57 protein-coding genes and 1 pseudogene (1 of these 58 running past the window's edge) are annotated in these 57,671 nt (G+C 43.4%); 25 read left to right on the top strand and 33 right to left on the bottom strand.

Going from position 1 to position 57,671, the window contains the following annotated elements; translation table 11 throughout:
- Both GQS54_RS19570 and GQS54_RS19565 read left to right on the top strand, forming a co-directional pair.
- On the top strand, positions 1-495 hold the 3' portion of the coding sequence (locus GQS54_RS19570; protein WP_166425605.1) for a hypothetical protein. 378 nt of this gene lie to the left of the window's left edge; 495 of the gene's 873 nt are visible here — the last part of the coding sequence; its start codon lies beyond the left edge, outside the window; it ends in the stop codon at positions 493-495.
- 6 nt (positions 496-501) lie between these two features.
- On the top strand, positions 502-1,008 hold the full coding sequence (locus GQS54_RS19565) for a hypothetical protein (RefSeq protein ID WP_166425604.1): 507 nt from the start codon (positions 502-504) through the stop codon (positions 1,006-1,008).
- A gap of 269 nt (positions 1,009-1,277) precedes the next feature.
- Here the strand turns inward: GQS54_RS19565 and GQS54_RS19560 are convergent, their stop codons facing one another.
- Positions 1,278-1,511 (bottom strand): DUF885 family protein, encoded by a 234-nt coding sequence (locus tag GQS54_RS19560; protein WP_166425603.1) that lies wholly within the window; start codon positions 1,509-1,511, stop codon positions 1,278-1,280.
- Between the two features lie 182 nt (positions 1,512-1,693).
- Between GQS54_RS19560 and GQS54_RS23325 the strand changes: the two are divergent.
- Positions 1,694-2,576 (top strand): annotated as a pseudogene (locus GQS54_RS23325) (transposase).
- A 255-nt stretch (positions 2,577-2,831) separates the two neighbouring features.
- On the opposite strand, the gene GQS54_RS19540 reads toward GQS54_RS23325, so the two are convergent.
- Entirely contained in the window at positions 2,832-3,488 is a 657-nt protein-coding gene (locus GQS54_RS19540; protein WP_166425601.1) for a flavin reductase, read from the bottom strand.
- 215 nt (positions 3,489-3,703) lie between these two features.
- Between GQS54_RS19540 and GQS54_RS19535 the strand changes: the two genes are divergently transcribed.
- Both GQS54_RS19535 and GQS54_RS19530 read left to right on the top strand, forming a co-directional pair.
- Complete coding sequence (locus GQS54_RS19535; RefSeq protein ID WP_166425600.1) at positions 3,704-4,825, top strand: P1 family peptidase; 1,122 nt, start codon at positions 3,704-3,706, stop codon at positions 4,823-4,825.
- A 631-nt stretch (positions 4,826-5,456) separates the two neighbouring features.
- The gene (locus GQS54_RS19530; RefSeq protein WP_166425599.1) at positions 5,457-6,377 is read left to right on the top strand and encodes a cation diffusion facilitator family transporter; all 921 of its coding nucleotides are present in this window, start codon (positions 5,457-5,459) and stop codon (positions 6,375-6,377) included.
- Positions 6,378-6,670: 293 nt separating this feature from the next.
- Here the strand turns inward: GQS54_RS19530 and GQS54_RS19525 are convergent, their stop codons facing one another.
- Genes GQS54_RS19525 through GQS54_RS19510 form a run of 4 tightly spaced genes read right to left on the bottom strand, consistent with a single transcriptional unit; the run spans position 6,671 to position 12,217 of the window.
- A complete protein-coding gene (locus GQS54_RS19525; RefSeq protein WP_166425598.1) occupies positions 6,671-8,017 on the bottom strand; it encodes an amidase in 1,347 nt (448 codons plus the stop codon).
- Positions 8,017-9,480, bottom strand: a complete 1,464-nt coding sequence (locus GQS54_RS19520) for a phenylacetate--CoA ligase (RefSeq protein ID WP_166425597.1) — start codon at positions 9,478-9,480, stop codon at positions 8,017-8,019. The genes GQS54_RS19525 and GQS54_RS19520 overlap by 1 nt, the downstream gene beginning before the upstream one ends.
- A gap of 4 nt (positions 9,481-9,484) precedes the next feature.
- The gene (locus tag GQS54_RS19515) at positions 9,485-10,858 is read right to left on the bottom strand and encodes an MmgE/PrpD family protein (RefSeq protein WP_166425596.1); all 1,374 of its coding nucleotides are present in this window, start codon (positions 10,856-10,858) and stop codon (positions 9,485-9,487) included.
- Positions 10,859-10,861: 3 nt separating this feature from the next.
- The gene (locus tag GQS54_RS19510; RefSeq protein ID WP_166425595.1) at positions 10,862-12,217 is read right to left on the bottom strand and encodes an MmgE/PrpD family protein; all 1,356 of its coding nucleotides are present in this window, start codon (positions 12,215-12,217) and stop codon (positions 10,862-10,864) included.
- A gap of 86 nt (positions 12,218-12,303) precedes the next feature.
- Here GQS54_RS19510 and GQS54_RS19505 point away from each other — a divergent pair, with 86 nt between their 5' ends.
- The 3 genes from GQS54_RS19505 (at position 12,304) to GQS54_RS19495 (ending at position 14,713) form a co-directional block, all read left to right on the top strand.
- On the top strand, positions 12,304-13,059 hold the full coding sequence (locus GQS54_RS19505; protein ID WP_166425594.1) for a GntR family transcriptional regulator: 756 nt from the start codon (positions 12,304-12,306) through the stop codon (positions 13,057-13,059).
- Positions 13,060-13,071: 12 nt separating this feature from the next.
- On the top strand, positions 13,072-13,377 hold the full coding sequence (locus tag GQS54_RS19500) for a YciI family protein (protein WP_166425593.1): 306 nt from the start codon (positions 13,072-13,074) through the stop codon (positions 13,375-13,377).
- Between the two features lie 70 nt (positions 13,378-13,447).
- The gene (locus GQS54_RS19495) at positions 13,448-14,713 is read left to right on the top strand and encodes an MFS transporter (RefSeq protein ID WP_166425592.1); all 1,266 of its coding nucleotides are present in this window, start codon (positions 13,448-13,450) and stop codon (positions 14,711-14,713) included.
- Between the two features lie 406 nt (positions 14,714-15,119).
- Here GQS54_RS19495 and GQS54_RS19490 read toward each other — a convergent pair whose 3' ends face one another.
- From GQS54_RS19490 to GQS54_RS19480, 3 genes are read right to left on the bottom strand one after another with little or no spacing between them, the layout of a single operon-like run.
- Positions 15,120-16,538: an aldehyde dehydrogenase family protein gene (locus tag GQS54_RS19490; protein ID WP_166425591.1), complete on the bottom strand. Its 1,419-nt coding sequence runs from the start codon at positions 16,536-16,538 to the stop codon at positions 15,120-15,122.
- Positions 16,531-17,586, bottom strand: a complete 1,056-nt coding sequence (locus GQS54_RS19485) for a nitrilase-related carbon-nitrogen hydrolase (RefSeq protein WP_166425590.1) — start codon at positions 17,584-17,586, stop codon at positions 16,531-16,533. Before GQS54_RS19485 ends, GQS54_RS19490 begins: the two co-directional genes overlap by 8 nt.
- 3 nt (positions 17,587-17,589) lie before the next feature.
- Positions 17,590-17,892, bottom strand: coding sequence for a DUF1330 domain-containing protein (locus GQS54_RS19480; protein WP_166425589.1), 303 nt, complete (start codon positions 17,890-17,892; stop codon positions 17,590-17,592).
- A 314-nt stretch (positions 17,893-18,206) separates the two neighbouring features.
- On the opposite strand from GQS54_RS19480, the gene GQS54_RS23320 reads away from it, so the two are divergent.
- Positions 18,207-18,626, top strand: a complete 420-nt coding sequence (locus GQS54_RS23320) for a hypothetical protein (protein ID WP_240920019.1) — start codon at positions 18,207-18,209, stop codon at positions 18,624-18,626.
- Here the strand turns inward: GQS54_RS23320 and GQS54_RS19470 are convergent.
- Positions 18,596-19,558: a hypothetical protein gene (locus GQS54_RS19470; RefSeq protein WP_240920018.1), complete on the bottom strand. Its 963-nt coding sequence runs from the start codon at positions 19,556-19,558 to the stop codon at positions 18,596-18,598. The genes GQS54_RS23320 and GQS54_RS19470 overlap by 31 nt on opposite strands.
- Positions 19,559-20,038: 480 nt before the next feature.
- Between GQS54_RS19470 and GQS54_RS19465 the strand changes: the two genes are divergently transcribed.
- Entirely contained in the window at positions 20,039-21,349 is a 1,311-nt protein-coding gene (locus tag GQS54_RS19465) for an aminotransferase class V-fold PLP-dependent enzyme (RefSeq protein ID WP_166425588.1), read from the top strand.
- 44 nt (positions 21,350-21,393) lie between these two features.
- Here the strand turns inward: GQS54_RS19465 and GQS54_RS19460 are convergent, their stop codons facing one another.
- The 4 genes from GQS54_RS19460 to GQS54_RS19445 all read right to left on the bottom strand — a co-directional run bounded on the left by GQS54_RS19460 (position 21,394) and on the right by GQS54_RS19445 (position 25,281).
- Positions 21,394-22,278 (bottom strand): hypothetical protein, encoded by an 885-nt coding sequence (locus GQS54_RS19460; protein ID WP_166425587.1) that lies wholly within the window; start codon positions 22,276-22,278, stop codon positions 21,394-21,396.
- 66 nt (positions 22,279-22,344) lie between these two features.
- Entirely contained in the window at positions 22,345-22,770 is a 426-nt protein-coding gene (locus tag GQS54_RS19455; protein ID WP_205967845.1) for a two pore domain potassium channel family protein, read from the bottom strand.
- Positions 22,771-23,313: 543 nt separating this feature from the next.
- Positions 23,314-24,747: a PepSY-associated TM helix domain-containing protein gene (locus tag GQS54_RS19450; protein ID WP_166425586.1), complete on the bottom strand. Its 1,434-nt coding sequence runs from the start codon at positions 24,745-24,747 to the stop codon at positions 23,314-23,316.
- A gap of 3 nt (positions 24,748-24,750) precedes the next feature.
- Positions 24,751-25,281, bottom strand: a complete 531-nt coding sequence (locus GQS54_RS19445; protein WP_166425585.1) for a hypothetical protein — start codon at positions 25,279-25,281, stop codon at positions 24,751-24,753.
- 598 nt (positions 25,282-25,879) lie between these two features.
- On the opposite strand from GQS54_RS19445, the gene GQS54_RS19440 reads away from it, so the two are divergent.
- Positions 25,880-26,446: a lysozyme gene (locus tag GQS54_RS19440; RefSeq protein ID WP_166425584.1), complete on the top strand. Its 567-nt coding sequence runs from the start codon at positions 25,880-25,882 to the stop codon at positions 26,444-26,446.
- Positions 26,447-26,607: 161 nt separating this feature from the next.
- Here the strand turns inward: GQS54_RS19440 and GQS54_RS19435 are convergent, their stop codons facing one another.
- The 6 genes from GQS54_RS19435 to GQS54_RS19410 form a co-directional block, all read right to left on the bottom strand.
- Positions 26,608-27,342, bottom strand: a complete 735-nt coding sequence (locus GQS54_RS19435; RefSeq protein ID WP_166425583.1) for a DUF2470 domain-containing protein — start codon at positions 27,340-27,342, stop codon at positions 26,608-26,610.
- A 30-nt stretch (positions 27,343-27,372) separates the two neighbouring features.
- Positions 27,373-28,206 (bottom strand): ATP-binding cassette domain-containing protein, encoded by an 834-nt coding sequence (locus GQS54_RS19430; protein ID WP_166425582.1) that lies wholly within the window; start codon positions 28,204-28,206, stop codon positions 27,373-27,375.
- Positions 28,207-28,211: 5 nt separating this feature from the next.
- On the bottom strand, positions 28,212-29,240 hold the full coding sequence (locus tag GQS54_RS19425) for an iron ABC transporter permease (RefSeq protein ID WP_240920017.1): 1,029 nt from the start codon (positions 29,238-29,240) through the stop codon (positions 28,212-28,214).
- A gap of 65 nt (positions 29,241-29,305) precedes the next feature.
- Entirely contained in the window at positions 29,306-30,238 is a 933-nt protein-coding gene (locus tag GQS54_RS19420) for an ABC transporter substrate-binding protein (protein ID WP_166425581.1), read from the bottom strand.
- 159 nt (positions 30,239-30,397) lie between these two features.
- Positions 30,398-31,522 (bottom strand): HmuY family protein, encoded by a 1,125-nt coding sequence (locus GQS54_RS19415; protein ID WP_166425580.1) that lies wholly within the window; start codon positions 31,520-31,522, stop codon positions 30,398-30,400.
- A 28-nt stretch (positions 31,523-31,550) separates the two neighbouring features.
- On the bottom strand, positions 31,551-33,548 hold the full coding sequence (locus tag GQS54_RS19410; protein WP_166425579.1) for a TonB-dependent receptor: 1,998 nt from the start codon (positions 33,546-33,548) through the stop codon (positions 31,551-31,553).
- A 373-nt stretch (positions 33,549-33,921) separates the two neighbouring features.
- Between GQS54_RS19410 and GQS54_RS19405 the strand changes: the two genes are divergently transcribed.
- The 3 genes from GQS54_RS19405 to GQS54_RS19395 all read left to right on the top strand — a co-directional run bounded on the left by GQS54_RS19405 (position 33,922) and on the right by GQS54_RS19395 (position 36,529).
- A complete protein-coding gene (locus GQS54_RS19405) occupies positions 33,922-35,097 on the top strand; it encodes an aminotransferase class I/II-fold pyridoxal phosphate-dependent enzyme (RefSeq protein WP_166425578.1) in 1,176 nt (391 codons plus the stop codon).
- 566 nt (positions 35,098-35,663) lie between these two features.
- Positions 35,664-35,909: a Bor family protein gene (locus GQS54_RS19400; RefSeq protein ID WP_166425607.1), complete on the top strand. Its 246-nt coding sequence runs from the start codon at positions 35,664-35,666 to the stop codon at positions 35,907-35,909.
- A 179-nt stretch (positions 35,910-36,088) separates the two neighbouring features.
- Complete coding sequence (locus tag GQS54_RS19395) at positions 36,089-36,529, top strand: DUF6515 family protein (RefSeq protein WP_166425577.1); 441 nt, start codon at positions 36,089-36,091, stop codon at positions 36,527-36,529.
- Positions 36,530-36,609: 80 nt separating this feature from the next.
- Here GQS54_RS19395 and GQS54_RS19390 read toward each other — a convergent pair whose 3' ends face one another.
- A complete protein-coding gene (locus GQS54_RS19390; RefSeq protein WP_166425576.1) occupies positions 36,610-36,930 on the bottom strand; it encodes a hypothetical protein in 321 nt (106 codons plus the stop codon).
- Positions 36,931-36,955: 25 nt separating this feature from the next.
- The gene (locus tag GQS54_RS19385; protein ID WP_166425575.1) at positions 36,956-38,020 is read right to left on the bottom strand and encodes a YHYH protein; all 1,065 of its coding nucleotides are present in this window, start codon (positions 38,018-38,020) and stop codon (positions 36,956-36,958) included.
- A 285-nt stretch (positions 38,021-38,305) separates the two neighbouring features.
- Between GQS54_RS19385 and GQS54_RS19380 the strand changes: the two genes are divergently transcribed.
- Together GQS54_RS19380 and GQS54_RS19375 are read left to right on the top strand one after the other, a co-directional pair.
- Complete coding sequence (locus GQS54_RS19380; RefSeq protein WP_166425574.1) at positions 38,306-38,959, top strand: LysE family translocator; 654 nt, start codon at positions 38,306-38,308, stop codon at positions 38,957-38,959.
- A 99-nt stretch (positions 38,960-39,058) separates the two neighbouring features.
- On the top strand, positions 39,059-39,994 hold the full coding sequence (locus tag GQS54_RS19375; protein ID WP_166425573.1) for a hypothetical protein: 936 nt from the start codon (positions 39,059-39,061) through the stop codon (positions 39,992-39,994).
- Between the two features lie 33 nt (positions 39,995-40,027).
- Here the strand turns inward: GQS54_RS19375 and GQS54_RS19370 are convergent, their stop codons facing one another.
- Positions 40,028-40,489 (bottom strand): Lrp/AsnC family transcriptional regulator, encoded by a 462-nt coding sequence (locus GQS54_RS19370; RefSeq protein ID WP_166425572.1) that lies wholly within the window; start codon positions 40,487-40,489, stop codon positions 40,028-40,030.
- 155 nt (positions 40,490-40,644) lie between these two features.
- On the opposite strand from GQS54_RS19370, the gene leuA reads away from it, so the two are divergent.
- From leuA to GQS54_RS19340, 6 genes are all read left to right on the top strand, one after another.
- Positions 40,645-42,378 carry a 2-isopropylmalate synthase gene (leuA, locus tag GQS54_RS19365; protein WP_166425571.1) on the top strand — a complete coding sequence of 578 codons (1,734 nt, stop codon included), beginning with the start codon at positions 40,645-40,647 and terminating at the stop codon, positions 42,376-42,378.
- Positions 42,379-42,707: 329 nt separating this feature from the next.
- Positions 42,708-44,033 carry an aminotransferase class V-fold PLP-dependent enzyme gene (locus tag GQS54_RS19360; protein ID WP_166425570.1) on the top strand — a complete coding sequence of 442 codons (1,326 nt, stop codon included), beginning with the start codon at positions 42,708-42,710 and terminating at the stop codon, positions 44,031-44,033.
- A gap of 51 nt (positions 44,034-44,084) precedes the next feature.
- Positions 44,085-44,609 (top strand): RidA family protein, encoded by a 525-nt coding sequence (locus GQS54_RS19355; protein WP_166425569.1) that lies wholly within the window; start codon positions 44,085-44,087, stop codon positions 44,607-44,609.
- A gap of 869 nt (positions 44,610-45,478) precedes the next feature.
- Entirely contained in the window at positions 45,479-45,862 is a 384-nt protein-coding gene (locus tag GQS54_RS19350) for a nuclear transport factor 2 family protein (protein ID WP_166425568.1), read from the top strand.
- A 67-nt stretch (positions 45,863-45,929) separates the two neighbouring features.
- Complete coding sequence (locus GQS54_RS19345; protein ID WP_166425567.1) at positions 45,930-46,268, top strand: hypothetical protein; 339 nt, start codon at positions 45,930-45,932, stop codon at positions 46,266-46,268.
- A 17-nt stretch (positions 46,269-46,285) separates the two neighbouring features.
- Positions 46,286-46,471 (top strand): hypothetical protein, encoded by a 186-nt coding sequence (locus GQS54_RS19340; protein ID WP_166425566.1) that lies wholly within the window; start codon positions 46,286-46,288, stop codon positions 46,469-46,471.
- A 130-nt stretch (positions 46,472-46,601) separates the two neighbouring features.
- Here GQS54_RS19340 and GQS54_RS19335 read toward each other — a convergent pair whose 3' ends face one another.
- Both GQS54_RS19335 and GQS54_RS19330 read right to left on the bottom strand, forming a co-directional pair.
- On the bottom strand, positions 46,602-46,892 hold the full coding sequence (locus tag GQS54_RS19335) for a hypothetical protein (RefSeq protein ID WP_166425553.1): 291 nt from the start codon (positions 46,890-46,892) through the stop codon (positions 46,602-46,604).
- Positions 46,893-47,074: 182 nt separating this feature from the next.
- Positions 47,075-48,055: an alpha/beta hydrolase gene (locus GQS54_RS19330; protein ID WP_166425565.1), complete on the bottom strand. Its 981-nt coding sequence runs from the start codon at positions 48,053-48,055 to the stop codon at positions 47,075-47,077.
- Between the two features lie 227 nt (positions 48,056-48,282).
- Here GQS54_RS19330 and GQS54_RS19325 point away from each other — a divergent pair, with 227 nt between their 5' ends.
- The 3 genes from GQS54_RS19325 (at position 48,283) to GQS54_RS19315 (ending at position 50,038) form a co-directional block, all read left to right on the top strand.
- The gene (locus GQS54_RS19325) at positions 48,283-48,732 is read left to right on the top strand and encodes a MarR family transcriptional regulator (RefSeq protein WP_166425564.1); all 450 of its coding nucleotides are present in this window, start codon (positions 48,283-48,285) and stop codon (positions 48,730-48,732) included.
- A 50-nt stretch (positions 48,733-48,782) separates the two neighbouring features.
- Positions 48,783-49,544 carry an enoyl-CoA hydratase gene (locus GQS54_RS19320; RefSeq protein ID WP_166425563.1) on the top strand — a complete coding sequence of 254 codons (762 nt, stop codon included), beginning with the start codon at positions 48,783-48,785 and terminating at the stop codon, positions 49,542-49,544.
- Positions 49,545-49,636: 92 nt separating this feature from the next.
- Entirely contained in the window at positions 49,637-50,038 is a 402-nt protein-coding gene (locus GQS54_RS19315) for an ACT domain-containing protein (RefSeq protein WP_166425562.1), read from the top strand.
- 369 nt (positions 50,039-50,407) lie between these two features.
- Here GQS54_RS19315 and GQS54_RS19310 read toward each other — a convergent pair whose 3' ends face one another.
- From GQS54_RS19310 to GQS54_RS19275, 8 genes are all read right to left on the bottom strand, one after another.
- Complete coding sequence (locus tag GQS54_RS19310; protein ID WP_166425561.1) at positions 50,408-50,698, bottom strand: hypothetical protein; 291 nt, start codon at positions 50,696-50,698, stop codon at positions 50,408-50,410.
- Positions 50,699-51,171: 473 nt separating this feature from the next.
- Positions 51,172-52,287 (bottom strand): HDOD domain-containing protein, encoded by a 1,116-nt coding sequence (locus GQS54_RS19305; RefSeq protein WP_166425560.1) that lies wholly within the window; start codon positions 52,285-52,287, stop codon positions 51,172-51,174.
- A 490-nt stretch (positions 52,288-52,777) separates the two neighbouring features.
- Positions 52,778-53,266, bottom strand: coding sequence for a YqiA/YcfP family alpha/beta fold hydrolase (locus GQS54_RS19300; protein WP_166425559.1), 489 nt, complete (start codon positions 53,264-53,266; stop codon positions 52,778-52,780).
- A gap of 158 nt (positions 53,267-53,424) precedes the next feature.
- On the bottom strand, positions 53,425-53,721 hold the full coding sequence (locus GQS54_RS19295; protein ID WP_166425558.1) for a Dabb family protein: 297 nt from the start codon (positions 53,719-53,721) through the stop codon (positions 53,425-53,427).
- Positions 53,722-53,816: 95 nt separating this feature from the next.
- Entirely contained in the window at positions 53,817-54,773 is a 957-nt protein-coding gene (locus GQS54_RS19290; RefSeq protein ID WP_240920016.1) for an L-histidine N(alpha)-methyltransferase, read from the bottom strand.
- Positions 54,774-54,803: 30 nt separating this feature from the next.
- Positions 54,804-55,961 (bottom strand): ergothioneine biosynthesis protein EgtB, encoded by a 1,158-nt coding sequence (gene egtB / locus GQS54_RS19285; protein ID WP_166425557.1) that lies wholly within the window; start codon positions 55,959-55,961, stop codon positions 54,804-54,806.
- A gap of 129 nt (positions 55,962-56,090) precedes the next feature.
- Positions 56,091-56,942, bottom strand: coding sequence for an SDR family oxidoreductase (locus tag GQS54_RS19280; RefSeq protein ID WP_166425556.1), 852 nt, complete (start codon positions 56,940-56,942; stop codon positions 56,091-56,093).
- 126 nt (positions 56,943-57,068) lie between these two features.
- Positions 57,069-57,671 (bottom strand): prolyl oligopeptidase family serine peptidase (locus tag GQS54_RS19275; RefSeq protein ID WP_166425555.1); only part of this gene is annotated, 603 nt, incomplete at its 5' end.

The following is a 57,671-nucleotide window of genomic DNA, read 5'->3' as shown; positions in this document are numbered from 1 at the left end:
GTGACATGGCCGAATTCTGTTAATACCGACGGTACGTTCGCTGACGCAACGTTATTGATTCACTCTAATGAGTTACGCGATTGCGCTAACCCTTCATCAGGTCGTGCAACAGCTGAACCAACAAGCTATAGAACGATAGTTCATGAAACATCTCATGCGTTGTTTGGGCTACCTGACGAATATTGCTGCGATTCAAATTACTCAACCAACGTCCCCGTTTTATATGCTACCGAGGCTGCTTGTGAAGGTGATGCGACAAATGCGTCTTGGCGAAATTGTGTTAGTTTTATTGCGGCACGAGACGGTAACGATTGGTGGCGATCAGAGGGCAACATCACGACTGACGCAATCATGTTGTCAGGGGGAGACACGGTGTGGGAATTTGGTCCCGCGGATTGGGTCATCATGGAAGCTGCTTATCTTTCGCTTCCTGGCGCAACGTCTGCTGTAACGCCTTTAATCTTTGCACCATCTAATTGGGATCGCCCAGAATAGAGGAATATGATGATGAAATATTTACTATTATTTTCGATAACATTGTTCTCTGTGGTAACAATCGCTCAAACAAATGATTTGGGTGTATCTAAAGCACCTAGCTTTGCACCATTAAACCAACATAACACGCTAGAAAAACCCAATTCATATCAAAGGGTTGCGCTATTAAATATTAAACTGATGTATGAAAACGGTGAGGTTGTCGGGGCCGAACTTGTTCGTTCAAAAGTTGTCGCTTCAGTTGCTCCAAAGGTATTTGCTCGTCAAATGGGTGACTGGCAAGTGTACATTGGTGAAAATGAAAAGAACGTATTTTATGTAAATGACCCGGGGTATTTAGAAGCAGAAAACGAGCCTGAAGACAAAGTTCCTTATCATTATGTATCTCAAGGTGCTGAAGTACAGTGGGATTTGGTTGTCCCCCTGTATAGGAATGGCCAAAAAATTGATGCTTCAACCATTTCAATACAGCGTGTCAGCGATGGAAAGCCAATTTTACAAAGCAAATTCTAACTTTGTTAAGCATGGTCATTTTTTGCGTCACGCTTAGGGGGTAGTGGCCTCGTGAACTCGGCCACTACAAAAAAACCTACTGGAACACACTTTAGTTAGCTGGCTCAATCCCTGCAAATTTGATTGAGCGAATGGTCGAGCATTCTTTTGTACTGGTGGTAACTAAGATGTCCAAAAAAGACCAGCAGTCAATTTTGGTACACCTTTGATTTTTCTCACTTGTATTCTTATTTGCTGACCTTAGCAATATATTTATCGACTTGTTTAGCCTATATAGGTAAAGGCAAGGCGCCCGTACCAATGACTACATCATGAAAGTCTTTGATATTAAACTTATCACCTAAAGCGGCTTTTGCTTTTTCTCTAAGCTCTAGTATTTTTATCATGCCTAACTTATAACCTAGTGCGTGCCCCAGATTAACAAAATAACGTTCAACTTCAGTGACTATATCGCCTTCACTAATAGGCGTGTTGTCACAAAAAGAATGAAAATATAGAGACACCCAAGATCAAAATGGTAAATTTTCAGGCTGAACTAGACTTCATTAACGTCTCATTTTTATCGAGTAGATTAGTTATGCCTCAGCCTCGAAAAAGCCAAATTAGTTTAATAGATACGCCCTATTTTATGCACAACATCCATGTCGTTCACTTCTTCGAAGCCAGCTAAAGCTGTTCAAATTTTATTCCCGATAAATTTGTCATTGTGTTTCCCCGATGTGTTCGCCAGTCATTCTTATGTGGTACGGCAGCCGCGCTGTAGATACGCATTCCGGGCACAGCTACGAGCATCGTCAGGGATGGGTAGAAGAGCGTTTGTTGTTTTTGTCTAGGGTATTTGCCATTGATAACGCGGCTACCGTATTTGTGCCTATGCAGTGATGAATAATCAGTAAAAATGTCGGGAGCATTTTACAACAGCTTTAGCTGGCCCTAAGGGCGTAAGGGCGTAAGGGCGTAAGGGCGTAAGGCAGGATGCCTGAAGTAGACGCATGTGGTGCTATATGTCGATAAAGCCTTGGCTGTTTGCTTAGATACCGATGGGGTGTTGAGGCGTTACCACAAACTACATAGAGGTACGTTGCTGACTCAGAAATTTATGAAAGGCGATACGGTGAGCCAAGGAGAGCTAATCTCATTTGATGGAACCGTTAAAACCTATCGAAAACGCTTGTACGACATAAGCTGGTTTATGCGTGTATGGCGTATGTGGACTTAAACCCCATCCGTGCAAAAATGGAAAAAACACCTGAAACGTCAAAGTACACCAGTATCAAAAAACGTACTCACGCCATTAAAAACCAACAACCTCAACCGAGTGTTTTGATGCCGTTTGTGGGAAATCCTCGTGAAAATATAACCCGAGGTCTAACTTATTCACTCACAGTCCTATTCTGCAAAGATTGGGATTAGAACCTGCTCAATGGTTAACGTTGACTACAGAGTTTGAAAAACACTTTTGTTACGCCGCAGGTGCGGAGCGAATGATGAATGCATTTAAACGCCACACTCATCATCAACGGCTCCGAGGGATGACCAAAGCGAAAGAGTTGTTAAAACGCGTATAAGACATTTCAACTAACACATCTCATGCATATCTTGTAGCGTTGACGCTTGCCCAAAAACTGACCTTACTCGCCCTTTCCTTCCTCAAGGCTCAATATTTCAGTAAAAACTCTCAATCATTCAGATCAAAAGTACCTTAACGCTTGTTGAGGGTAATCACCCCCCTCTCAGCAAAGGAGCTTTTTACACGACTTTAAAGATGGATGTCTTTGAAGTTTCTTTAGAGGCGGTGAAGATAATTAAATATGAGCAGTGGTTTATTCTGAACCATTACCATCAATAGATATTGCCTTTGCTGCTGTTTCGGTCTTAGCATAACTTAACCGTGATAAGCGCTGAGTTGTATGGTAACTATCTAAACCTGATAAGGCGACGGTATTTAATGATTCAATATCAATATAGCCGTCTTTTTTTATGGCGCTTTGTTGGCACAATATATCGGTGATTTCTCCTATCACAAACGACGTATTGTTAGCTTTGATAGGCACTATTTCTTGAAGTGTTAACAGATACTTGAGCTGACTTTCCTTTACAAATGGTGCGCCTACCCCCTCTATAAACTCTGTGGTTAAGCCTGTTTTTTCAAATTCACATTCGTTTTTAAGATAACGGGCTGAGGTTTGGTGGGCCGATTGCCAAATCTGCTGGTTCACTTGATTGATAGTGTATTGCTTTGTTGCTTTGATATTCTCCAAGGTATGCCTTTCAACACTGTCCGGGCGCATAATAAACCCAAGCAAAGCTGGTGAGGAACCAAGATGTGCCACCGAGCTAAATATGGCTAGGTTAGTTTGCTGCTGGTTATCTATTGTACCAATGAGGTTAGCGCTTTTAAAGCCAGAAAGACTATTAACAAGTTGGGCTCGATAACGATTGGACATGACTTGTAATTGACTGCTATTGATATGCTGCATAGTGACTACCTATGTTTCGTTATTTGGCGGTTGAAATGTATACACTGCGGTGGGTTACACAGATCAATCAGAACTTTAAAACCAAATTTATATAGACATATTGTCTTCATTACTCTTTCTTTACAGAGGCATTAAGGTAGCTTTTGTAATATCTTCATTGCGGTGTGACATTGTCGTTAGTATTTTGACAATCTAATTATGACAAGGGCTGTACGATGCGTTTTATCTTCTTTGTATTATTGCTTTTAGCGCTTAATCATTATGTTTTTGCGGAACAAATACGGGCTAGAGATTTAGGGATTACTCCGGGCGTGCTTGCCACTGGGCCGCTAAATTCGATTACCGATGTGTCAGGTGTCAAAGTGGGTCAAGTAACACTGCGCGGAAACAAAAACCAACATACTGGCGTTACGGCGATTATACCTGCTGAGGGCAATTTGCGTCAGAACAAAGTCCCTGGCGCAGTATACGTTGGCAACGGGTATGGAAAAATGGCGGGGATCAGCCAGGTGCAAGAACTCGGCGAGATAGAAACCCCCATTGTACTGACTAATACATTAAATGTGGCGGAAGGTATCGCAGGGGTGGTGGAGTGGACATTGCAACAACCAGGCAACGAAAACGTACGGTCTGTCAATGCTGTGGTCGGTGAAACAAATGATGGTTACCTAAACGATATTCGCGCACGTTTTGTCACCAAGCCCCAGGTGATACAAGCGATTAACCTTGCTGCAGACGGCAACGTTGCAGAAGGAAACGTCGGCGCCGGTACCGGAACTCGCGCATTTGGCTGGAAAGGCGGCATAGGCACTAGCAGCAGAGCCTTATCGGCAAGTTTAGGTGGTTACACTGTGGGAGTGTTGGTACAAAGTAACTTTGGTGGCATCTTGACGATTGATGGCTTAAAAGTGGGGGAAACCCTAGGTCAATATTATCTTAAAGATGCTGTAAATAACGACACTGCGGCCGACGGTAGTATTATGATTGTAGTGGCTACTGATGCCCCCTTAGAGCATCGAAATTTGTATCGATTGGCTAAACGAGCAATGGCAGGGGTTGCCAGAACCGGCGCCAGTTTAACAAATGGTTCCGGTGATTACGTTATCGCATTTTCGTCTGCCGACGCAGTAAGACGTTTCGCCGATGCACCGCCAAGCTTACAGCACGTTGTAAGTAACAATGATATGTCGCCGTTGTTTCAAGCGGTAAATGAAGCAACAGAAGAAGCGATTTACAATAGTTTACTGATGGCTATGGATGTAAACGGCCATCAAGGGGCTGTGAAAGCGCTGCCGATCACGGCCTTACGCAAAATTTTACATAAGAGCGTGCAATAAAACGGAGCGCTTTGGATAGCTTTACCGCAAAATCAGCCGGAATAGCACAGCCCTGCCCCACTCTTTTGAGCGTATCCGATTAAGCCTTGCGCATACTGAAATTAGCAAGGCTTAATCGAGTGACTCCTTTTCGCTCGCTGTCGACTATCAGCTCAATATAAATAACCGCAGGTGAGCACCTTTTGCATTGAGCTAAACCGACTTAGCAGATTGCGGTCGTAGGGTGAGCTTTGAGAATCTGAATATGGGCCGGTAGGTTGCTAAATATTTCATGGTACAGATAAAAACTTGCCATGCTAAATGCCATTTATAGAGGCGCTTAATAACCTACTAACCCCGTTTCATCATGCCTATTTATGCTTTTTGCTTGTTTCTAATACAGCGTTCTGATTCTTCAATTCAAAATTTAATTGGTTCGATGAGCTGGTACAACAAGCGCCAAATCGTCCAGTATTTAACATTTCCAAGAGACTTTAAAGCCAGATTTCCCGGAACGATTGTATTAAAAAATAACGCTTAGTTTAGCTATTTTAATCGACACGAAAAATGATGAGATAATAAATACTATAAGGCTATCAAATATTAAAAAGGGGAGTAGAATCCGCCCGTCTTACTTTTCACTTTAACAATTATGGCAATTGGATTTCACCAACAAAACGAAAAGGTTTTACTAAAGCTTTCTTTATATATGGCAGGGTTGTTTGTGTTCGTTGCATTTGGTTTTGCACTCATCACGCAATCAGGGGCAATATTATTTGACGGCGTTTATTCGCTTATCTCATTCTTTATGGCCCTTTTAACACTTAAAGTTGCGAACCTTGTGCAACTGCCCGATGACGATAGATTTCACTTTGGCTACACGGCTATTGAACCTACGTTAAACCTGTTTAAATCACTCATCATAATAGTAACCTGTCTGTACGCTGTCATTGGGGCTATAAATAGGCTCTTTGCCGGCGGTAATGCCGCTGAATATAATATAGCCATGTTTTATGGCGTGTTCGCAACTATTGGATGTTTTGCAATTTCTGTTTATATGAAGCATCGCAGCAAATCACTGCGTTCTGATTTGGTTAGTGTTGACGCCCATACTTGGTTTATTGACGCCGTATTGAGTGCGTCAATTCTATTAGGATTTATCATTGCTTATTGCCTTGAGAAATTTGGATTTGCAGCCTACGCACCATATGTCGATCCACTTTTATTGATTGTGCTGGGCGTCGCAATTCTTCCTGTGCCTTGCAAAATAATGTTAGACAGCCTTAACGAGGTCATTCATAAGGCACCACCGGAAACGGTCACATCAGTGATCGAGAAAAAGCTTAAACAAACTTTATCGACGGTTCCTTACGAGCATATAGAAGTGCGAATTAGCAAAAGTGGCAGAGATATTTATTTATTAGTGCATATTATTGTCGACGAATCGTTTAGCGTGGCAACCGTTCATGAACTTGATAATATTCGTAAAGAATCGGAAGCGGCTATGCGCGAATGGAATCCGTCGATCATCATGGACATTTTGTTTATTTGCGATCCTGATTTGGCTGACTAAAGTTTGCTATATCTAGCATAGTTTTCACTGATTTAGTGCACAGTCTGCGATGACAATTAGCCTTAAATATTCACGGGTACGAGGTACTTAGTGAGTCATCTAGTTGAGAGGCCGATTTAGTGAAACTTTTGGCGTTTAAAATCCAATGGCGAAGGTCTGCAAATTGGCAAATCGCCGCCTGTTGGATTTAGTGTAGGAAGCATGAAGTACTCGCTTTCTTTTGGATTACTAGCCCTCATATTTACGGTTAATCAGAGCGCTGCCCGCCTGACCGTATTTCACCTCCCTCCCAATTAGTCAAAACTCGGCAAGATATAACGAAACTGAGTATGCTCTTGCCAGCGCTCTGCCAAATTTAACAGTTGGTTATCACTGCCAAGTGGCCCAACAATTTGCATGCCAGCGGGTAACGGATTATCACTGAGCATGGGTAAAGACACAGCAGGCAAACCAGCTTGATTGGCAAAACTGGTTAAGTCTGCTTGATTGGCCGGTACAGGCTCTACAAACGAAAATGCCCTTTGTAAAACAGTAGGCATCAATATGGCGCAGCCTTGCTTGAATAACTGACGCGCGAATACTTTCGCGTTATCTAGCACCCGTTCGGATTGCATTATGTCCATGGGCGATTTTCGCTCAATATATGACAACATTCCGCGCATATACTCTGAGAACTTGTGCTGATTATGTTCCCAGTCATATTGATGCTCGACACGCATATCCGCTTCGCAAATGAGTAGACCAGCTCTGCGTGCAGCGGCAAAATCATAATTAGAAAAATCAAAATACTGAAGGGTAAACCCTAAGTCGGTAAACGCCGTTAAATTGGCGGCAAAGTCACTGGCAATATCAGGTGCAACGCCCAACTTCTCGAGGTTTTCAGGTACCAGTAATACTTTGTTGTCAGTGTAGGACAAGCGATTAAATGCGCTGAAATCTATAGACGCCGCACATCCTTCATCAAATGCTTTCATCACATTCAGTGCAAGACTCAAATCTTTCGCTGAGCGTGCTAGCGGGCCAATGTTGTCCATTATTCTGCTGCAGGTGACAGTGCCGTTGTTACTAACAGCGCCACGACTTGGTTTGAAACCAAAAATACCGCAATACGCCGCGGGAATACGCACCGAGCCCATGGTATCCGTGCCCAGTGTCAACCCAACCATACCAGATGCCACCGCAGCAGCAGAGCCACCCGACGAACCACCAGGGGTTATTCCGTGCTGGTGTGGGTTATGGCAATCACCGAAGTGCTCATTTTGGTTGGTCGCTCCCAGCGCACCTTCGTGCATATTGAGTTTGCCCAGCACTTGCACGCCGGTTTGCTTTAACCGGTTTACCACGAAAGCATCCTGTTTGGCCTGACGACCCACTCGCGTGGCCATGCCCGCTGTTGTAGCAAACCCTAGCACGTCAATATTATCTTTCACACCGATGCAAATCCCTTGAAACAAGGATTTCTCTAAAGAGCTGCCTTGCTCAAAATTCGGCATGGTGTAGCTGATAAAGGCATTTATCGACGGATTTACACGTTCAATCAAACCATGTTGCTCAGTGGCTAATTCTTGAGCAGAAATTTGCTTGTCTTTGATCAGCGCAATATGCGTACTCACATCTTGACTTAGAAGTGCGATATCCATTATTGAAACCTGTTATCGATTAAACGAATAGGTTTCTGCCTGATGTCCACTTGCGTTAATGGGGTTAGCTCTCCTTCACCTACTAAGGCTACTTTGACTTCGATGCCTATTTTACGTTTTAACAAATCACTATATGCCGCTAATAGTGAATCGCGCTGAGCAAGCGGCGTTGATACCTCTGCGGTCACTATCATTTCGTCCCGTCCGGTTTCATCACGGATCGCTTCACAAATAAATTCACCTAAAAATTCATCACGCTCCTCGAGCATCGGACCAACACCTTGCGGATAAATGTTGATCCCGCGCAGTTTAACCATATTGTCAGAGCGACCCATAAACCCTTTGATGCGTTTAAAGGGTAAATTAAGTGAGTTGTCGCCAGTAACTTCTTGGGTAATATCGTGGGTGTTAAAACGAATAATCGGGTAGACATCATCTTTGTATAAGCAGGTCACCACCATATTACCCGTTTCACCTGGTGTTACGGGCTCGTTACTATCGGTGTCAAGCAATTCTAAAAATTGGGCGTCTTCCCAAACGTACATGCCGCTATGATCAGGGCCTTCAGCGGCGATGGTGCCAGTATCGCCTACGCCGTACCAATCGAATAGCTCTGGATTACCCCAGGTTTTGGCGATGCTTTCACGACTTTCCATGCCTAGATGACCAATAATCATGTCAATTTTGATATCTTTGCCGGGGATCAAGCCTTCGTCTTTGGCTACATCGGCGAGTCTTTTTATATAATCAACAAAACCAACGAGTACATTCACACCAAACGTTTTCATTAGATTGACTTGTTGTACCGAACGGGTTTCAACACCTGTGCCTGCTGATAAAAACAAGGCGTTGGTGTATTTAGTGACGGCTTCGCGAATGTAGTGTCCACCGTTTATCATACCGTGACCATAGCAAGACTGTATTGTAGCAGCGGGTTTTAACCCCATAAATCGATACGATCGTGCCACGAGTAACGATTGCACTTCTCGACTTTTAGGTCCAAACAGCAAAGGTTGAGGGGTACCAGTGGTGCCACTGGTAGTATGAAAAACTAAAGGTGGACGCTGCTCAGGTGGTATACCATCTAGACCGTGAAAATCGCCAATAGGTGGGTATTTTTCAACACTGTCCATGATGTCTGACTTTGAAATCAGGGGCAGCTTTTCAATATCATCTAGGCTGTTAATATCAGTGGGTTTAATCCCCGCGTTTCCCCAGATGCGTTGGTAAAATGGGATCTCCCAAGCACGCTTTACCACCTGCATAAAACGGCTATTTTGCAATGCTTTTAGTTCACTTCGACTCATGCCTTCAAATTGCTCAAACACCGCATCACCCAAGGGGTAATCTTTCAGCATTTGGCTGTAATCAAAAGACTCAAAATAGGTCGGGTATGTTGCCTTTTTTACGTTATTTGGGGCATTGCTTGGTTTTTTTGCTGTGTTATCAATCGTATTATTCATTGGATTACCTATTACTGACGAGTACTTCAACTAAGCTATTAATATTCGGGATCTGTTCGAGTTGGTCTATGCGTTTTATCAATAAGCCAATGTTATGCTCATTAAAAGGGGGGACAGCGCTCGAACATGCTGCCGTAAACTTGGCAATTTGTGCATCTCGGCTAAGTGGATTTTGCGGACTACCTAGCACATGCTTTAAATCTACTTGGTATTCAGTCCCTGAATTTAGCGTAACCGATACGCGAACGGGTACCAACGCGTTTAAATCTTGTACCTCATTCACGTGCGTATGCACCTTCGCGCCAAGCGCAATTCGATCGGGGTCGTCTAAGCAATCTTGTTCAAAATCGGCGACTCCGACACTACCGGTCAGCAGCAAACTGGCAGCGATATAACCGTTACATAATTTGGCGTAACTGGCGTCCATATCTTGTTTCACAGGGCGACCCACGAGCTTGATAATCAGTGGCGTACCGTATATATCAATTCGCGCAATCTCATGTGTACTGAATCCGTGCTCTTTTTGTAGCCGAAGTAAACCGTCGATGGTGCCATGGCCTGCCCTGCCAGTCGGAAACGGCTTATGACTGACCTGTTCAATTTGAAATTCACGGCCTAACTTTTCTACTAAAGGGCTTAAATCATAACTGTCTTCAAACAAATGAAAGTACCCGTAAGGGCCTTGCAATATATCTTTGGGGCCGGTAAATCCCGCTTCGGCCATGTCAACTGCGCGAATAGCGGCAGCCGCGTTAATACCAATTTGCATGGCCAACATCGGTGAACCTTCCACGTGGGATTGCATGGTCCCGCTAAGTTGACTGTAGGCAATGCCTAACGCATTTTGTAGTGTTTCACCCTTGATACCCTGCATGGCACATATACCTGCGGCTGCGCCTAAACAACCACAAATTGACGGCCGAAAAAACTTTAAACTAGACGTAACACATTCACCGATTAATGTGGCCACATCAACCGCAATAACGACCCCTAGGATCAGTTGCTTAGCGGATAAATTATGTTGCTGGGCATACGCCACCAAAGACGACAAAATCACCGCCATTGGGTGCACAACAGCGGGTTCGTGAACGCAATCCCACTCTTGGTTATGAATTTGGTAGCCGTTTATTGCCGCCGCTGAAACAGCAGGCAACCATTCACCCGTTACCCATACTTGTGCTTGGTGGCCTTCTCCCCACTGACTAACCGCCTGTTTTATTTTGGCCACGTTTGGTATCCGTGAACCGCTGAGACCCACGCCAATAGAATCTAAAATAAATGTTTTACTGGCGGCAACTGTCGATGCAGGCAGGTCGCGAAACGTAGTTTTTTCAATATGCTGGATCAATAAATTGATAGCATCAGGAACGTGGCTCATAAGCTAATGACTCGGTGCGGGGCGCAGCAGCGCCGAAAGTGTAGAAATGGATGTCGCTTGCAACCAATCGAAATGACACAACTGGGTGATTTTTTCATTACTCACGCCTGCATGACTCAATAACATATTTGCTTTGTTATGGCGTTGAGCGGGTGTCAGTGGTTTTTCCGGATCCCCCAGGGTATCTCGTTGGCTGAGCACTACAGATTGACCGTTTTTTATTACCACTGTGCACTTGGCACCGAAATGCTGGGGATATAGCGCTTCAATCTCTTGGTCAACGTATACATTGATGCGTTCTCGTAGTGCGCAGCACTGAGCTTGCTTAAATGCATTCTGGGCATAGTGCTCAAGCTGAGGTTCACCCCATAACAATATTGCTGCCAACGCGTGTTGAATACTGAATTTAGCCTCCAAGCTAGTTTCAGGCGTTAAGCGATCGCAAAACAGTTGAGCATCTTGGTAGACTCCAACGTCAATACGTTCAATATCAGCAAAATCAATCGTGCTTTGTTGCAATATACTCAGCAGTACGTCCATGGCACCATGGGCATGACGACAAGCAGGCCAAGGCTTAAAGCTGCAACTATACATCCGCCAACTGGCATGCTTTTCAACGAATTTGTCAGGAGAAGCATCATTAGACAGCGCATTAAATATGCCCTGGGGGCCTTCTAAAATATATTCCGGCCCGGTTAAATTTTGCTTGGCCATAAATGCTGCCATAACACCTGACCGGCATGCCTCAGCGTTATGCCACTGCTTGGTTAATACCTTTTCATTACGCATTTGCCACAAACCACCAGTGGTGCTGCCTGCATTGCCTATCGCCCAAATTGTCTGCTCTTGTGTCAAACCCAATATTGACGAGGCGGCCATCGCAGCGCCTAACGTCCCGCAGGTTGCAGTGTTATGAAAGTTGCTATAATGACTACGTCCAATCGCTTCCCCCATGCGGATAGTCATTTCGTAGCCTTTAATAATGGCAATTAAAAATGCCTCTAACGAGCAATCCATTTGCTCAGCCACGGCCAGTGCTGCCGGAATGATCACCGGACCAGGATGCAATATAGAACTGCGGTGTATATCGTCCATTTCCAGCACGTTACCAAGGGCACCATTATGCTGAGCAGCATTTTGCATACTGACTCGCTGGCCACCGATGGCGGTACACTTGCCCCCTTCATCGAGTGACAATAATGCTTGATACGCACGCCCTGCATCCGACAACTTGCCTAAACTGGCGCACGCCAACCAATCGAGCACATGTTCACCTGCTCGGGCACAGTCATGCTGCGTTAAGGGCATTTGATCAATGTCAATTAACAGCTGTTTGCTTAGTGAAAGTTTGATTGGCAATTTAGCTTTATTCCTATACTCTTCGATTTGTCCGGACATATTTATAACAGGTATCATTCTGTTATTCGACTAACCATTGAGCATAAATGACTAAAATCAAATTGTTATCAACGAAACGTTCGCTACCTAAATATCAAGATATAGGTGAAACGTTGATCAACCAGATCTTAGCGGGGGAATTCGCGCTGAACACGTTATTGCCTACTGAAAAGCAGCTATGTGAACAATTCACTATTAGTCGTCATACGGCCCGTGAAGCGCTGCGTTATGTTGAAAAAACCGGTCTTGTAGAACGTAAACAAGGTTCAGGCACGTTAGTCAAACGTAATACGATGCCGGAGCAAATTAATCAGTTTATTAACTCAGTGAAAGACTTACTGGCCTTTGGGAAAAATACCCGTTTCGAGGTACAAGTGAGCGATATGATCTCCCTTGATGGAGCCACCGCTACCCTGCTTAATTCTGACGAAGGCGAAGAATGTATTCATATTGGCGGTGTGCGTTTTGAGCCTCATGATAAAAAGCCGATTTGTTATTCCAATATCTACCGGCGCCCTCATCAGGACGAAGTGGATAAAAAGCTCAAAGACATAAAAACAGCTATTTATGCCGTAGTCGAAGCGTTAGACGATAAAAGGATTGGCAAAATCGAACAGCAAATTTCAGCTTGTTTATTGCCCCAGGAGCTCGCGTCCCAGTTAGATGCCTCTGCGGGTTCAGCTGCCATGAAAATAACCCGTCGTTATTTTTCGCTTAAAGAAGATACGTTAATTTTAGTTGCTCAAAGTATTTATCCGGCTAAGCGCTTTAGCTTTACCTCTGTTTTATATCCAAATAAATAACCGGAAAATACCATGTTAGTGCACTTTAACTGTCTCGATAAAGACCCGTCCATGCAAGTGAAACGCATGCAGTATTTACCCGCGCATCTCGCTTGGGTTGAAGAAAAAATGGTTCATATTCGCGTGGCAGGACCATTAAAGATTAGCGGTGAAATTATGGGCTCTTTATACATAATTGAAGCGGACAGCACTGATCAAGCAAAAGATATTTTATTTAGCGACCCTTATTATCATGCAGGTATATGGGCGTCGATAGATGTACAGGAATTTAATGCTTATGCCGGTAGTTGGGTAGGCGGTAAAAATTGGCCAACCTAGTTTGCTAATCCAAAATTCTAATGAGTTTCCATAACATTTCCACATAACAACAAGAAAACGAGGAGTACCCATGCAATCAGTGTCAGAAACAAGTGAAAGCCCCGTAGTTAAAGAGGGCAAACGAATGGGACATCCTATGCATTGGATTACTGTTTTTATCGCCATGATGTGTCTATTGATTTCAAATGGCATGATCATCACCGGCATCACCGCATTCGATAGTGCCATTCTTGCGGAATTCAGTGATTGGTCTCGTGGCGATTTAAAACTGCGTGGGCTAATTACACTCGCATTAACCGGAATGCTTGCCCCGTTGGTGGGTATATTGATCGATAAAATCGGCGTTAAATTTCTGGTTATGGTCGGTACGGTTGTGCTCAGTTTATGCTTTTACGCTTATGGGAACATTCGTGATATCACCGATTTATATATGATACATGCTGCTTTTTCTATCGTACTGCTGGCGTGTGGCATAAATGTAGCGGTTATTTTGGTATCAAACTGGTTCGTTAAACTTCGCGGCACAGCCATCGGTATTGCGGTTGTAGGAACCTCGTTAGGTGGGGCGGTATTGGCTCCGTTGTTTAGCTCGTGGTTAGCTGACGGAATGACATGGCGTGAAGCGATGCAGCTAGCAGCAATGATCCCATCATGCTTGTTTCTTTTGGCGTTATTTTTATTGCGTAATCGTCCGACAGACATGGGCCTTAAGCCGTTTGGCTTCGATGGTAGCGCAAATGAACCCAGTGCCGACTTATCACAACACGGTTTGACATACAAAGAAGCAATTAAAACACGCTCATTTTGGTCAATCGCTTTTATTGCTATGTTTACCTTTTATACCATCATGGGTTTTCAAGCCAATTTGATACTGCATTTAACGGATTTAGGTTTTACCTCGCAAGCAGCTGCAGCAGGCTTAAGCGTGCTGTTTATACCGGCTTTAATTGGTAAATTTTTATTTGGTTTAGTTGCGGACAGAATTACCGGCAAACGTGTGTTATACACGAATTTACTGTTGATGTTAGTGGGCTTGGGGGCGATGTTAGTAGCTGACAAAGACAATGTCCTTATCGCAATCGCATTGATTGGCTTTATGTGGGGTGGCTTTTATACCCTATTACAATTGAATGCGGTAAATAACTTTGGTTTGCGGGCTTCCGGTAAATTACTCGGCACTATTACGGTATTAGATGCGTTTGGTGGCGGTTTAGGTATCTGGGCGACGGGCGCCATATACGATGCTTACGGCAGCTATAACAATGCCTTTATGATCTTCTGCGTACTCGTGGCTTTGTCTGTGGTACTTATCAGTCAAATTAAAAAACACGCTTAATACTCTTACTCTTTAAACGATCCCAGCGCTGTTTTAAGCGCTGGGGACATCCCCCCCAAAACTGGCAACAAATTTAGCCTTAGTGCTTCTTATTAATTCCATCAGCAAACGTACTAAGGCTTTGCAAAAAGGCCCTGCACAGCCCAAGCATATTAGATTATCTGCTTTATTTGTACGCAAGAGTTGAATAATTAATTACGTAAACACTATCTATCTGTCACTAATAACTTCTTACACAGGTAACACATCACTGAGTTTCTTATAGCAGCGTTACTGGGTAACGATGCAAAAATGAAAATGGGCTGCAACAAAAAATAAGCATAAAAAAAGCTTACTTCACACTGTGAAGTAAGCTCGCTTTTTGTAATGAATGACACCTTAAAACCATAGATTCAAATAGATTGCGCTAAAACCACCAAGGTGATGCTACGCCAGTGTTACGAATATAGGCCTTTTTACGGGTGAAACGACGGATTGACTCCGCCCCCATACGAGAGCCACCCAATCCAGAATATTTAAATGACTGCTTCTCCGCTTCATGAATAAGCGCGGTTAGCGAGGCATCGTTAATGCTCACAGCCCCAGCTTCTAATTGACTGGCAAGCTTTTTGGCATAATCAACATTCTGACTAAATACCGCCGCCGATAAACCAAATTCAGAATCATTGGCTAAAGCAATACCCTGCTCATCGCTGTCAACCACAGTAACAGGTAGAATCGCTGCGAAGGTCTCCTGGCTGACAACTAGCATTTTCGGAGTTACGTCGGTTAACACCGTAGGCGCGCAATAGTGCCCGCCGCCTAAAGTGAGCACCTCGCCTCCACACAAAATAGTCGCACCTTTATCCTTCGCATCTTGCAGTTGAGTTTCGACTATTTTTACTTGCTTGGCAGAAATAATAGGCCCAATTTGTCCTTGTTGAATATCTGGGTAGTTATGTTGGAGCGCCTTCACGTTTTCCACTAACTTAGTAAGAAAAACGTCTGCAATATCTTTGTGTACATATACTCGTTCGAGCGACATACAGGACTGCCCAGCATTAACCATACTACCCCAGCACAGCGCTCTGGCAGCCAGTTCAGGGTCAGCGTCTTTACAGACTACTGCTGGGTCTTTACCCCCTAATTCTAAAAATGCGGGGATAAAGCGTTCAGCACAAACTTTGCCTACCTGACGACCCGTTGCGACGCTGCCAGTGAAACACAATGAATCAACCGCGTTAATCACCGCTCGACCTGTTTCCGCTTCACCGGTCACTAATGCGAGTATATTGTTCAACATCGGAATGCGCTTGAGCACCTCATTAAACGGCGCCACAAAGCGCGACGTGACTTCGCTGGGTTTAATCAGCACTGCACTGCCTGCTATCAGTGCTGGTATGGCATCAACGAGTGATAATAACAACGGGAAATTCCACGGGCTGATAACGCCCACTAACCGATAAGGCAAATAATCTTGCTGTAACTCGATAAAAGGAATTTCTGCTGTCCACGGTTCTCCCTTGGCCAATAACTCTGGAGCTTGCTTACACCAGCGATGAATAGCATTAATAGTGACATCGACTTCTAACTCAGACTCATTCGCTCGGCCTGTGTCATTGATCAACGCAACAACTAATTGCGTTTTATGCTCAGCCATAAAGCTTGCTAAATTTTGCAGAACCTCTATGCGTCCCGCAAGACCTATGCTCCACCACTGACTTTGCTGCTGTTTTAAATTTTTTGCTACCTCATCCACCTCGTGAACACTAAATAAAGGTAAGTCAAAGTCTGCTAACCCCGTTCGCGGATTAGAAATTGGCACTGTTTGCATAACATTACTCATGGGGTTGCTCCGGTAAAATCACGCCGTTTTTTTGCAAATTTTGAATACTCTGCATTTGCGTTTGCATAAAGTGGCTGCGGTCTGGCACATTAACTTGCTTGTCTTCATTCAACATAGTGTTAGCAGGGTAAACAGCTTGACTGTAGTGGCCACTAAAAAGCTCATTACGTTGCCGCGATAGAATATTTCCCATGCCAGGCTTGTTACGATATCGGCGTAATGCGGTTATATCCAGCTCTGCATTAGCCACCATGCTTTCGCCCATGCCAGCCTCAGCCATCACTCGGCCCTTAAAGTCCACAAGCTTGGACATGCCATCGGTCGACTCTGCAGGAAAATCAATATCTGCAATCCCCGCTGAATTTGCCGAAACTACATAAGCTAAATTTTCGATGGCGCGGGCCCGCTTAGCGATATCTTTTGGTGTCAACTCAACCGAGCCAACTTCAGAACTACTGTGCAATAACACTTCCGCGCCATTCATCACTAAGCAGCGGCTTATTTCTGGATACAAGATCTCTTCAGACGCAACACAAGCCAAATTACCTAACTCGGTTTTTGCTACCGGAAATAAAGACTCTTGGCCGTAAACATCCAAGTATTTGTCCAACACATCATGGGGCGTAGGCGCAAACATAGATACTAAGCGACGATAGCGCAAAATACAGTCACCGTTTGGACCTAATATAAATGAGGTTTGAAAATAAAGATCACTAAAGTGCGGGTCGAGTTCATACACGTTACCAGATAAATACACTTGATTTTTCTGGGCTATTTCGCTGAGCATCTCATATTCTTTACCATCTTGAGCAATGGCGCCTTTCTCTTTCCATTGCCCCAACGACTCACCCATAGGGAAACTGGTTAAAAAATACTCGGGCAACACCACCATTTTCACACTGGGCCCAACAAAACCTTTAGTGCCTTGTACGTGCCCACCAACTCGACGAATATTATCGAATATTTTCTGACGGGCATCGGCCACGTTCAATTTGTTAACGGCAAAGCAGCGGGTCTGCAAAGCAACAGCGGTATAAGCAATAGACATATTCTACTCCAAAGGTGTTTGAGATAAACCATCGATAAGCATGATGTTAAATTCACCTGTGCCCTCTCGGTATTTCTTAGCCTCGGCGTATTCTGCCGAGTCCCAAAATGCATGGGCAGCTGCACAATTTGGCCACTTGGATATCACCACACTTTTTGGTGCGCTGTGACCTTCAATCAATTCTGGGGCGCCCATCGCAATATATTCGCCACCAAACTTTTTAATTAAAGGCGGAACAGTTTGGGTATATAAGGTGAATTTCTCCCAGTTACGAACCGTTGCTTGGATAATCAAATACGCACTCATGAGCCAACTCTTTTATTAAATTTTGTCTACTTTAGCAAAAGGCACAACATATTGAAGTGAAAGAAGTTTTAGTTCGTTCATTGTTTGATATTTAGCAATAGTAAAGCCCTGGTTAAACGCATGTAATTTTTGCTGTCAGTGCCTAACCATGCATTTATAGAGATAAGCATAAAAATAACGAGCAAATAACAACCAGAAACTGATTAACTTTTAAGCTAATTTAGTTTAATAATATCAAGACTGGGATTTTCTCAACCATCGTTATTAAAAACCGGACGACCACTGTGAATAAAGGACAACACACGGACACATCGATGAATAAAGTGCGCGCTAGGGGAATTCGTGCTTCGCGCCCAAAATTACGCTCTGCACAACTCGCCGCTGGGTTTAAATCTCAAGCTGAAGTTGTCGATAAAATTCAAATCATTGAAGGTTTAAATAAAGCCCCGCGGTCATTAGTAAACCGCGTATTCCGTGGCGATGCAGTTGACCCATTAAGTATAGAACGGGTGGCAAAAGCCTTAAACGTTGAAGCTTGGGCACTTTATCTCGATTCCGCCGAATTAGAAAAATCAAACGCGCTCAACACACAAGAAACGGATCCACGGCAGGCTTCTTCAACGTCACATAAGCATAAATCTGAAAACGCCTTAGACACTGAATATACCATCGACGATTCAATAAATTCACCTGAAGTAGTACCTTATAGTGCATCGACCAAATCCGCGATTTGAATATTCAGTCTTTCACCTTCGGTGGCCTCGAACGTCCAAGTATCCAAATCCCCTAAGGTGATGTCACTGCTCACCGCGCCGCCATTATTAAGCGTACCGTTTTCATCAGCGCCAATCGACTTGGCAAAGTGCACTTCATAATTGCCTACCTGAACACGTCCACTTGTGCCGTCTTGCACTAGCAAGATATACGTCCCTGTTTGCGTGGCCGCGATATTGTACAGGTTAGCCACTGTGTAACTGCTAGCGGCTCCTACTCGCGTTCCATCTGGCGCGTAAAGTGTCATGAACGGGAACAAACCATCTTGATCCACATCAGCGATTTGAATGTTTAACAGCTCGCCTGCGGTGGCCTCAAACGTCCAGGTATCTAAATCCCCTAAGGTGATGTCACTGCTCAACGCGCCGCCATTATTCAGCGTGCCGTTTTCATTAGCGCCAATCGACTTAGCAAAATGAAGTGGATAAGCCCCTATCTTATCCTGCCGTGAGGTGCCGTCTTCAACGACAAGAGAGTAAGTACCTGTTTCAGACGCTTCAACATTATAAATATTTGCCACTGTATAATGACTAGCCGAAGTAACGCGTGTGCCATCAGGTGCATAAAGAGTTATGTGAGGAAACAAATCGCCGACCGCTAAATCGACTACTTGAATGTTAATTAGCTCACCCGCGGTGGCGCTAAACGTCCAGCTGTCTTGTTCGCCTGCAACAGATATAGCGCCTGATACTGAACCGCCGTTGACTAAATCTGCTGCCTGAACTTGAATCGCCCCCGTGCATAGAAGAAGTAAGCTGCACAGTATCAGCCAATAACGGTGTAAAGAGCAGCGCAAAGAGCGATGCAAAGCTCTTTTAGAAAGGTAGGCTGAAGCATGCTTGATGTGAACATCAGGCCCTCGCTGGTTGTACGTAACGTTTCTAGTATCCATGATCTTTCCTTTACATGTTTAATTAGAGTGGTTTCGCTGTACAGCTCGCGTGACCGCAAATCAAGTGTGAAATCGAGTGTTATGGCCTCCCGTTAGAATTGATTAACATTTGAATTGATTAACAATGAATCTTTAGACTGACACATATACAAAGCGGTTAAAAACCCTCCTAGAGCTTAAATGATGCAAACTGAAGCAGTCTGAAACGTAAATGAGGTGAAGTGAATCACAGATAGCCAATAGCAAAGTTTGCCTAGTATACAAAGCAGTAATTGATTAATTAGCTGGTGATTGACCACTTAGCTACTTGAAGAACGACTGTGTCAGATACCTACCGAAAAGGCGGATTCGGTATTTGTACACTACACTATGGCAACCCACTCGAGCGGCACCGACTTTGGTCATCCGGCAGTTTTGAATATATAACCACTAAGTAATTAGCCGCTCACCTGTTTGTTACCAAACAATAAGGTGATTGATATGTTAAGACGTGAATTTTTAAATGGATTTGGCCTGAGCGTTGGTGCAAGTTTGTTGATACCAAGCACGGCGCTTAATGCTCAAACGACAGAGGTAGTTGCCTCATCTCCTATTCAACCTGGCGATTGGAGCGCATTACGTAATCTATTTCCTTTGACGCGTAAGTATATCCAGTTGTCGACATTTTTACTGGCGTCACATCCAAAACCGGTAGCGGATGCCATCGAAAGACATCGTATAGCGTTTGATGAAAACCCCTCAGATTATTGGCATCAGCATTTCGAAACAATTGATTATGAAATCTGTGCTGCCGCCGGTCAATATATGGGATGCAATGCGCGCAATATTGCCTTAACCGATAGCACAACCATGGGATTAAGCTTGGTTTATAGCGGACTACAATTGCAACCTAATGATGAAATATTACAGACTGTGCATGATCATTATTCTACTGATATGTCCTTGGCATACCGCGCTCAGCGCACTGGCGCTAAAATAAACCGTATCGCGTTATATACTGATCCTGCGCGCGTCAATACTGACGATATCGTGCAGCGTATGAAAGCTGCCATAACCCGCAATACTCGAGTATTTGCGGCAACCTGGGTGCATTCATCCACTGGTGTTAAATTACCAATAAGAGCCATGGCCGACACGATCAATGCTTTGAACAAACAACGAAAAGCCGATCAGCAAATATTATTTTGTGTTGATGGTGTTCATGGTTTTGGTATAGAAAATCAAAATATTAGTGAATTGGGCTGTGATTTTTTTATAGCAGGTACCCATAAGTGGATATTTGGTCCAAGGGGCACAGGACTAATTTGGGGAAACGACAAAGCGTGGGCCCAAAGCGAACCTGTTATTCCGAGTTTTAGTGCTTCATACGACGTTTGGTTGGGCGGCATGACGCAAAATCAGGTACCCGTTGGGGAACACATGTCTCCAGGTGGATTTCATTCTTTTGAACATCGCTGGGCATTACCTGAAGCATTTAAACTGCATCAACAGTTAGGCAAAGCCAATGTGCAAAAGCGCATCCATCAATTGAACCAACAAACAAAAATAGGGTTAGCCAAGATGCCACATGTAACCTTATATACACCAACCAGTAACGAACTGTCATCGGGTTTAGTTTGCTTTGATGTAAAGGGAGTATCGCCTGGGGATGTTGTGAAAAAAATGCATCACAAAGGGATAATAATGAGCAGTACACCTTACCGTATTAGCTATGCTCGATTCGCCCCTTCGTTGCTAAATAACGAGCAAGAGATTGAACAGGCACTTGGCGAGATCCAAGCTTTAGCTTAAATAAGAAAACGCATCGGCTAGGTACATAAACAAATAAAAATCTATCAAGGTGTGACTAGACTCACACCTTTTACCATATACAAATCATCGTACCGTAACCCACCATTTCCGTAGGGCTGAGCTATAGGGCCAGTATTACAGTTCATCAAAAAGTAGGTTAAAGGTAGCGCCCGTTGCATGCGAAACGCAGCCCCACGGTAAACCAACGTCTGCTCAGGAAATTCGTCCCCTCCTTTTAAATACACATCGTAGGTTTGCCCACCGTATTGCACCTCGGCATTGTTCACCACATACCAAATTTCGTACCACACGCCAGCAACCAGGGGTTTAGCATCTGATTTAGCGGAAAAATTCTTTACGTTGTCGTAACCATCAGCCACTTTTACCATTAACGCGCCATTGTTTTTATGACCATTTGATTCTGCTTTATCTGTTATCCGAAGTGTCGCTTCAAAGGCGTTGTAATCATGCCTTTTAATATCTTCAGGTCCTAAATTACTTAACCCAAAAGCATGGTTATTGGGGAAGTATTCAACATTTATTCGGGTATAAAACGTATATGTGTCACCAACATCCACCGACTCCGGTAATGCTTTAAATGTAAGTGCCTTACGGTTACCGACAATGCCTTCGCCAGCTGGCTTTTTAAGCATGTAGTTATTTGCGACTTTGTCAGTCATTGGAGCATTAACGGAAAGTTTAAGTTGAGTATTCAGCCCAGTACGACGTTCAGTGATCTGTGGGTTGGTAATATGCGGAGAAGTATCGTTCTTCGTATCGGCTTTTGTCCAATGATCAAGACTATCTGTTTGTTCAAAATCGTCAATTAGCAACCAGCGATTGTTTTGGTTTTGGCTAATTTGTGGCGTCGCCCATGACGCCACGAATACTATCCCTAAAAAACCTATGCTAATTTTGAATATATGCATTGCGTTAGCTCTAAAGATTAAACATCTCGATTTAATTGGAATACCAATTAAAGGGCCGCTGGGGTGCTAGACAATCTTCCAATGCCTTTGCATTTCAAAGTATAAAAACGAAGCTGTCCAGGTGATAAGTACTAATCCCGTTAATGATTCTATTCCAGTTAAGAATCTCAGGGGCCCCAAAGGCTCAATGTCGCCAAATCCCGCAGTGGTATATACCGTAAAGGAAAAATATGCGCTATCGAGCAGTCCGCCATTATAGTTTCCTGTAATACTTCCCCATCCATCTACGCGATTCATAACATAATAGCCAAATGCAAAAATCCAAATTTCACAGATGTGGGCCGTTATTGCGCCGAAAACCCCAAACACTATACGGTAACTGTGCTTAATTTTCATCGTGGGTAAATAGCGCATAATACGATGGAGAAACTCGTAGTGAAGCATTACCGTCGCCGCGACAAGTAAAGTATTGATGATCAACACGTAAAACATTTTTGGGTATCCAGTTAATCCACATTAGATCGTTGCGTTAGAAATCAACCTTTACGTTAAAGGTATCTAAGCAAGATAGTGAACTAGCAACAGTATTCATATATCAATATTAACATCAATCATTCGCCTGCTTGTAGTTTTGTATTATTACTGGTTTTTTATGCTTGCTAGCATAACCTTAATTGCATTATCGTGAGCCAATCGCTCACTTGGCTTTGAGCTGTCATAACGATGGGCAAATCTCGCGCTTTATCGGTGGTTGATGTAACAAATAACGCAGTGTTATTACGTTTATTTAAATCGTAATAAAGAGACATAGAGATGCCCCAGCAGTCAAAAGAGGTCTGAGACATTTCAATTGGTTAGCAAATGGCTTGAGGCTTATATCATGTTACGTTTATCCATCCCCATAAGGGATTAAGCACGCTAAAATTTATGAACAGCCTAACGATGAGATAGCGATAGAGGGGCGTGAAATTACGACTAATAATCATCATAGAGTCAATGCCCCTTGTTTTATGAAAGTCGTATCCGCTAAGACTGCTAAACCTGTTCTGTTTGCTTAGGGCCTTTAAATAACAAATAGGCCGCGAAAAAAGCTAACGGAATATTGATTTGTAGTGCCGGTAAACTAAAACCAGCTAAACCAAACTTCACGGTATAGAGCACGATGAAAAGTATTAACAATATTGCTAATGTTTGCTTAAGGCGATTAACCCACAGTCGAATATTTTGTTGCCGCGTCGCTATAGCAAGAGCAACAACAAGGCCAAGCCAAATAGAAAGGTCTATGCGTATATCGACGAATAAATTAAACAGTGCACTCAGAGTAAGCATGACAGGAATACCCCACACCAGCGTTGGCCACCACTGATTCAATACATCGGTGGTTTTTCTTTTTAATAACCAAATATTGATACCCGTCGCCGATACCACTGTCAGCATCATGCCAAGTACAAAATAAAGCAGTTTGCTTGCAATACCGGCAAACTCACCAAAGTGCAGGCGATACATTGAATAAACCACTTGCTTGGCGGTATCACCATCGCGATAATTACTCGTATCTAAGAAATTACCTTGAACATCAAAGCGATAATTTTCAGAGTAAATCAATCTACCAGGCTCTTTTACGTACGCTTCAATAAATTGTCCTGAGGTATTGGGCTCGTGAACCGTTAGAAAAAGCAGTTCCCCTTCAGGGGCATTCTGCTGAATGTACTCAATCGCATTACCTATCTGCGGTCTTTGTAAGGGTTGCTCTAAGCTAGGCTCAGGGGTAAATATTTCATCGATCACAGCTTGATTGTCGCCAGCGTAAAATGCTTGAGAAACAATGGCAATTAAGATGGTCGCCAGACCAAAATAAGCCCCCGTGACGCCAATCATTAGATGAAAAGGTGCAGCCCATACACTAAAACGATTATGTAAATCGATGTTTTCTTGCAGCCCAGTGCCCCCCCGACGAAATCTAAAAGCATCTTTGATAATACGCGGATGAGCAATAAAACCAGAAAGAATGAGCGCGCATAATAGTGCGCCAAATGCACTGACTAAAATCATGCCGAAACTTTTTGGGAGATGTAGATAAAGGTGCAAATCTACCAGCATCTTGGTCCAATTGGATTGCTCAACCTCGCCAAGGGTACCATCAGTATTCATAAAGTGCGCAACATGGTCGTTTTCAACCACCACCCGTGGAATGCCTGATCCTGGAAACACGATATACATGTGATCAGTTTCTTCAGGATAGGTTTCTACAAAGCTGTCATAAGCCTTTTCGATGGCAGGAATATCAACCAAAGCGGTTTCGGGGACTTGCGGTTGCTCCCAGCGCTCAAGCTCTTGATGAAAGACAGCTAAGGTGCCTGACAAGCAAATGATGTACATAAAAGCACTGACAAATAAGCCTAACCATGCATGGGCAGAGAGCGAACGTTTACTAATTGAAGGGGTGTTCATTGGTTTTGAAATCGTCATAGGTTAAACAAATAAATAAAGGCTAGAGGCTACAGAAACCAAAGCACTGAACAACAGAGGGTTACGCTTATTGGTTGCGGCCAAGTGCCAAAATGACAGTCCAGACCAAATCAGTGGTAAGATGATAATCCCTGTAGCCAACTCAGTTAGTCTCTCTAAGGGCAGTAAATCAAGTAGAGCAATAGCTAACAAGCTACTTACAATCATAAGTAGAACAAGGTGATACAATACGTAACTACTATTACGCATTAACTTTTTGGCGTTGAATTGCGGTTGCGCAATGACCCTCTCAATATGCTTGCTGGGAAGCTGCGTTTTCTTCTCCTGAATGATGCCCATCCAGACATAAACGGCCGGTAAACTTAGAGCAAACACCGTACCAAATTCCTCCCCTAACGCCATAACGAATAAAGGCACCGTTGCCAACAAGCTGCCCCAGCCGAAGGTTGCCAGTATTGCTCTGTGCTGTTTCCAGCTCAGATAAAGCAAATAGCTGCCAATTAAGCCAAGTGCTATGGCAAATAACAGTATCATTATTGTTCCTTTGTTTTTGTTATGTTTAAACGATGGAAGTAAGCTGCCTTAACGTGCAACTTTTCAATGAAAATATGAGCAACTTCATAGCCATCATGACCAAAATTGAACAACCCATTGGCCAAGACTACACCCAACTTATTGCAAGGCTTACGTTCACTACAAAAATCTACTCACACGACAAAAGTTAATAGTAATGATTACCATTATCACTGTAAAGGTATTTATAATTGCTAAATTGTTTAACTAACGTCGCGATAACCTCTCCCCTTTGTAAATCAATCTTGTAATGCTATTAGACAAATAAGCTTGATTTTGAGGTCATACACAGAGCACCAATTTGGAGGATAATATGAGAAAACAAGATATAAACAGCCTTAAAAGCTGGGAGCTGCGTTTTTAGCGATGATTATTCAATAATCCCGTTGCTGTATTACTTCATTACTGCTCGTCAAACGCTATTCCTAAAGCACCAACCCAATCACAAACTTGCAAATTACTCACTTCACGTTTTAATTAAGAGGAAAAATAATTTAAACGTTAGCTGGTAACGAATATTGGGATTATAAATTCAGTGCTGGCCTATAGAAGGATCCTTATGAACATTAATAGACTGTTTATCGTGTTAATTTCCACGTTTTGCATATTCGTCAGCGGGTGCGCAAGCCAGAAAAACACTTCGCCGACGACGGGCGTATCGCCAAAGAAACTTAACATTCCAGCTGTTCCCCTTACAAAAGGTGTAACGAACCAAGCTTGTATCAATATTATTAAACACTCGGAAGGCGTTAGACTAAAAGCTTATCAAGGTCCTGGAGGACACTGGTTAATTGGCTATGGTCATAAGGCTGATGTCGTTAAAGGCATGAAGATAAATGCGCAGCAGGCTGAAACATTGCTTAAAACTGATTTGCTCAAAATTGAAGATCAAATGAGTAAATTGGTTAAAGTACCGGTCAATAATAATCAATTTAGCGCGCTGGTTTGCTTGGGTTACAACATAGGCATGGGCAATCTATACAAGTCGACTTTATTACGTTTACTCAATAAAGGCGACTACGAGGGCGCGAGCCAACAATTCAGTGTGTGGCGAAAAGCCGCAGGCAAAGTAAACAGTCATTTAGTTGCCCGCAGGGCCAAGGAGCAAAAACTGTTTAATCGATAGTGAGGTTTAAGAGTACAATAATTACATTTACGCCCATTACCCATGGCCAGTAGAAAGCGGGTAACGGGCGGCTATTTGTGGATAAAACAGGGTTAACGTCAACAAAATAACAAATTCACCGTCCTCAAGCGCACCATAATTCAACTCAATAACAATATCTACTAACCTGCCTCAGCCACTGTTAGTATCAATGCTGCTCTGGCGGCGTGAGTAGCTTCGACAAGTTGCTCTCTAACCTGTTTAGCTGTCGTGCAAGACTGGCTAAAAGGTAAATACACAATCTTGTCGTCTGCTTGAATATGTACGCCTTCAAAAAATGCCGACAACATAACAACCGTCTTTGCTTGTAATCCATATTGATGTGCAACGATAAGCGCCATAGCGTCTTGGTGGTCATCATTCATATGCTGCACAATTTCGTTACTTGCATGATGCCATTGCTTAGCATCCGAAAACCAATCTGTTTTATTTATCCAAAATATTTTACCAAAGCCACCTATATAACGAACACGCTCAGCTTTTATTTGATAAAACATAAAATCATGGGTTTGTTGATAGCTTATAGCTTGCGGAAATAAACGTAGATACTGAGACATCACATCTTCGCTGTCGATTACCTCAGCGTCACCTAATAACGTTACGCGACCAGCCGCTTGAGAGTCATCTTGCACACTATCGAAGATGGTCATCGACACTTTAGCGTTGCCCTTAATATTTCGAGTATGTTGCGCAATTTGACTAATATAAATAATCAAATGGCCTTCTGTCGTCATAAAGTACGGTACAACGGAGCCAAATGGATAGCCTTGCACAGATTGTGAATGGGTACTTAGTACTCCGCTGTGTTGCTGGCGAACGAGGGTTTTGGCGTCGAAGATGTATTTGTCTAATTTCATTTTTACTCCTTTTTACTAAACGGGAAACAATCAGTGGGTGATATACGGCACACCATCTGGCTGTGGGATAAGTTTGGGTATGACCCCAAAACACTGTTGTAAGTTTTGTGCGGTGATCACATCCGCAGCGCTTCCTTGGGCTAAGCAGCGGCCATTGGCTAGCAAGATAACTTCGCTGGCATAAGGTAAAACCAAGTTTATATCGTGACTGACGCACATAACGCTTAAACCCTGTTGGCACAGGCTTTTGACCACGTCCATCAGAGCTTTTTGAAAGCGAAAATCCAGCGCTGAGGTCGGCTCATCAAGCAACAGCAACTTACCATCAAATGGTTTTTCGCCGTTGGCGTCCCCGTGACTGCTGGCATCAATGGCATTGCTGCCATGGGTTTCAGCATTAGCATTGGGTAATAGCTGTACTAATGCTTTGGCAATAAATACGCGTTGGCGTTCACCGCCCGATAGCGTTCTAACATCCCGGCCGAATAAATGCCCGATGCTAAGCTGTTCAGCCACTTGGCAAATCAAGGCAGTGCGCTGAGCGAGTGTTTCGGTCTGATTCATACGCCCTAATTGCAAGACCTCTTCAGTCAAAAAAGCAAACTGCACTTGATTATGCTGATTAACAAATGCCCGCACCTTTGCCAAAGACTTAGTTTGCCAGTCGCCCAACGTGCGTTTGTTGAACGTAACCGAGCCACTAAATTGACCATGAAGACCAGCAATACAGCGCAGTAACGTTGATTTTCCGCAGCCATTTTCGCCAATGACTGTGGTAAAGCAGCCCGGTTGGAGCTGAATATTCAGTCCTTCAAGCAAGGTAAGGTCACCGTGCTTTAACGTGATGTTTAGTAGATTAAGCATGAGTATTAAGCAATTGCCCCTCCCTTTTTCTGTTTCGCTAAAAGGTATAAAAAGAATGGCGCCCCCACTGCCGAGGTCACAATACCGATTGGGATTTCAAGGGGGGGAAACAACGCCCTTGAAGCGGTATCAGCACCCAGCATTAATATGGCACCCAGCACACCACAAGCAGGCATCAAATATTTATGGTCGGCGCTGAACAAGGTGCGAGCAATATGCGGTACAACCAAACCAACAAAGCCGATAATACCGCACAGTGCCGTAGCCAGAGCAACCGAAAACGCCACCAGCCAAAGCACCAAACGTTTGTATTTATTGACTTCAAGACCCATACACTGAGCTTCGTTTTCGCCAAGAGCAAACAAGTTCAGTGGTTGGCGTAAATGCATATAAAGCGCGACAATAGGCACACTCAATGCTCCTACAAACATGACCTTGGACCAAGTGACTCCACCTAAACTGCCCATTGTCCAATAGGTTATTTGCCGTAGCGCGTCATCATTGGCCATATAACTAATTGCACCAATATGTGTACCCGCCAATGCATTAACCGCAACGCCTGCTAAAATCAGCGACGAAATAGCCATACCTGCTCGAGTACGGGCGACGATCAATACAATCCATACTGCTATTAATGCACCAATAAATGCACTCAGGGCGATTAAGTATTGTCCGCCTATTTCAAGCTGTGGGTAATGGTTAATCAGCGCGAGTGCTGTGGCGGCAGCTGCAGCCGCTCCTCCTGAAATACCTATTAAGCCTGGGTCAGCCAACGGGTTTCGTACCAAGCCCTGCATCGCACAGCCTGACATTGCCAGCAACGCCCCCACAAACATGGCCATAAACATTCGCGGTGCACGCAGTTCAGAAAACACGTACCACTGTAAGTACTGGTCTTGTGACAGCGCTTGTTGGTTAAACTTGTTAATTAGCACGTCAAATAAAACCTGACTTGATTGCTCAAAACTGCCCGACTGCAAACCCAGCAGCAGTAAAACCAGCCCCAAGACGAGCGCAATCGTAAAGCTACGCATATGCTTTTTACGCCTTGCGTGAAGAGCAAATTGTAAGGTCAATGCGGGGGATTTTACGCTGGCATTCATTGCTTTTGATCGACGTAAAACACAGCAGTGCGCTCAATCACCGTTTGCAAGGCTTGTGGGTAACGAGGAGACAATCCTAATGCGCTGCTACTTTCCATTGCACTGATGGCACAGTTTCGCCCTGCATTTGTCGCTTTAAGTGCAGGGTGTTGGCATAAACGCTGTAATGCACTAGGCTCCCGTACCCGGTGACTTGCGACAAAAATGATGTCTGGGTTGGCGGCTAAAATCGATTCGTTATCCATCACTTTATAATCGGGCAAGCGTTGCGCTGCATTAATCACCCCTGTGTCATCAAATAGCGCTTGGGGCACCGTGTTGCCCCCGGCTACCGTTAATCCACGATCACTGTCAGACATCACAAACAGCGCGGTGATTTTGTCATGTCCGCCTGCAAGGGCCCTTGTATCATTCGCCAAACGGCGTTTACTCGCCTTGGCTTTTAGCTGTGCAACTTGCTGGGTGATCTGTTGATTCAATGCTAGCGCTTTTTCAGAAGCGTTTAATAACTGCCCTATCTCATTGATGAGCTGATGCAAGCCAGCTACATCTCGTCGCTCATTAAATATATGTACATTAATACCGGCGGCGCGTAATTGCTCGGGTAAACTTTCAGGCCCAGTGGCTTGTGCACCCAATAAATGGGTGGGCTGGAACCCTAAAATGCCCTCTGTACTGAGCTGACGAAAATACCCCAGTTTAGGCAATGAAGCAGCGGCAGCAGGAAACATACTGGTGCTGTCTGTTGCGACGATAAACTGCTGTTTACCCAACGCGTAAATGATTTCGGTAATACTACCGCCAGAGGCGATAATGCGCATTTTCTCGGGGCTTTGCTGGGCATTCGATTCAAGCGAGGTGTCTGCATATGCTGATGGTTGCAAACTTATCAACGCAAGAAAAAAAACTAAACTAACGAATTTGTACATGGTGTATCCAATTAACGTATAAACGATTTGCCAAATTTGTGCTCGGCTGAAGTGCGGTTTACGCCAAAAGAGCCGCAAACCGCATTTGTTAAAAATAAACCTTCACCTGGGCACCTATCCCACACTTCGGCGCAAGTACCTGTATGCAAGACTAATAATTTACTCGCTGATTAATTCATCGAAACGGAAGCTGTAATTACCTGAGGTTCCTGCTTCATCGTAATAGCTGGTGATCTGCATTTTGAACGTAGCGTCGCTGGTTTTAATTAAATACACCCCGTATTGCGACCACAATAAGTGCCCACCATTTAAGTTGTATTGGTACCAAGAGTTCTTATCAAAAGCGAGCTCTTGGGTCACATCCGAGGTAAAGCCGTAATACTGAGCGGCTTCGCTGTCTATCGTAGCGTAAGTGTTGTCTTCATCTACTAAGGCTTGCGCATCAACAGCAATATGAATATCAAATTCAGCCCCAGTTATGTCATCGACTGTGGTGCAAGGCAATGTGATATCCCATGCGTCAGAAGCGGAAAGGGCTGCCCCTAAATCGAAGTCGATATATATGTCATCAGTGCAGTTGGCCGTATTGATCGTTAGCGCAGATTCAGCACCAAATTCAGTATCCCCCGCTAAGGTATTTTGTATTGCTACCCCAAACGTAATGGACGACATTGTGCGCCCGTCACTGGTTAAATCTATTACGCGAAACTTGCTATACATGCTGTCAGAATCAACAATAAAGTAACGGTCATCATTGGCACTGACCACATGAGTGGTGATGTCGTAATCATAGAATTTCGCGCCAATTACACTTTCTTCGCTGTCTCCTATGAAGCTATCTTCCTCCGGAATATCAGCGGCACTGATTCCAAGGTAATCATCAAGCTCTGAATCAGCGTCTGCATTCAAAAAGCTATCTACGACTGCTGCGCCCGTTTCATCGTAAAACTCACTGTTGACATCGGTAAAAAACGCCCCAACGGCATTGTCGACATGGGTATTTAAGTACACTTTCGTGCGCTGAAATGCGATGTCCCATGCACTGTTTTCCGCCGCTTCTTCGTCAGTTAATACCAGCACCTCACCCGCATCTAAATCAAAGTAAACGCTAGTTGGCTCTGCCGTAGTGCCAGTACTAAAAGGCCCCACTACTGTGCCCTGTTCAACCACTGGGGTGGTAGATTCAGTAGGTGATGGCGTAGCGCTTGAGTCAGTGGAACTTGAACCGCCACATGCGGTGAGTAACAAAACTGTACTCAAGCTTGCTAAATAACTGATTTTCATACAAAGTAATCCTTTTTAGTTGTGTGTTTTAGTAAAATTGATATGTCACACCTGCAAACAATCGCCGACTCGCAAGTGGTCTGACGTCGAGTAATCCTGAGGCAATGGCGGTACTGTCTTGATGTTCATCGAACACATTGTCGACTCCAGCATTCCACTGCCATTGCTCGTTGATATGCTGATTTACACTTAGGTTCACGCTTAGCCAATCGTCTTTTTCGATGCCGGTTTGGGTGCTGTTTTGATGTTCGCCCGCCTCATAGACCACATACGCTAGAAGATTGATGTCGAAGGGCAGCTGCCAATTCACGTTGGATTTAATCTGGTGGGTAGGACGGTCGCTTAAATATGCGCCGTCATCGTCAGTTGCGTGCAGGTAGCTGTAGCTCAATTGATAATCGACCTTGGCCCAGCTTAGCTTGGCTGATAAGTCCACGCCTTTGATATAGGTTTGATCTACGTTCTCATAACGTGAGATAAGCAAGCCCGTTTGCGCCGATGCCTCTGCGTCCGTTACTGTGGTAATAAAGTCTTCCGCTTTGGCGTAGTGCGCATTAGCCCGTAGTGATAACCTCGGCGATCTCTGCTGGTTAGTAGAAGTCCCCAAGGCCAGTAAATTGCCAACACTGCCCTGATAACTCATTTCTACATTGGCACTGAGCGCAGTTTCAGGCTCAAGAAATTTATTGCCCAATACCATGTAACCTAAGTTACTGTGATCAAACACATAAAAACGCTCTTTCAATGTAGGGACGCGATAACTCTGCCCCGCCCCGACACGCAATTGCCATGCATTGTGTGTATCTTTATTTAGAGCGAATAAGCCATTCACACGAGTAGCAGAATGCCAACCAAAATCGCTGTCGTGCTGAACCCGTACGCCAGCGACTAATTCATGCTCGCCTACCTGCCAACTCCCTTGGGTGTAGCCCTCTGCGCTGTTGCGGCCTTTGTCATCAATTTCAATAGTGCCGTTTGATGTAGCATCCCCCGTAGAGCTTGACACCACAGGCTGCTTTATTTGGTACAGTTCATCTCGGTGTAATACCAAGCCAGACACAAACGAAAAGTCTTTTAGTTGCCACTGGTATTGGCTGTCTAATTCCGCCAGTTTAATAATGGCATCGCGCAGGCCGTTCGAGTCACCGCTGGTTTCATCATGTTGCAGATAGCGCCCTTGTACCTTCCATAATTGCTCTTTGCTGAGACTAAAATCCTGTTGCCACTGCTCCACATCTGATAGATAGCTTATATCGCCTGTCTGCCCCGGAATGGCATAACGCAGTTTTGTTTTTTCATCGCTAAAATAGCGCGACTTCAATGCTAAATTTATCTCACCAAATGTGCGGGCAAGCCCGAAATTAACAAATGTTTTGTCCGTGCTTGGAGCGCTTTGTGCGAGTGTATTTTCGTCATAGTCAAAACCGGGGTCGTCAATTTTTTGTGCGCTAACACTTCCCTGCCAACCTAAAATCATTTGACTAAGGTCTAACTGATACAAGCCAGCCACATCACCTGAATCAATGCTATTTTGTGTATAGCTACTCGCTTGGTATCTGAACTTGCCACTGTTTCTGGCTTGTTTCCGGGTAATGATGTTGATTACGCCGCCCATGGCTGAACTACCGTAAAGCACTGAAGCAGCGCCGCGTAACACTTCAATGCGCTCAATGTTTAGTACACTGATTTGATCTAAATCGACCGAGGAGCCCGTAGGGGAAATAAGCGGTTGGCTGTCAAGCAACACCAGCACATGATCTCCATCAAAGCCCTGCATTTGCACTGTGTAACCATCTTTGCTGTTGCGTTTGGTCACCACTCCAGGGATGTAATTAAGTGCACTCGCCAATGTACCGTGGCTAACTTGTTGTAGCTCAACGCCACTTATTACATCAATAGAAATTGGACTACGGGATTGAGCTAATTCACTGCGGGTGCCGGTAACGACCATGCGTTCGAGTGGCTCGTTATCGATATTGTTCTTTTTTCCAGAAAACGACTGGCCGTAGGCGCTAGCATTTAACATTATCAGGCAAGATATGATTGGCTTAAGGTTCACGTGAATCTCAACTGCAAATAGTAATAGTTATCATTTGCATTTTAATTTGTCACATTTCTATCCCATTGGTCAAGTGATTTATAAAAATATTGCTCGCCAACCCAAAGACCTACGGAAAAAGTGGGGTCAGAAAAAGTGGGGACTAAGTAAACTTAAATACTCTTCTTACAACACGTAAATCTAAAACAGCACAAGTGCCTGCAAGTAAGCACAGTGCTTATTATGCGAGACAAATTTAGTAGACTTGTTTCAATGTTTAATGCTGTTTTATAGACCTAAAAGTGGCAGAATATCGGCCTTACGTTTTCAATTTTTTTTTCAATAAATCAGGTTGTATCATTTGAAATATTCACAGCGCGCCCAAGATATTTCGCCTTTTTTTGCAATGGCTTTTGGGGCTAAGGCAGCAGAGTTAGAGGCCCAAGGCCATCATGTGGTGAAGCTAAACATTGGTGAGCCTGATTTTGGGGCGCCGCCTGATGTATTGCTTGCTATGCAAAACTTGGCCACAACTTCCCCCCTGCCCTACACATCGGCATTAGGCTTACCTGAACTGCGCGCAGCCATCGCGGGCTTTTATAAAACGGCGCATAATATTAACTTAAGCCCCGACCGTATCGTTGTGACCGCGGGGGCATCGGCTGCTTTATTGCTGTTATCCGCCGCATTTGTCGATGCTGGCGATAATGTGATCATGGGCGACCCCTCATATCCCTGTAACCGCCAGTTTATTAAGAGCTTTGGTGGCAATGTTCAGTTAGTGCCGACTACAGCAGATTCACGCTTCCAGTTAAATATGGACTTGCTTGAAAAACACTGGCAAGACGGTACGCGTGGTTTGATGTTAGCCACACCTTCAAACCCAACAGGCACTGCCGTTGCGCCAGAAGAATTAAAGGCCATGTGCGAGTTCGCTAAAAGCCACGGTGCATGGCGCATTATTGATGAAATTTACCTTAATCTGCATCACGGTGACGCAGATTATCAACCGGTTACGGCTTTATCGTTTGATGATGAAGCACTGGTTATTAATAGCTTTTCGAAATACTTCGGCATGACAGGATGGCGACTTGGTTGGTGCGTTGTGCCGGAACGTGCCGTACCTGTGATGGAACGCATGGCGCAAAACTATTACATTTGCCCATCGACGTTGGCGCAAAAAGCAGCCCTTGCGTGTTTTACACCGGCTTCTATTGCCGTATGTGAATCACGCCGCGCGATGCTTAAGTCTCGTAAAGAATTGATTTTAGCGGGTTTGAAAGAATGTGGTTTACACGTACCTGTTCAGCCAGATGGCGCGTTTTATGTGTACATAGATGTAAGCCCTACGGGCTTGTCTGCGATGACATTTTGCGAACGCGCGCTACAAGAAGCTCATGTAGCATTAACGCCCGGTAATGATTTTGGCGAATATCAGGGCGACCATTATGTGCGCCTATCATTTGCATCTGCTGAAAGTGAATTGCAAGAGGGATTGGCCAGATTAGATGGGTTTATGACAAAACTCATTTTATAAACGCTTTATGGCAAGTCAGCATTTCTCGCTTGTTTTTGATTCTCACTCTAAGAGTAAAGTTGCGCTGTAAGACATTCGCTTGGTGAACGTCTTACAGCGCACATCATATTTACTCAGTGCAGTAAGATATGCGCTACGTTTGCGTATTAATGGCCCGCAGCCACTTATGCATTTCGCACAGGGCAATCATGCCTGCTTTCAAAGTACGTCCCAATTTACGCTGCTCGGGGCTAATGCAACTTCAGCTTAAACCGCAAATAAAAACACGGATCCAATTGGATATCTAAAGCAAGCTTCAGATATTGCTTAAAAAATGTCTAACTTTTCAAGATTACTCTATGGTCTTTTCTTTGACTTAGCTTACTCGATTCCAATATGCCTTAATAATAACAACGGATGTTCCAACAAACTAACGTGGTAAAAAAAGTCGTGTAAAGTAAGTGAAAATATTACCATCAACCTATCGCTACGTATAAAAATCACTTACCTCACCTTTGAGCAATAGTATCTAACCGGCGCGATTTGCAGGTTAGCATTTTCATGTTTTTGCCTATACATGGAATTATATTTTAAGGGCAACAATTCATAATCAAGCAGCTCAAACATTCACCGTTAATGCTGAGGTGCCTACCTCTGACAAGTCTCAAACATTTTTTATCAGCGGCCTAGGTCAAGAGCAAGTAACCAATGCTGCGCAAATTTGTGGTGGTGCAGTAAATATTATTAAAGTTGAAGCACAACAAACGTTTATAAATGCCTTATTAGGAGCGATAACCTGGGGTATATACACGCCCAGATCCGCTAAAGTTTAGTGTAAAGTAAACTAATATTAAATAATTTATGCGAGCGCCTATGCGTTCGGTATTCAATCAAATCTAGTCCCCCATACTTTTTAACCTTACCCCTTTACACAATCTTTACGCTATACACACTAACAATCTCCTAGTTGCAGTATCCAAAATACATGAAAGTAAATTTTGGGAGCATTGTTATGAAAGTTCGTACTGTCTTTATCACCCTGAGTAGTTGTTTTCTTTTGTCGTCGTGCGGTTTGTTTCATGGTAGGCATTCGGGGGGGCATGGCCATGGTAGCGTTAATGTTCGTGGTGGAGGTAATGGGCCAGCGGCGCTAATTATATTAGGCGTAGGGGTTGCGATTGGCACCATCATATCCTCCATCCCCGACAAACATACCCCTATCGGCTCAGGCCGCTATTATGCTGATGGCGTATTCTATCGCGACTCATCGCGGGGCTACGAAGTCATTGCGGCTCCAATAGGGGTATGGGTCAATGAGCTCCCTAAACGGCATCGCATTGTTCGTTATCATGAGTTCGACTATCACGAATGCAAAGGGGTTTGGTATCGGTTTGATCCCCGTAATCAACAATATCAAGTTGTTGTTAACCCTTATAAAGTTAGCACGAGTTAAAAAAAATTTAGCTAGGATAACCGCGCTACGGTAGCCGCGCTACTGTCGCCATACGACGGAAATTTAGTGAGGCGTCAATGCTAGCCGTTTACTGGCGTCTCAGTTTGTACTCGGTGCGTATGCTCTTCGTCAGATCCCGACTTTTTAGGCGTCACCTTTTGAATCGGTTGGTTTCTTACGCACATTAAGGCGGTTGCCATATATTGGCAGGTACCAATATATAAATCGTTATGGCCACCTTCATACTCGCATGCATCAGACTTTGCTTTTTCTTGGCATGCATTTAGCGCAATAACGTTGAGTGGCCCCGAGTGTGCGTGGGCAGACTCAGGAACAGTCAACAAAGGGGTAGCCGCTAGAAGCACGATTAGCGCTCTATGCAGCATTTTTGTAAACAGCATAAATTCCATTCCTATCGTTTTTCCGTTAACCATGATTCGAAGGGCCACCAGCGGATAAATGGCCACCAGCGGGTGGAGCTCCCTCCGGAGGAGGCCTATCACCAGGAGGACCGTCTGGAGGGCCATCCCCTGAACTCACCGCTTCACCATGCAAACACCCAATAAACATGTTTTCGCTGGGAGTCGCAGCATGGTAATGATAGCCCCTCGTTTCGTCAGTTGTACCGCGGCACTGATCAAGTGATTCTTCTTTGCCTTGTGCGTCTCTCATCGCGTATATACCGTAACCATCAACGGCATAACCAATTAATGATGCATGTCCGTCTTCGCTAGCTACAGCGTTAGTGCATCCAGTTGTAGAATGGTAGTGATAACCTTGGTGCAAATTAATATGCCCGCCGCAATCATCAAACGCCGCAATGGTATAACTTCCTAAAATAGCGTTTATAGGCGCAGGCCCTGATAATTCCGTACCATCTAGGGCTATGCCCACGGTGTGCACTCGGGCTGTTTCTGCGCCAGGTATAGGCGTAGTCGGAATGAGGTACGTTAAAGAAAAATCATCATCAAGATATGTCAATTCGCACTCAATGCAGTTTTGCTTATATTGCTCTTCTACATCAGGCCGTGCTGCCCCTGAACATGCCGCTTTGGTGGCCGTGTAACGTATCTTTTTGGTTTTAGCGTCGTAAAGCATCCATTTTTCATCACCGTAATATTCACCCAACATTAAAATAAAGTTACCGGTGAGGTCGATCAAATCACCTGTGCCGTCTTTACTAAACCAGCCCCCAGTCACATCGGCGCCATCGCTGATTGTTCTAGGGCAGAAAGGGCCTGGTACGCGTCCTGCTGGGGCACCTGACGTAACGAACTGATAGCACGTTGTTGCAGTGCCTTGTGCCGTTTCGCAATCAACAATTTTTGGGGCTTCGGTAAATGCGTCTTTGGCAAACATCGAAATGTCTATGCCAGTAGAAATAGCAGACTTTTTAATCATATTGTCGGAGGAGCTGTCGCATCCCCCTAAAAACACTGCACTAAATACCATAAGGCCTATTAGTGACGGGAGTCGATTAGATAAGCGCATGCTTGATATCCTTTTTCATTTGAATCTTTATTTTACAGCGTTCGTGGATGTGTTTTAAAAACAGCCTCACATATTCATTGATGAAAATCTAATTTTATTACAAATACTTACATGGCCTCTTACCCTATTTGACGAATTTCTTTTAACAATTGTCCATTTTCTTACTCTGGGTCATTTTAATTCTTCGTAGTTTGATAAGCAGGGATTCGATTACCGTGCACAGTGTGGTATAAATTTCCTTTAATAAGCCGCTGTACTCACCGTCGCAATAATTGAGTTTGATAGATGCACATTTTAAATTTTGAAGCCTTTTTATTGGCAATTACCCTGTTAACCCTTACCCCGGGTATTGATACCGTGCTTGTGATAAAAAATACCAGCCGCTCTGGTGGGCGCGATGGCGTGGTAACTAGTCTGGGAATTTGCCTAGGGTTATTTGTGCACGCAACCTTTTCTGCTGTCGGGATATCGGCAATTTTATTGCAATCAGCTGAGCTTTTTATGGTGGTAAAATGGATAGGTGCCGCCTACCTCATTTGGTTAGGCATGGGGGCATTAAAAGCCGCGCTTAAACATGATGCGAGTGTTGCCATTGATGCTAGCGGTGTAAGAGTTTCAAGTCTGAATCGCTCGTTAAAAGAGGGTTTTTTATCGAATGTGCTTAACCCTAAAACCGCCGTGTTTTATTTAGCCTTTTTACCGCAATTTATTGACCCTCAGTACTCGCCGTTTCTACAAGCAATGACTATGGCAGCCATACACTTTGTGATTGCCATGATTTGGCAGTGCAGCCTTGCAGGTGCGGTTAGTTCGGCGAAGCGCTTTTTTGCTAGCAGCACAGCCATGCGTTGGATGGAAGGTGTATCTGGCAGTGTATTAGTCTTTCTGGGATCGAAACTTATTTTCGATGATCAAACCGTCGCGCCCAACGAACGTTAGTGCATTGAGCTTTAATGCCATAAGCCCTAACGCAATAAGCCTTAACGCATAGTGCAATGATTCTGTGTACATTCTCGCGAGTAAAACAAAAGGCAGTTGATGACCCATTTATTATTGTTAGGTGTGTTTTTATCGATATTGACGCTAAGTGTGCATGTAAAAAGTGTACATGCAAATGCGCCCTCTAAGATGGAGCAATTAGCCATGAAATATGCGCAGGTAATAGGGCAAATTGAGCTGGTAAATATGGCGCTGAAGCAAATGAATGGGCGCTGTGAGACTGATTTAACCCAAGACCCTAAATTCTTACCTGAGGTAGACTACCTACTGCGCAAGAACATAGATTATGGTTTAGCTGAATTCATTTATTGGATGGAAGGCGCAGCTGAAACCCGGTTGTTGGCGACGCAGATGGTTGATGAAGTGATAACGGAACATGGCGGCTGTGACAGTAACGCACTTGCCCATTGGTTTCGTTACTTAACCGAGTCAAATGAACAAGAAAACCTCGCTTTTTTACGTCAAAACAAGCTGTTGTTTGGTTTGCCAAGAATACCCCGCAGCGAACAATACGTTCAGCACGCATTCAATCGTAAAATCAATGATTACAAAAATTTACCCTATCAAGAAATACATGACTTGGCGTCATCCTTAGACGATGGCAGTTATCGCTATTCTCTGCTTAGCTTTTCTCAGTCTATACGCAGGGACACTGCTATAGCGCAAACTTTGTGGCAGTTCGCCATCGATGAATTCAAGAAGCCTGAGGCTTATTACGCTCTTGGTAAATCACTACAAGAACATGCAAAAGACCAAGCCTTAGCCGCCTTCACCCAATCGGCAAAGAAAGGTTATCGTTTAGCTGAAACGTGGTTAGGCACCTATTATGCTTGTCAAAATGATATGCCACGGGCTTCATTCTGGCTCGAAAAAGCCAAAGAAGATGGCGTTGATTCAGAGTATATAGACGATATTTATGCTGAGATCGACGAGCTCGGCACACCTACCAGCTGTGTTGATGGTTGGGTGTATTAGTACAAATTTGATAGCGTACTGGCGTTAGCGAATTTACACAGGTAAGGAGGTTTTCTTCACTGGGGATTTAAGTACAAATGACGAGTGCACACCGCTGACGCCTTCAATACGGGTGAGTTTATCGAGCAAAAACTGCTGAAAGTCGTCCATATCTTTTACAATCACTTTGAGTACATAATCTGCAGCTTGACCAGTGATTAAATGACATTCCAACACTTCGCTAAAACCGGTGACGCTTTGTTCAAATGTAGCGAAGCGCTCGGGTGTGTGTCTATCCATAATAATTTGAATAAAAGACAGCAAGTTTAGGCCTAGCTTACGGGCATTTACCATGGCGACATATCCGTCTATCAATCCACTTTCTTCTAATTGGCGCACCCGGCGCAAACACGGTGATGGAGACAGATTAATCGCATCGGCTAACTCTTGGTTCGAGATCCGCCCTCGTTGTTGAATTATTTCAAGAATATGACGATCGTATTTATCAAGTTCCACGATACCTCCTCTTTAAAGCGCTAAAAATCAAAAAAACCAATAATTACGCAATATTATTGCTTAAAGAAAATAAAATATACCTGTTTTAGCAATTATCTGCGCTGAGCGCTGGGTTACGCTTATGCATAATCTTTATAACGCAGCGGGAACTTAAAATGATCAGCCAACCACACACTAAATATCAGCGCTTTGAAGGGGTTAGCTTGCCTGATCGCCAATGGCCAAATAAGCATATTACTCATGCACCTATCTGGATGAGCACAGACTTGCGCGACGGTAATCAGGCGCTTATCGACCCCATGTCGATTGAAACCAAATTGCGCTTTTTTAAAGAGTTAGTCGCTATTGGCTTTAAACAAATTGAAGTGGGCTTTCCCTCAGCGTCAGACATTGATTTTAATTTTGTGCGTTTGCTGATCGAAAAGAATCATATTCCACACGACGTTACGATTGAAGTATTGGTACAAGCACGCTTTGACTTAATCCAGCGTACAGTTCAGAGCTTACGCGGCGCAAAGCAAGCCATATTACATATGTACAATCCTGTCGCTCCTGCCTTTCGCGATATCGTATATAAAACCGACAAATCGGGCGTAAAACACATTGCCACTCAAGGCACCGCGTGGGTAAAGGAATTAACCGCCCAGGCAGCAGAAGTGAATTGGACATACCAATACTCACCTGAAGTGTTTTCCAGTACCGAAATCGAATTTGCCAAAGATGTGTGCGACGCAGTCGTTGAAGTGTGGCAACCGAGCGCTGAGAATAAAATCATCATCAACTTACCCGCCACCGTTGAGATGAACACCCCGAATACCTACGCTGACCAAATAGAGTGGATGCATCGTCATTTAAACCGCAGAGAACATATTGTGTTAAGTGTGCACCCACATAATGATCGCGGTACTGCCGTGGCCGCAGCAGAATTAGCGGTAATGGCTGGCGCAGATAGAGTAGAAGGCTGTTTGTTTGGTAACGGTGAACGCACAGGTAATGTTGACTTAGTCACGCTGGCAATCAATTTATATACCCAAGGGGTAAACCCAGAGTTAGATTTTTCGAATATCGATAGAGTGCGAAATTTAGTAGAAGAATGTAACCAGTTGCCTGTGCATCCTCGGCACCCTTATGCCGGTGAATTAGTGTTTACTGCGTTTTCAGGCTCGCACCAAGACGCAATTAAAAAAGGCTTGGCCGTGCAAAAAGCCGATGCCTTATGGCAAGTGCCCTATTTGCCCATCGACCCTGCTGATTTAGGGCGCAGTTACGATGCCGTTGTCAGGGTGAACAGTCAGTCAGGTAAAGGAGGCATTAGCTTTTTGCTGGAGCGCGAAGGCGGCTTACAGCTTCCGCGTAAGTTACAAATTGAATTCAGTAAAATAGTACAACAACATAATGATTCAAGCGGCAAAGAAATGAGTGCGGCGGGTATTGTGTCGCTATTTGAGTCAACATATTTAACTCAACCAGATTGGATTGAATTTAAACAATGTCAAATTAAAACCATTGAAGACAACCAGCAGCAAATTGATATTCAGTTAGTGTTAAAGGGTGAACTCATCACGATCAGCGACATCGGCAATGGCCCGATTGATGCCGCAACCCGCGCGATGGCTCGTTTTATTAATGCACCGCTGGAAGTCATAGATTACCACGAACACGCCATTGGTGAAGGCTCAGGCGTAACAGCCGTATGTTATTTAGAGTTAAAATCAGGCAATAGCAACACACGCTTTGGCGTTGCTAAAGATAGCAACATCTTGACAGCTGCCGTCAAGGCAATACTAAGTGGAATGAATAGAGGCGAGCAACGTGGAAGTATTCAAACCGCCATAGAGCAGACTCGAGCCAAAACTGCGGCTAACGAGCAAGCCCACTGCTCTGCTTAGTTCGCCAAAAAAAAGAGGCCCGGTGATTACTTTGCATTACTGGGTGCTTTTCGTTTAGTTAGTCAGCACATGCCAACCTATTAGCAGCCAATATTTTCAGCTGTGCTGAATGTTTGGCTAGCGCTCGGCTCTTGTTTTGTTTTTTATTTAGTTTTTTGTCTACTTGTGCTCTGTTTCAATTCGCGTGCATCAAGAGTGAGATTTTGCGGAAACCGCGCTGGTTGGCTCGACTCATGCACATGTTGCTGGCATCCCTTGATTTTTAGCACTAATTGTCTGAATCAAAAGATTTTTATTTAACAATATACTTGGCGAAAGAGAGTGTAGTAATGAGCGAAGACGCGACAAATTTTGAGCGTAGAACCATCCTAAAAACCCTGACTGCTGGGGCTGTTTGCTCACTAGCGATGTCTGGACTTGCGCACAGCACGCCTCACGTTGGCCTGACTGAATTTCCGGTTATCCCTAAAAATGCGTCAGCAGCATCGCTGGCCAAAGATGAGTCGTTTTGGGCAAAGGTTGCACTGTTTTATGACACGGCCCAAGGTATTGTTAATCTTGAACATGGTTATTGGGGTAAAATGTCTCGACCAGTACAAGAAGCCTTTATAGAAAAGACGCGTATGGTCAACACTGACCTCTCCTACTATGCGCGTAAACATTATGGCGAAGATCATAAACTTAGCGCCCGTAAAGTTGCCGAAGCGCTGGGGGCGCGAGAAGACGAAGTTGCGCTTACTCGCAATGCCACGGAGTCGATACATAATTTAATTCGTCAGTACAATAAATTAGAGCCTAACGATGCCATTCTCTACACCGACATTGATTACCCTAGCTTCAAAGACACCATGCAATGGCTAGCGACATCTAGAAACCTCGATGCAGTTGAGGTAAAGCTACCTCCTCAGGCAAATCAGCAACAAATACTCGATAAATATATTGAGGCCTTTGATAAGCACACTAACTTAAAATTAATGCTGCTCACTCACGTGAGTAATCAACATGGCTTGATATTGCCTGTCGCTAAAATTTCAGCCATCGCGAAGCTGCGAGGTATTGATGTGATATGCGACTGCGCGCAATCTTGGGGATTAATCGATTTTAATATCACTGAGTTGAATGTGGATTGGGCAGGGTTTAATTTGCATAAATGGATTGGCAGCCCAGTGGGTGTAGGTGCGCTGTATATGAAAAACGGCTCGCTGAAAAAAGTGTCCGCCTACCCTGGTGAATCTGACCCAAAAAACGCTAGTGTGAACGCACGTGTTCACACAGCCACTGTCAACTTTGCTGCTATTCTGACGCTGCCCGCAGCGCTTGATTTTCATCATATGATTGGCGGCGCAAACAAAGAAGCGCGGCTGCGTTACTTACACTCGTTGTGGGCAAACGAAGCGCGTAACATGCCCCATATCGAGGTGCTAGGAGGCTCTGACGAAGGATCATCAACAGGTATGGGCGCGTTTCGTCTTGTTGGTAAAGCGACGCTGGAAGATGCGACACAGCTTCAACAAAGGCTAGAATACGAATTTGGTGTTTTCACCGTGGTGCGTGTCGGACTGTCCAGCGGCTGCTGTATACGGGTTACACCCCAGGTGTTTACCTCAGCAAGCGATATTAGCCAACTAGTTACCGCCTTGAAAAACCTCGGTTAAACGCTGAATAACACAAAATAAATTCTAATAATTATAATCAAAAGGAACAGCATGAATAAATTACTCCTAACCAGTGTTTTGTCTATTGGCCTTACTTTATCGGCTACTGCCTTAGCCAATGATTCACCCGAAGCGCGCATTAAAGCAGCTGGTTTCGAATTACCTACTCCGGTAAAACCCATCGCCAATTACGTTACTTGGCGACGTTCAGGCAGTACTTTGTACTTATCAGGGCACGGCGCCTGCGAAGGTAAAAGTGTACTGGGCAAAGTGGGCGATACGCTCAACATTGATGAAGGATACGAAGCCGCTCAGCGGGTAGGCTTGTGTGCATTAGCCACGATAAAATTAGCGGTAGGCGATTTATCGAAGGTCAAGCAAGTATTGCAAATTACCGGAATGGTTAACGCCACACCTACATTTACTGGCCACTCCAAGGTCATCAATGGCTTTTCTGATCTGTTTGTAACGGCGTTTGGCGACGACGGCAAAGCCGCTCGGGCGGCGATAGGCATGAGCGGCCTACCGGGCAATATGTCAGTAGAAGTCAGCGCGGTTATCGAGTTAAAAGAATAATCTAGACTCAATGTAAATCTGCCTTGGTAATTTGCTGACTTAGTGTGTAAAGCACCAGCGCAGATATTTACCCTAACTTCTAATGAAACGGATATAGATGGAACCTAAATTCGAATAGTACACCTACCCAGAGTTATTGGATGTGCACAGGAATATCAATCGAGACGCATACCCCTAGCGCTTTCAAAAAATTTGCGCCTTAATAGATGATTACCAAAGCGCACAAAAAAGCGAGCAAGACCACACCCTTTCATCTAGCGATAGTAGTCGTTTTGAAGCAACAGAAGAGAACAAGTCGTCTGGTATTTACACCCTTCCTCCAGTGCGTAACGTTAATGAAAACAGCGTATATATTGCCAATGAAATATCTTTAAAAGAGCGTATTATCAGCCTGATTATTGCCCTATGCCCTATGCATTTTGTCATATGGCGTTCATAGTTTTTATACAGGCGAGATTTATATCCCCAGCAGAAGCAAAGGTGGCATTCACCTTTACCAAGAATCTGTTTGGATAGTGTTCGCAGCGCTCATTTGCGGAACTGGTGTTTTTCTTATCACTGTGGTTGCTCACTATGATAGAAGAGACAACGAACAGAGTTATTTCAAATATGGGAAATTTCTTAAAAATATGGGTATTGTTTTATTCTGCGTGGCAGTAATGTGGGAAATTGTAGTTGTGCGCTAAGTGATTTATTCTGAGAATGACCGATATGCTGAGAACCAACGATATTCCCAGCAGCGCTAGTATTTGATAAAGCAGCTAGCAGAGAGGTCAGTAATCGACTGCTGTTGATCCTCCATACACCGGCTTAAACCATCTAGGCTATAAACTAAAAGAACAACACAAACATTAACAAAAGAGCTAAAAATGACACACGATCTAGCAGCGAATAAGCAAAACGCCATTGATTTTTATCGCACGGCCTATTTAGGTGAGCCAGCAAAAGCGGTCGCACTTTATGTGGGTGATGAGTACATTCAACACAATCCAGCAGTAAAAAATGATAAACAAGGTTTTATCGATTACTTCACTGAAATGGCTGAGGATTACCCTGTAAAAAGTATCGAGTTTGTGCGGGCTATTTCACAAGGGGATTTGGTCGCCCTGCACACTCACCAAACCTGGCCTGACAATATGCAGTACATCACTATGGACTTCTTTCGTTTTGACGATGACGGTAAAATTGTCGAGCATTGGGACTCGATACAAGAAATACCCAGTGAGTCAAAAAATGATAATACGATGTATTAGCCACGCGTAATTGCGGTGATAGAGAATACTTTTGAAATAATCGTTGGGGCCTTTAAGGTCATAGGTAATGCGTTCCGATAACGATCTTCCTAGTGCGGCTTTAATATCGTTAACGCAATTTTTTTCTCACTTTTATAATTCGTTCACTGCCCATTTGGAGTCACCATTGCCATATCAAGCATTTTGCAAGTGCAACGGAGTCCAAATTAGCCTAACGTTCCTTAAACCCATAGAGCAATATCAGCCTAGAGCCTGCGGCTATGATTTTTGCTCGGCCTTAAATATGACTTATTTATTAAATACTGGTGGTAAATTGAAGGTATTTGGTTCAGGCAACCTCAAATACACTCAACAAGGTTCTGGTCAAACTGTAATAGCAGTCGGCGAAAGTGGGCTTCGGGTGTGACTAAGGCATTTCAAAAAATGTTTATCCCTATCGTAGATAGAATCGAAACCGATAAAAATACGCTTTACTCAATCTCGGGCAACTCAACCGCTACCCTATCAACTAAAGGCTTAGTGCGTACTGGCCTGAGTGATTGGGTCAGTACTTTCCGATATCCCTGGAGCAAAATTTCACCTAAACCTATCGTAAAAGGGATTATTTAAGCTCCTAAGAATAGAACACTAAAGTAATACTAAAGGTACTTACTACAAAATGAAAATGAGCAATAATTGATTTACAACAGTGATGGCTTCTACTTAAGCGATGTAATTGACACTAGGCTTATGTCTACGACTACTTATTAAAAGGTCCGAAGCTGGCTTTAATACTCGATATGAAAAAAGGTAGCGTTAATACAACTCCGGCCGTCAGCATCATCACGCCTGCATAGGGCACATTTAACGACTCGGGGAATAAGCCTTGAGGATGAAGTTGCTGACGCAGTCCTATCAGCATTAACGCAACACCGAGCAAATCTAGCGCTATCATTGACCCTAAAACTCTTTTAGGGTGGGCAGATATATCTGCTACTGGGGACGCTTTCACATCGCATGTAATGTGTGAAATTGTGGATAAGGTGGCCATTTTTCTCTCGTTGATCTGTATTTATATGATAATTTAACATTGATATAACAGTTGACCGCTCTTTTCCTGAATAAGTTCCATTTGATCACTGTTAAATAAAAAACGTCAATAAAATACCTGCATATAATGACAATTCGAATACAACATGAAAATAAATACGCCTCAGCAAATTACATCTAGTCTTATAACAAGGGCGTGAATACTTTCTCCCACATGTTTTGGTAGCGCCCTTTGTGCCAACCAATATGCCCTATTCTTTTGTGGCCCATATCCTCGGGTCGAACTGTTTTGCGGGTAACATTTGCGCCGCTAAATTGATTATGCAACATATCGATATTCTTCATGGACATCATTTCATCGTCACTGAAGGCAATTGCTGTGATGGGCACATTAACGTTAGCGAAACGATCTCTAAGCCACTGGCCTTCCCCCTCAACTGCGTACCCCTCTTTTAAGCACCAACGTCGCCACTGCATCATGACGCCTTTTGGCAGATCACACATAATTTTCAATCTATCGCCAGGAAAGTATCCTAACGTTGGCACGGTAACTGGCACCAAGAAATACCATAAAAACCACGCAACACGTTTAGTAGGCGCTGAGTTATACCACCATGTACCTGTACCTGCTGCGACGGTAATCGCCCGGCTTATATTACCTGTATTAGGCATCATACCGAGCAGATGCCCACCTACGCTGTGACCAATCCAAATGCATTCGAGGTCGATGAAGTGGCTTTCAACGAACGCTAACACTGCTGGGCAATCATGGTTTGCCCAGCCTAATAAATCGCTCTTACAGTGCTTAACGTGCGTAGCTACTGACAAGCCAATACCGTCATAATCAAATGTAACGACATCGTAACCAAGCGAAGTTAGCCAAATGGCAAAGTCTTGATATAGGTGTTGTGCTACGCCGGTCGCCGCTGCAACCACGCAAACACCTTTTACGGGCTTTAGCTGACTCATAAAAACCTTAAGCACCACAGAATGACCAGCACCCGTGACGATTTTATGCTCAACGCTTAGCTCGCTACCTGACGCTTCATCCGCGGTGGAAGGCTCGTTGCTAGTATTCAATTCGTCCGCTATATGGCTTGATATAGCAAGACTTGTTAAAGATTGCGCAGACGATCCTATACCCGATTGCGTTGAATTATTCATAACTAGCCTCTTCGTTGTGCAGTGATTACCGTGATTCACTACATTTAGATTCTGATTACCTTTTAAATCATAAGAGCATTATTTATTTCGCATGTAAAATAAATTATTTCGCACATTAAATAAATAAGACTTAAATGTCTGAATGTCGGCATAAAAATAGACCTTAACGTTGCAATTAAAAAATTTATTTCGTACATTAAATAAATGTGCGTCGACAATGGTTTTTAATGAAAAAGCAACTCAAGATATTTCACTTGCTGCAACTGGCCCATGGTGCTTTGTTTAAAGCGGCTGACAGAAAGCTAAAGAGTGAATTACACATTAGCACCACTCAATTAGGCGTATTGTTTTCACTGGCCAAGCAAGACAACGCCCCTATTACCGCAATTGCCGATCAGCTCAACATGAGCTACTCCAGTATATCGGGCGTGATTGACAGAATGAGCAAAGCAGAATTGGTTACCCGCCAACAGGGAAAAACTGATGCTAGGGTGCAAAACGTTATCTTATTGGCCAAAGGACGCGAACTTGCAAAGCGCTCCGCTTCGAAAGTACGCAACATTAATCATGCTCTACTGGAAAAATTCACCTTAGATGAGCAACAAACCATTGCGCGGTTCTTAATCCACGTCACGCAAAATGCAGAAAACATTGTCAGTGAAAAAGAACCGTTTTAGTCGCATTTTAGTGACTTGTATTAACCCAACCACATTGCCGGAGTCTCAACATGTCAAAGAGCCTTATTGTTTCCCTAAATAACCGCGTTCTTTCGTTAACCATAAATCGTCCTGAGCTGAGAAATGCGCTCAATCGTGAAGTATACGCAGCCCTAGCGGATGAGCTAGAGCGGAGCAACCATGACGACCAGATCCGCGCTGTTCTATTAACCGCTAATGGCGATACATTCACTGCGGGTAATGATTTAGATGATTTCATTAACCCAGTTGAAGAAAATGGCACGCCTTCGGTCATTCGATTTTTAAAGGCTATTTCAGAATGTGAAACCCCTATTGTAGTCGCGGTGAATGGCCCTGCCATTGGGGTTGGCCTCACCATGTTGTTACATTGCGATATGGTGTATGCCAGCAAAAGTGCACGCTTTCGCGCACCCTTTACCCATGTAGGTTTAGTACCTGAAGCCGCGTCCAGCTTGTTGCTACCCCTTGCCGTGGGTCTAGCTTGGGCAAATGATTTAATGCTTGCAGGTCGAACATTAGACGCCCAAGAAGCACTGAGTGCAGGTCTTATCACTCGGGTATTCGAAGATGACGCCTTGGTAGCTGAAAGTCTAAAAATAGCAGAGCAAGTTGCCAGTTTAGCGCCTAATTCAGTGAAGCAGTCAAAACGCTTGATCCGCGGCGTAAACAAAGAGGAAGTTCAGGCGCAAATGAAGCGTGAAGGTGTTATTTTTGCCGAGCAATTAGCTTCAACGGAATTTAAAGAGTCAGTAGCTGCCTTCTTCGCTAAACGGGCTCCTAAATTCAATTAGCGCTGGATAACGATAGATAATCACAGCAGCACTTTATTCTGATAAAATGCTGCTGTGCTTTAGGCCCTTAAAATTTATAAAAGTGAATATCCATGTCCGGTATAATGGAACTTACCCAATTACTGAAATCTATGGCACCTCATTTACAAGACGGGGAATATGCCTTTTGCACTGTGAATGGCAAAGTAGCTGATTATGTTCATTTGAACCCAGTATGCTTTTTTCAAGAATCTGAAGGTTTAACGCTCATATTGTTAGCCAATGATGCAGAACGGGCGAATATTTCATTTTCAGGTACGTATAGGCAAATTACCCTAACTGTTCACTCCAGTTTAGAGGCTGTGGGGTTAACCGCAGCAGTAGCGGAAAAACTAACCCAATACGCCATCAGTGCCAACGTCGTCGCAGCGTATTATCACGACCATATTTACGTGCCAACCGCTAAAGCGGAACTAGCAATGTCAGCGCTAAATGAATTTGCCACAATGAATTAATATCCGCTAAAGAGTATATTCTTTGCAATATTTTACGGTGCTGTATTTACGGTGCTATAAGTGTGTAGGTTTTTAGTCGGTACTCTTTATAAGTTAGGCGAATCGTAAACAATGGGAAACTGTTGAGTCAAGCAAGTGGTGGCCATTGCTGAAGGTAACCTTTAATTTTAGGGGCTTTATTATTCACTTTGCGGGTTTGTAAAGGGCGGTTAACATACATCCCTTTATTAAATAGTTTGCTCTGTATATGGAACATAAGCCATAAGCTATTTTTTGTATAGCCAATCTAAACCGTGAATAGCCGTTGTAGGAAATACTCTGGATGGGTTGCATTTTAAATCACAGAGAATTTAAGTGTGACTGATTTTGTTAATCGTTGATCTTCTGTGCAAACGCTTTTGCATCGCTCTCCCTATCTTGCTGCTGCCCGACATTAAGTGTCACTTGCACTCCAAACGCCAGATAAACACGCTTGGGTAGTTCGCTTTTCACGACTAACTGCGACAAAATATCTTTATCAGCAAAGCAAACAGATGGGCTACTGATGATAGAACTGCTGAACATATCCGGTTGCTTGAATAGAATATATAATCCAATAACCCCTCTTAGCGAATTGCCTGCAAAAGTACGTTTCTGAGCCTGCACGGTAATGTGTTTCAACGCACCTATACACTTTTTCGCGAATAAAAGCGGCGTGTTTAACGGCTTCACCAGGTATAAATGTCAACCTAGGGCTTTACGCACAATATAATTACGCACTCTACTTACTTTGCGTTCTTTTTGAGCCCTTCTTATAAGAAATAGCAACGATAATAAATTTACCCACCTAAAGCTATTCATCAGAAAATGTTTGGCCCCAGGGATAAGTTGGAAAATGTAAAAGACATCCGTTAACTAGCGCACTGAATAGGTTTTGCTTAACAGGGGATCAGAAATATCGACGACTCGACTTCTAGGGTTTTAAAAGCTGAACGCGCTTGGCATTTTGCATTTTGCATTTTGCATTTTGCATTTTGCATTTTGCATTTTGCACATAACACTAAAATCATTAGCGTCAATTGAAACTGCGAATCATGAAACCTGAAAAATATCTGACAGATATTTCCGCTTAAACAAAATCGATATATTTCAGACTAGACGGCCACAAGTGCCGAATTTTGCTCAAGATCTAATTTTTGCAGTAGAAATTTTGTCGCGTCAGGGCGCAATTTCGTTTGCGCTAATAACGGTATTAATTCGTCGGGTTGAATATGCCCCCCTAAATAAGACAAACTTATCTCACTGATGAGATTCGCTTCAAATAACGTCGCTGATAACGGTTCGATATTATCCAATTCGGTGATAACACCTACTTGCTCTTGCACCACTTCGATAATCAACTTAGGCATATTCCATATTTTCATCAGTTCAACACTCAGGCGCATAGACTTTTCACTTAAAAACTTCTTAAACACCAACGAGTCTTGTTTGAAATCTGGATCGATCTTTTTAAATGCTTCCACCATAAACTGGAAAATCACCACCTTGCCTAAATCATGCATCAGGCCAATTGTGTAGGCTGCATCACCGTTTTGTTTGCGCTGTGCAGCGAGAGATTTAGCGATACTTGCTACGTCTTGACTGTGTAGCCAGATTTTTTCGCCGAAGGTTTTAAAATAAATGGGTTTCTGTTGACATAAATTTTTAATAAAGCGATTAAGCACAAATTCTTTTATGTCCTTCGCCCCCATAAACATAAATGCTTGTTGTAAGTTGGTGATGTCTTTATCACCCCGCTTATAAGCGGGGCTATTGGCTTTTTTCATCAGCTCAGTAGCGATGCTTGGCTCTTTCTCTACCACTTTGATAAAGGCTTTTAAGTCAAAATCAGGATCATTCAATAAATTAGTTAAGGCGATAACTGACTGAGGTAACACGGGGAAATGTGTTAATACACTCTCGGGTGATTTAAGTGCCTGATTCACTCGCGTTAAAATATACTGTTCAATTGGATTTAATGTGGTGCTAGTTTGTGACGGGCCAAGTAGATAATCGTAAAACAAAAAGTCTAATCTATTTAAAGACGCCACACTCATCGTGACAGTGCGTGTCGGTAAAGGGATATCAGACGTTTCAGTTATATTCTCTGTTGTAACTAAACCCACCGTAGGCTGGGAAGTATTTTCTGAACGGTGCTCAGCGCCAGTTTGGTCATGGGAGCTAATTGATCTGTTTCGTCTAAAGAGACGTGATATTAATTTTTCAAACATATTTCAAATGGTTCCAACTGCCCCAAAACTAAAACCCTCGACGACAAGAATGTACAAAATCTTGTATCAAAAATGACTCACCCACACTAAATATAAAATCAACTTCGATACTTTACTCTCAAAACGTCACACAATTTGTTACACCTGTTGAGTACATTCTAACTGCAATAAAAAATTTACCCAGCATTAAGTTATGTAAAATGTTAATAATTTTTGTTTAGTCTTTGATTTATATCTAGTTAGCCCCAGACCCGCTACTCTAAAACTTTAGTATTAGTCTATTATTTTTGCATTCAGCCGCTTAAAAATGAGTCTATCGCTATTCACTCGATTAAAGACAAACAACGCCGCCAAACAAATTTATATTAGTTAATTTTTTACGGCGCCGCTCTAACTTTATGCCGAAAAATTCAAAGCTCCTCTTGCAGGCTTGCTACTGGGGCTCATTTCCTCGGTATGGTTTAGATATTGAGTCTAAAAGAATGGCTCGTTAATATGATGTTAGATAAAGAGAGAATAGGCCTTCGACAATATTTATCGAAGAATTCAAACGGTGATCCCCAGGAATAAGATGTAAAGGGCAATTAGCTGCAGTCGCAAATTTTATTGAGTTGTTGATTGGACAAATATCGTCTGACCACCCATGCACTATTTCGATGTTGCTGCTAACGTTATAGCTTTGTTGTCTGTAGCCTTCTATATACAAAGCAGGAGCCAGCAAAAACACGCCCTTAGGTTGCACTTTCTCAGCCGCAACAAGTGAGACATAACCCCCCATGCTTGAGCCTACTAATATAAAGTCATCAATTTCATCTTTTAATATATTAACTAAATGTTCAACCCGTAAGTCTGGATCATGGATACCTGAATAATCAACACTATCAACCACGCAATTATGGCTTTTTGCTATGCCTGCAAGTCTCTTAATCTTGCTCCCCCAAGGGCCACTTTCTTTGCCATGAGAAAAATAAACTTTCATATCAACCCTATACGTTTTTATGTAATAAATAACCGCCTGAAACGAAGAAAAAATAAACACGTAACCTTATCAATTAATCATTCCTTTTACGACGAGCGCTATCGAGTGATGTGACTTATATACGAAGCGCATGATACCAAGCAGGACAATTATTTCCCCTAAACTTGATAGTCGAATACGACTATACCTGCCAACAAGGGAACAAATACGCGTTTTAAGGCCTCATGCTCTGGATGAGGCAAGTATTCTTGGCGAGCTTGTTCATCCAAAAATGTCATCAAGACGCAATGCGTATACCCATCGTTTAACTGTTCTGGGCTGTTATTTAAACCCCATTCCACCGAAATCACACCGTCAATTTTATGTGGAATTGATTCAAATAATGCTTTGAGCTTATCTACTTCAAATGCGCTAACTGACTCTTTTAATTTAATCAGTAAAATATGTCTAATCATGCTGTTAGCCCGTATCTTTATTAATTCATCTTCGATGTATGTAACACATGCGTACTTTACATAAATTGTCGTATTCGCAGGCGTTAAATGATTTATTAATTTCGATGCAGTAAGTAGTCAGCATAGTAATTATTTTTATCAGTAAACTTAGCCGCAACCAAAAAATCAGTTTTGAGTAAAAGATCAGATATGATCTCATCACTATATTTTCGTGACGTTTCAGTGTGAATTTTTTCACCTACCTCAAAATGATAGGTTTTTCCGGTAGCTTCAATTTCGACGGATTGTACACAGTTGCTCAGTAAAAAACTTTTGGCAATACCTTCTTGCTCGCAGTATTCTGGGGCGTGTTCAAAGCCATTTAGATCGAAAGTGGCACCTAACTCTACATTCATGCGGTGTAAAAGATTCATGTTAAAAGCGTGAGTTATGCCACTTTCATCGTTATACGCGGGTAAAACGATATCAGCTGATTTAATCAGATCTGTGCCCAACAATAATTTATCATTCTTGCTCAAATTGGCGCCAAGTTGATAAAGAAATTCGCTGGCAATTGCATCAGTCATATTGCCAATATTTGAGCCAAGAAAAAGTACAATTTTAGGATGATGGCTATCTTTTACTGAGCCCAGCATGTCAAAATAATCGCCATGTTTTGGTAGAACAGATACTTGAGGCAAACTTTGTTGCAACGATTGTTCAAGTTGATCTAATGCATTTTTAGAAATATCCACCGGCATGTAGTCGAACTGGTATCCCTCTTGGCTAAGTGCTTCAAGCAATTTACGAGTTTTACTACCGTCCCCTGCCCCCAGTTCAATTAACTCAAAATATACATTTTTATCGGCTTGGAATGATTCGATAAGGGCTCGGGTTTGCGTGCTGAATATTTCCATTTCACAACGCGTTAGATAATATTCTGGCATAGCCATTATTTCTATAAAAAGCGCATCGCCTTTTTCATCATAAAAATATTTAGACGGTAGCGTTTTTTCACTTTGGCTCAGGCCAGCGTCAACGTTATTCGCGAACTCTTCAATCATTTTGCTCATCTCTTTTATTACCATACTAAGGCAGCCTACTTATTTGACTAATCGAATACCAGAATATTGCCACTGATGATGTGGCTGAAAAAAGTTTCGATAAGTAGCTCTTGAATGGTGCTCTGAGGTGGCACCAGATCCACCGCGTAATACCATTTGATTGACCATAAATTTGCCGTTGTACTCTCCGACGGCACCCTCGCTAATACTAAACCCCGGATAGGCTTGGTATGCAGACGATGTCCATTCCCAACGTTGACCCCATTCGAACTTTGATGACGCGACTTCCCATTCAAATTCAGTCGCCAGGCGCATACGTTTCCAGTTAGCAAACGCACTCGCTTCGTAATACGAAATATGCGAAACAACGGCTTGGCTATCCACGGGTTTGATACCCGCTAACGTGTAGTAATGCCATTGACCATCAATATTTTGCCAATACAATGGGCAATCAATGTGGTTGTTATTCAACCAAGTCCAACCATCATCTAACCAATAATGGAAGGTACTGTAACCAGCACTTTCAATAAATTCAATATACTCACCATTGGTCACCAAAGACGCAGATATATCAAATTCTTGTAGATAAACTTTGTGTCGTCCCCGTTCATTGTCAAAACAGAAGTTATCGCCCAAATGACCTACTTCGTAGACACCCTGGGTGATTTTTAACCACTTTTGCTCTTGTAGATTCTTATGATTATGATCACCGACCAGATTGAAATCTGCCCGATAGACAGGACCTATGGGATTTAACGATAAGGTATATTTCAGGTCAGTTAGTAATAATTCTTGGTGTTGCTGCTCATGATTGATGCCAAGAGTAATAAGCGCTTTAACTGATTGCGGAATATCCCCACTGAGCATACGTTGAATATGCTCGTCCACGTAATGCCGATATTGGTATACGTGTTCAACAGTAGGTCGTGTTATCACGCCGCGTTGGGCACGTACTGCTTTTTCACCAACACTTTGATAGTAGCTGTTAAACAAAAAACCGTAGCATGTATCGAATACAACATAATCCGCGACAAATTTTGTCAAAATCATTTCTTCAAAAAACCAGCTAGTATGCGCCAAATGCCATTTCGGTGGGCTAGTAAAATCAGCCGCTTGGGGAATATAATCTTCGATGTTAAGTGGCGCGCAAAGCAACTCGGTGTATTGTCGCGTTTCTCGATATTGGGCTGATAACATGGTGTAAAGCCTTAAAATATAATAGGTAAAATCTAAATTTTGCGTCAATGGTGGCCAACATTTGTATTCGATTTACCAGAGCCGCAAGCGCAAGATAAACCAGTAAGGCCTCGTCGATCTTTTTATCGTTTATGCATTTGCTTTTACACGGGCAAAGTACGACTGCCAGCTTTCGTGCTCTCGGCCAGCCGCAGCAAAATAATGACTGGGATTATCCTGTTTCCCCTCACGAATTCCTTGATAAATCCCCGTGATAACCTCACCGATAAATTCGCCTAATTCAGCTATACGATCCGCTCGGTATTCTTCTACCGTCACAGGGGTATAGGCTAATTGTGCACCGAACGCTCTATTTAGGTATTCTGCAAGTTGGTACTGTGTAAGCGCTTGCCCATGTAAATTGTAGGTTTGAGCATTGTGTTTATCTTCAGTTAACATTTTTGCGTACGCGTAAGCTAACTCGGCTCTTGAGGTATAGCCACATCGGCCATTACCCGCACAATTAAATATGCCCCCCGCTTTTTTATAACTCTCGATATATTCGATATCAGGCTCTATATAAATGCCATTTCGCCCAATAACCCAGTCCATACCACTGCTGGTAATATCCATCTCGGTTTGTCGGTTACTTTGCACCACAGGCGAAAACGCAGTGTTTTCTTCTGCCCCTTGAATGCTGGTATAAACAATCTTTTTGACCCCAGCATGTTTCGCAGCCTGAATAACATTTCTATGTTGAACGATACGTTTGTCGGGGGCGTCCATGCCAGAAATTAGCAGTAAGGTATCAACAGACTGTAACGATTTTTCCAACCCCCTTTTGTCATTGTAATCACCTAGACGAACTTCGATACCTAAATGCTTAGCTTTATCTGGTGTTCGTGCTAATCCGATTACATCTTCTTTTTTTAGTAAAGCGATTGTCGCTTTAACTACTTCTGACCCTAAATGGCCACTTGCGGCGGTGATTGCAATTTTCAATGTTATTTACCTTTACATTAATAATGAAATACACGTGTTCTAGTGAGTTTATCGATTCGGTCTATTCACAAGTAAATACATTGGTAATGGTAAAGACAACTTTAGTTTGCGTTATAAGTTCCACGATTAGCCCTTACCTTCGTCAAGGAAGAACACAATAAACTTAGCAAAATTATGATATCGCTCATAGCGACCACCTTTGATATGACCTCCATTGCGTATATCGAATATTAACTGTTCGTTATTCGTCCTTAACTTATTAATTTTTGATACCCATTTTGCTACTTCCCAATAGCCAACTGCCGGGTCGTCTATAGCTGCGCTAACATATATACCAGGATAGTCTTGAGGTTGAATATTATCGTATGGGGAGTATGACATTAGATACTTGTATACTGCCGGGTCTTTCTTTGGATTTCCAAACTCATCCCAATCTGAAATTGTATAATTCAGCGTTTCATCCATTAGGGTGTTAACTACATCAACAAATGGCACTAACATAGCCACTTTTTTAAATAGTTCAGGCTCTTTATTCAACGCTACGGCAACAATAGTTCCACCTGCGCTCTCCGCAGAAGCATAGATATTGCCTTTCTTCACGAAATTGGCTGACACTAGATAGTTAGCTACAGATAAAAAATCTGAAAAGGAATTTTTACGATTCATTAATCTACCTTGTTCATGCCAATCATTTCCTAGCTCATCACCGCCTCTTACATGTGCAATGGC

Origin of the sequence: Paraglaciecola sp. 20A4 (assembly GCF_011378905.1) — a bacterium.
In the GTDB taxonomy this organism is placed as follows: Bacteria; Pseudomonadota; Gammaproteobacteria; order Enterobacterales; family Alteromonadaceae; genus Paraglaciecola.
Note: the sequence above shows the minus strand (reverse complement) of the source record. Positions and strands in the feature narration are given on the sequence as shown.

Coding starts and splice junctions, on each gene's coding strand:
- GQS54_RS19565 (WP_166425604.1), top strand. CDS start 502: ATGATGATGAAATATTTACTATTATTTTCGATAACATTGTTCTCTGTG.
- GQS54_RS19540 (WP_166425601.1), bottom strand. CDS start 3,488: ATGCAGCATATCAATAGCAGTCAATTACAAGTCATGTCCAATCGTTAT.
- GQS54_RS19535 (WP_166425600.1), top strand. CDS start 3,704: ATGCGTTTTATCTTCTTTGTATTATTGCTTTTAGCGCTTAATCATTAT.
- GQS54_RS19530 (WP_166425599.1), top strand. CDS start 5,457: ATGGCAATTGGATTTCACCAACAAAACGAAAAGGTTTTACTAAAGCTT.
- GQS54_RS19525 (WP_166425598.1), bottom strand. CDS start 8,017: ATGGATATCGCACTTCTAAGTCAAGATGTGAGTACGCATATTGCGCTG.
- GQS54_RS19520 (WP_166425597.1), bottom strand. CDS start 9,480: ATGAATAATACGATTGATAACACAGCAAAAAAACCAAGCAATGCCCCA.
- GQS54_RS19515 (WP_166425596.1), bottom strand. CDS start 10,858: ATGAGCCACGTTCCTGATGCTATCAATTTATTGATCCAGCATATTGAA.
- GQS54_RS19505 (WP_166425594.1), top strand. CDS start 12,304: ATGACTAAAATCAAATTGTTATCAACGAAACGTTCGCTACCTAAATAT.
- GQS54_RS19500 (WP_166425593.1), top strand. CDS start 13,072: ATGTTAGTGCACTTTAACTGTCTCGATAAAGACCCGTCCATGCAAGTG.
- GQS54_RS19495 (WP_166425592.1), top strand. CDS start 13,448: ATGCAATCAGTGTCAGAAACAAGTGAAAGCCCCGTAGTTAAAGAGGGC.
- GQS54_RS19490 (WP_166425591.1), bottom strand. CDS start 16,538: ATGAGTAATGTTATGCAAACAGTGCCAATTTCTAATCCGCGAACGGGG.
- GQS54_RS19485 (WP_166425590.1), bottom strand. CDS start 17,586: ATGTCTATTGCTTATACCGCTGTTGCTTTGCAGACCCGCTGCTTTGCC.
- GQS54_RS19480 (WP_166425589.1), bottom strand. CDS start 17,892: ATGAGTGCGTATTTGATTATCCAAGCAACGGTTCGTAACTGGGAGAAA.
- GQS54_RS23320 (WP_240920019.1), top strand. CDS start 18,207: ATGAATAAAGTGCGCGCTAGGGGAATTCGTGCTTCGCGCCCAAAATTA.
- GQS54_RS19470 (WP_240920018.1), bottom strand. CDS start 19,558: ATGGATACTAGAAACGTTACGTACAACCAGCGAGGGCCTGATGTTCAC.
- GQS54_RS19465 (WP_166425588.1), top strand. CDS start 20,039: ATGTTAAGACGTGAATTTTTAAATGGATTTGGCCTGAGCGTTGGTGCA.
- GQS54_RS19460 (WP_166425587.1), bottom strand. CDS start 22,278: ATGCATATATTCAAAATTAGCATAGGTTTTTTAGGGATAGTATTCGTG.
- GQS54_RS19455 (WP_205967845.1), bottom strand. CDS start 22,770: ATGTTTTACGTGTTGATCATCAATACTTTACTTGTCGCGGCGACGGTA.
- GQS54_RS19450 (WP_166425586.1), bottom strand. CDS start 24,747: ATGACGATTTCAAAACCAATGAACACCCCTTCAATTAGTAAACGTTCG.
- GQS54_RS19445 (WP_166425585.1), bottom strand. CDS start 25,281: ATGATACTGTTATTTGCCATAGCACTTGGCTTAATTGGCAGCTATTTG.
- GQS54_RS19440 (WP_166425584.1), top strand. CDS start 25,880: ATGAACATTAATAGACTGTTTATCGTGTTAATTTCCACGTTTTGCATA.
- GQS54_RS19435 (WP_166425583.1), bottom strand. CDS start 27,342: ATGAAATTAGACAAATACATCTTCGACGCCAAAACCCTCGTTCGCCAG.
- GQS54_RS19430 (WP_166425582.1), bottom strand. CDS start 28,206: ATGCTTAATCTACTAAACATCACGTTAAAGCACGGTGACCTTACCTTG.
- GQS54_RS19425 (WP_240920017.1), bottom strand. CDS start 29,240: ATGCGTAGCTTTACGATTGCGCTCGTCTTGGGGCTGGTTTTACTGCTG.
- GQS54_RS19420 (WP_166425581.1), bottom strand. CDS start 30,238: ATGTACAAATTCGTTAGTTTAGTTTTTTTTCTTGCGTTGATAAGTTTG.
- GQS54_RS19415 (WP_166425580.1), bottom strand. CDS start 31,522: ATGAAAATCAGTTATTTAGCAAGCTTGAGTACAGTTTTGTTACTCACC.
- GQS54_RS19410 (WP_166425579.1), bottom strand. CDS start 33,548: ATGTTAAATGCTAGCGCCTACGGCCAGTCGTTTTCTGGAAAAAAGAAC.
- GQS54_RS19395 (WP_166425577.1), top strand. CDS start 36,089: ATGAAAGTTCGTACTGTCTTTATCACCCTGAGTAGTTGTTTTCTTTTG.
- GQS54_RS19390 (WP_166425576.1), bottom strand. CDS start 36,930: ATGCTGTTTACAAAAATGCTGCATAGAGCGCTAATCGTGCTTCTAGCG.
- GQS54_RS19385 (WP_166425575.1), bottom strand. CDS start 38,020: ATGCGCTTATCTAATCGACTCCCGTCACTAATAGGCCTTATGGTATTT.
- GQS54_RS19380 (WP_166425574.1), top strand. CDS start 38,306: ATGCACATTTTAAATTTTGAAGCCTTTTTATTGGCAATTACCCTGTTA.
- GQS54_RS19375 (WP_166425573.1), top strand. CDS start 39,059: ATGACCCATTTATTATTGTTAGGTGTGTTTTTATCGATATTGACGCTA.
- leuA (WP_166425571.1), top strand. CDS start 40,645: ATGATCAGCCAACCACACACTAAATATCAGCGCTTTGAAGGGGTTAGC.
- GQS54_RS19360 (WP_166425570.1), top strand. CDS start 42,708: ATGAGCGAAGACGCGACAAATTTTGAGCGTAGAACCATCCTAAAAACC.
- GQS54_RS19355 (WP_166425569.1), top strand. CDS start 44,085: ATGAATAAATTACTCCTAACCAGTGTTTTGTCTATTGGCCTTACTTTA.
- GQS54_RS19350 (WP_166425568.1), top strand. CDS start 45,479: ATGACACACGATCTAGCAGCGAATAAGCAAAACGCCATTGATTTTTAT.
- GQS54_RS19345 (WP_166425567.1), top strand. CDS start 45,930: ATGCGTTCCGATAACGATCTTCCTAGTGCGGCTTTAATATCGTTAACG.
- GQS54_RS19340 (WP_166425566.1), top strand. CDS start 46,286: ATGTTTATCCCTATCGTAGATAGAATCGAAACCGATAAAAATACGCTT.
- GQS54_RS19335 (WP_166425553.1), bottom strand. CDS start 46,892: ATGGCCACCTTATCCACAATTTCACACATTACATGCGATGTGAAAGCG.
- GQS54_RS19330 (WP_166425565.1), bottom strand. CDS start 48,055: ATGAATAATTCAACGCAATCGGGTATAGGATCGTCTGCGCAATCTTTA.
- GQS54_RS19325 (WP_166425564.1), top strand. CDS start 48,283: ATGAAAAAGCAACTCAAGATATTTCACTTGCTGCAACTGGCCCATGGT.
- GQS54_RS19320 (WP_166425563.1), top strand. CDS start 48,783: ATGTCAAAGAGCCTTATTGTTTCCCTAAATAACCGCGTTCTTTCGTTA.
- GQS54_RS19315 (WP_166425562.1), top strand. CDS start 49,637: ATGTCCGGTATAATGGAACTTACCCAATTACTGAAATCTATGGCACCT.
- GQS54_RS19305 (WP_166425560.1), bottom strand. CDS start 52,287: ATGTTTGAAAAATTAATATCACGTCTCTTTAGACGAAACAGATCAATT.
- GQS54_RS19300 (WP_166425559.1), bottom strand. CDS start 53,266: ATGAAAGTTTATTTTTCTCATGGCAAAGAAAGTGGCCCTTGGGGGAGC.
- GQS54_RS19295 (WP_166425558.1), bottom strand. CDS start 53,721: ATGATTAGACATATTTTACTGATTAAATTAAAAGAGTCAGTTAGCGCA.
- GQS54_RS19290 (WP_240920016.1), bottom strand. CDS start 54,773: ATGAGCAAAATGATTGAAGAGTTCGCGAATAACGTTGACGCTGGCCTG.
- egtB (WP_166425557.1), bottom strand. CDS start 55,961: ATGTTATCAGCCCAATATCGAGAAACGCGACAATACACCGAGTTGCTT.